Raw genomic sequence first — 57,671 nt, 5'->3', positions numbered from 1 at the left:
CGAAAGCGACCAGGGAGCATAACGATACGAACGTATTGGCGCTTGGGGAACGTGTTCTTGGTCCCGGAGTTGCTTTGGAAATTATTCGGATTTGGCTCGAAACGCCGTTCTCGAACGGTGAACGTCATGTCGGCAGAGTAAATAAAGTAATGCAAATTGAAGAGCAGTTCAGCAGCCAGTCCTAAATAGGGGGCCATCGCGATGAGCATAAAAGAAAATGTACAGCTTGGAGTCATTGCAGCACAGGTAGAGATGATCGTTCGAGAGCTGGCAGCGGCAGGCGGGCTTGCCCTGGGTCAGCTGTTAGTAATCGGTGTAAGTACTAGTGAAGTGCTGGGCCATCGCATTGGAACCGCAGGAACCGTCGAGACGGCTGCACAAATTTATGCGGGCGTGGAAGCTGTGCGAAGCGAGCTTGGCTTCATTCCGGTGTACCAATGCTGCGAACATTTGAATAGGGCGCTCGTTATCGACAGGGCAGCAGCCGAGCGTTACGGCTTGGAACCTGTTGGTGCGGTGCCCGTTCCGAAAGCCGGCGGATCGATGGCAGCCTATGCCTACCGCCAGCTGAAGGATCCATGCCTCGTCGAAATGGTACAAGCGCATGCCGGCATCGATATCGGCGATACGTTCATCGGCATGCACCTGAAGCGGGTAGCTGTTCCGGTCCGTCCGTCGATTCGCGAGATCGGGGAAGCTCATGTTACGATGGCTGTCACAAGGCCTAAGCTAATCGGCGGCTCACGCGCGGTATACGAGCTGGGCAATGAGATAACGGCGGAGCAATCTGCTGGAACATGCGATTAGCCGAATTCAGGGAACGAATGAACTGATTTAATAAACCAATTAATAATATACAGGCTGTCTAATTTGAGGAGGAATATGAAAATGGAAAATTTGCGCAAACAAGATCCGGAAGTATTGAAAGCACTAGGCCTTGAGCTTACTCGTCAACGTGATAACATCGAGCTTATCGCATCGGAGAACATCGTAAGCGAAGCGGTTTTGGAAGCGATGGGAAGCGTACTAACTAATAAATATGCAGAAGGCTACCCAAGCAAACGTTTCTACGGAGGCTGTGAGCATGTAGATATCGTTGAAGATATCGCCCGCAACCGTGCCAAGGAGTTGTTCGGCGCAGAGCATGCGAACGTACAACCTCACTCCGGCGCACAAGCGAACATGGCTGTTTACCTTGCTGCCTTGCAGCCTGGCGATACGGTTCTAGGCATGAACCTTGCGCACGGCGGTCACTTGACGCACGGCAGCCCGGTTAATGCATCTGGCTTGCTTTACAACTTTGTTGCATACGGCGTACAAGAGGATTCCTTCACCATCGATTATGAAGAAGTTCGCAAGCTTGCTTTCAAACATCGTCCTCGTTTGATCGTGGCTGGCGCAAGCGCGTACCCGCGTACTATCGATTTCGAGAAACTTGGCAAAATCGCTAACGAYGTTGGCGCTTTGTTCATGGTTGATATGGCTCACATTGCCGGTTTGGTAGCAGCGGGTCTTCATCCGAGCCCAGTGCCGCATGCGCATTTTGTTACAACGACTACACACAAAACGCTTCGCGGACCACGCGGCGGTATGATCCTTTGCCGTCAGCCTTGGGCAGCAGCGATTGATAAAGCGGTCTTCCCTGGTTCGCAAGGCGGCCCATTGATGCATATTATTGCAGCAAAAGCGGTAGCATTCGGCGAAGCCCTTAAACCGGAATTCAAGCAATATGCTACGCAAGTTGTCAAAAATGCAAAGGTTCTTTCCGAAGAACTTGTTGCAAAAGGCTTCAACATCGTTTCCGGCGGTACAGACAATCACTTGATGCTGCTTGATACGCGCAGCCTGAACATTACAGGTAAAGTGGCTGAGCATGTACTTGATGAAGTTGGTATTACCGTAAACAAAAATGCTATCCCGTTTGATCCAACAAGCCCATTTGTTACTTCCGGAATCCGTATCGGTACACCGGCGGCAACCGCTCGCGGCATGGATGAGAAAGCAATGAAAGTTATCGCTGATGTTATCGCACTGGTGCTTAACAGTCCGGAAGATCAAGAAGTTCTTGCTAAAGCCCGCGGCTTGGTACGTGATCTTACTGCGCAATATCCGCTTTACCCAGGTATGACTTACTAAGCAGATCTGTTATAAAATAGTTTTGTTTCAGAGGACCTATTCGGTGTTTATACACGAATAGGTCCTTTTTTTATATAAGTTTACACAGATAAATATGCTTATATATCTCCGCGAAACGACAGCTTTTGCCACAGAGGACGGCGACAGCCATTTACGCTTGGTTGTTCTTCCGGAGATTAATCAAAAGATCGGTATAAATTAATTGGCCGAGAAGAAAGATATAAAAAACAATTATATCGTATGACTTGGTTATTTATTTAGTAAAAACGAAGAAAGAGAGCGGATTATTTTATATTTTTATTGATTTTATGACAATGCAGTGAATAAGGAAAATCACAATGATATTGCGCTTTATTTCGTTTTTATATATAAAAAGCTAAATTATTATCGAAATGAATTGGGAAATATAAGGATTTTTAATGTTTTATGTATTTTATATAATTTGAACTATATTTGTTAGATATTCCCTGTAATTGCTTCAAAGCGTTAAAGTAACAGAATAATAACCTGAATAAACGCTGTAAAGCATTAAAGCAACAAATTAATTAACTGAATAAACGCGTCAAAGTGCTAAAGTATAGCTGATTTTAGTCATTTAATACATAAATTTACAGCTTACATTTTGTTGATAAATAATTAACATGGATGTATAGTGAAAATTATTAGTAAACTTCAATCTCTATGTTTGGATGGGATGAGTGTATAACATTAGCTCAAGAGAATATGCGCATTTGGATCAGACAAGCTTTTTCTCTGATGCAAACGTTTGTATATAAGGCGAGTAAGGTGGACGATACTACCCACTGCTGAACACAGTAGAGAAAAAAACGGGAGGGTAACAATGAGAACAAGAAAGTCTGCTTTTTCATTTATCGCTGCTTTACTCATTCTTGCTATTATCGCGGTAGGTTGTACGCCGAAAGACGAAACAAGTAACAACGGCGCTACCAACGGCGGAACCACTGGCGAGTCAACCGAAGCGAAAGTGTTCCGATTGAACATTCACTCTGAGCCTTCGACTCTTGATCCGGCACTCATGGAAGACAATGTGTCCGGTACGCTTGCAACAGGTATTTATGAAGGCTTGACCCGTAAAAACGAAAACGGTGAGTCCATTCCTGCAACAGCAGAGAAATGGGTAAAGTCTGATGACGGACTAACTTACACGTTTACCATTCGCAAAGATGCAAAATGGAGCAATGGTGACCCTGTTACCGCAAATGATTATGAATACTCTTGGAAACGCGCGCTTGATCCTGCTATAGGCTCGACTTACGCTTACCAATTCTATTACATCGTTGGCGCACAAGATTATAACGAAGGCAAAACAACGAACGCTGACGCTGTTGGCATCAAAGCAATTGATGCTCAAACACTTGAAGTGAAATTGAACTCGCCTACCCCTTATTTCTTGAGCCTAACTTCTTTCTACGTATACAACCCTGTTCATCAATCGGTGAAGGATAACGAGGCTTGGGCAGCAGATGCGGCTACAATCATCGGTAATGGTCCTTTCAAAATGAGCGAATGGCAGCACAATACATCCATTAAACTCGTTCCGAACGAGAACTACTACGATAAAGACCAAGTGAAGTTTGCAGGCGTTAATTTCACAATGCTTGCTGATTCTGCAACTGAACTTGCGAACTATGAGACTGGTGAGCTTGATTACACAGGTAAACCAACCGGTGAAATTCCTGCCGAGCAAATCCCGGTTCTGAAGGAATCGAAGAAGGATGAGTTCGTTACAAAAGGGATTGCAAGCTCGTACTACTACATGTTTAACACAGAAGAAGTTCCTTTTAACAACGTAAAAGTCCGTAAAGCACTTTCGATGGCGATTGACCGTCAAGCGATCGTGGAAAGCGTAACATTGGCCGGTGAGGTTCCTTCGTTCGGTTTTGTTCCGCCGGGCATTATTGGTGAGAAGGAAGATTACCGTACAGAAGTGAAAGATGATTACTTTACAGAAAATGTTGATGAAGCGAAGAAGCTGCTTGCTGAAGGTCTTGCTGAACTGAAGCTTGCTAAGTTCCCTGAAGTAACATTGACTTTCAACACAAGCGATGGCCACAAGAAAATCGCTGAAGCAATCGTTGAAATGTGGCGTCAAAATCTTGGCATCGTAGTCGTTGCTAAGAACGAAGAATTTTCCGTGCTATTGAAAAACCGTACGGCAATGAATTACCAAATTTCCCGCGCAGGCTGGGGAGCGGACTATAACGATCCAATGACGTACATGGATATGTTCGTTACTGGCGGCGGCCAAAACAATACAGGTTTTGCTTCGCCTGAATACGATGCTTTGATCAAAAAAGCATACGCAAGCGGAGATCAAAAAGAGCGTATCGCTGCTATGACTGAAGCAGAAAAAATCCTGATGGATCAAATGCCGATTATGCCGATTTACTACTACAGCAACGTTTACATGCTGAAGCCTGGATTCAAAAATATCATCACAGATTACAAAGGCGACATTGATTACACAAGAGGTTATTACGAAGCGAAATAGTCATCCTTCCAGTACCTGAAGGTAGGGATATATGCGGGGTGTCCGCATATATCCCTTTCTTATTGACTGGTTCAGACTCTAGCACTCACATTTCTTCTTGTTTATATTCTATAAGGAGGTGTCCATTGCGTTGATAAAATATGTACTCAAGAAGTTTCTGTCCATGTTCGCTTCGTTGTTTGTTCTTGCGTCAGCTACTTTTTTTCTCATGAAAATCATCCCGGGCGATCCCTTTGTCAGGGAAAAAGCGATTCCGGAAAAAATAAGAGAGCATCTCCTGGCTATGTACGGCCTTGACCAGCCGGTGTGGAAGCAATATTTGATGTATTTAAACAATTTGCTTCACGGCGATTTGGGTATGTCGATGAAGCAGCAGTATATGTCCGTTTCTCGCATTATCAAAGAAAGCTTTATTTATTCTGCTCAAATTGGACTTTTTGCCGTCATTCTGTCGCTAACGGCAGGCCTTATCCTGGGCATCATTGCTGCGCTTAACCACCGCAAATGGATGGATAGCGCGACGATTATCATTGCGGTGCTTGGGGTTTCTATCCCGAACTTTCTTGCCGCGTCTATTTTGCAGTACGTATTCGGAAGCAAGTTGCAATGGCTCAGTGTATCAGGTCTTAACGACCCGACCGACTTCATTATGCCCGTTCTTGCGCTTTCATTCCTTCCCGCTGCTTTTATAGCGCGTTTGACACGTTCGACGATGCTGGAAGTGCTGTCTGCCGATTATATTAAGACCGCTCGCGCTAAAGGCTTGAACGGCCGCATCATCTTGGTGCGTCATGCGCTGCGAAATGCTATTTTGCCGGTGGTTACTTATATCGGACCGATGACTGCGAATATCATTACCGGATCGGTCGTTGTCGAGCAAATTTTCGGAATCGGTGGAATCGGAAAATATTTTGTACAAAGCATTACTAACCGTGACTATACGCTCATAATGGGGCTTACTTTATTTTATGGCATTATCCTGATGGCTGCGCGGTTTTTGACTGATGTTGCTTACGGTCTTGTCGATCCTCGAATCAAGCTGACAAGAGGTGGGGGGAAATGATGAAGGATAACACCTTTACGCCGGATCAATTTGCTAAATTGAGTAAAGACGAGAAGCATACGGAAGTCGTTGTCCGCGAAAGTATTTCGGCATGGAAAGATGCCTGGCTGCGGCTGCGTTCGAATAAAATCGCGATGATCAGCTTAATTATTCTAATCATCGTTTCTTTGATGGCTATTTTCGGCCCGATTATATCCGAACAGGATTATCAGACGAACCATTTGAAGGAAAAAAATCTGGGTCCTTCGGCTACCTATTGGTTTGGCACGGATGATCTCGGCCGTGACCTGTTCACCCGAACTTGGATGGGTGCGGGCATATCTCTGCAGGTCGGTTTATACGCTGCGCTTGCCGATTTGGTTCTCGGCGTTATTATCGGAGGAATCATGGGGTATTTCGGCGGACGCGTGGATGAAATATTGAACCGCTTTTGCGAAATTTTATATTCGATTCCGAGCATGCTCATTATTATTCTATTAATCGTAATTTTTAAGCCCAGCATGCTTACCATCGTGGTTGCGCTCAGTATAACCGGGTGGATCAGTATGGCATGGATTGTGCGGGGCCAGATTATGCAGCTCAAAAACCAAGAATATGTCATGGCTGCCCAAGCGCTTGGCGCCGGCACAGGGCGTATTTTATTCCGGCATCTGATACCGAATGCAATGGGCCCGATTATCGTAACGCTGACACTGACCGTTCCGAGCGCTATTTTTGCAGAAGCTTTTTTGAGCTTCCTCGGTCTTGGCGTTCAGTCTCCGGCTGCATCTCTTGGTACGATGATCAATGATGCGATTAAAGCATGGACGCTGTATCCGTGGAGAATGATTTTCCCGGCGGCGGTCATCAGTATTACAATGCTTTGCTTTAATATTTTTGGCGACGGTCTAAGAGATGCGCTTGATCCGAAAATGAAGAAGTAGGAGGTGGACAAGGATGGAGAAGTTACTTGAAGTAAACAACCTTCGTGTGAATTTCAAAGTTCGCGGCGGTATCGTTAAGGCGGTTCGCGGCGTTAACTTTCATGTTAATAAAGGCGAGGCAGTAGCTATCGTCGGGGAATCCGGCTGCGGCAAAAGCGTAACTGCCCAGTCGCTCATGCGTTTGATTCCATCGCCTCCGGCAGAGACCAGCGGATCCATTAGGTTTAAGGACAAAGATATTTTGAAATTGTCGAATAGCCAAATGGAGGACATCCGCGGCAAAGAAATGGGTATGATCTTTCAGGATCCGATGACGTCGCTTAATCCTACGTTGACCATCGGACGGCAAATTACCGAAGGGTTGATTAAGCATCAAGGCATTAGCGGTTCGAAGGCTACTGAGCGGGCTATTGAAATGCTTAATCTCGTCGGTATTCCGAATGCTGCATCACGGATTAACCAATATCCGCATCAGTTCTCAGGCGGTATGCGCCAGCGGGCGATGATTGCTATTGCGCTTGCTTGCAACCCGTCTTTGCTTATTGCAGATGAGCCGACTACGGCGCTTGACGTGACGATACAGGCACAAATTATGCGTGTGATGAAGGATTTACAGGAAAAGCTGGGCACTTCTATTATTCTTATTACTCATGATTTAGGCGTTGTAGCTGATATGTGTGACCGCGTTATCGTTATGTATGCCGGTAAGGTCGTCGAAACGGGCACAAAATGGGAGATTTTCAAAAATCCAAAGCATCCGTATACGAGAGGGCTACTGCGCTCGCTTCCGCGTCTTGATCAGAAGAAGGAAGATCCGCTTGTGCCGATTTACGGAACGCCGCCGGATTTAATTAAACCGCCTAAGGGCTGCAGCTTCTGCGCCCGTTGTGATGAAGCCATGAGGGTATGTGTAGACAATGATCCTGAATTGCTCCCGGTAGACGGCAATGAATCGCATGCATCGGCATGCTGGCTCGCACATCCTTATGCAAATCGGGAGGTGTCTGTATGAGTGCACCGTTAATTGAAATCAATCATTTACGCAAGTTTTTTAATTTAGGCGGCGGAGCGACGCTCCAGGCCGTTAATGATATAACCTTCTCCATTCAAAAAGGAGAAACCGTCGGCGTTGTTGGTGAATCGGGCTGCGGGAAATCAACGGCCGGCCGTACGATCATGAGGCTCTATGAGCCTACAAGCGGCGGCGTCACCTTCGACGGGCAGGACATTTATAAGCTGAAGGGTGCTAAGCTAAAAGCGATGCGCCGCGATATGCAAATGATTTTCCAAGATCCGTACGCATCGTTAAACCCGCGTATGACGGTTATGGACATCATCGGTGAAGCGCTTGATATCCACAAGCTTGTGGGCAGCAAGAAGGAACGCAAGCATCGCGTCGAGCATTTGCTCGATGTCGTAGGCCTCAATCCTGATCATGCCACGCGTTATCCGCATGAGTTTTCCGGCGGTCAGCGGCAGCGTATCGGGATTGCCCGCGCGCTTGCAGTTGATCCGCGGTTCATTATTGCGGATGAGCCGATCTCGGCGCTGGACGTGTCCATTCAAGCGCAGGTTGTAAACCTAATGCAGGATTTGCAACGCAAAATGGGTCTCACTTATTTGTTCATCGCGCATGATCTGTCGATGGTTAAGCACATCAGCGACCGCGTAGCGGTTATGTATTTGGGTAAAATCGTAGAGCTTGCTGAGAGCAGCGAGCTTTACGCAAGTCCTGCACACCCGTATACACGGGCGCTGCTGTCGGCTATTCCGATCCCAGATCCGGAGGTTGAAGCAAACCGCGAGCGTATTGTATTGACCGGTGATCTGCCGAGCCCAATCAATCCGCCTACGGGCTGCCAATTCCACACGCGTTGTCCGATTGCAACCAATAAGTGCAAGGTTGATGAGCCGGCGCTGCTCGAAGTGAAGAAGGGGCATTTTGCCGCTTGCCACTATGCTTCGGTGTAAGAATTAAGGTTGTCTCAAGCAAGCAGGCTTTTGAAATATAGCTGAGCATGAAAATGAAATAGGCCAGAGCAGCGTTTTTCAGCTGCTCCGGCCTATTTTTTTTGTTTAACAAAAAGCGTTCCTCGAAGAAAAAGGGATATCCACGGAAGCACAATTACTTATACACAAATTTTCAGTTTAAAAAATTTTTTCGCGTATTTTATCCACAGAATCTTTTAATTTTTCCTACAATTCTGTTAATTAGCATGAAATAACGTTGTAAATTGCCGTTATAAATAAATGATTAGAGTCAGTTTATTCAATGCCTGCGCCAGATTCTGCGAAATAGTGTTTTTAATAATGCTTGTCCACAATAATGTGAACAAGTTGTGGACAAATGTGGATAAGTTGTGGATATGTCTGTGTGCAGATGGGATTTGCGGCATAGTTATTTTTAATCCCCACTTGACTGATGTGAATTAATGGTTTAATATTGGCTTCAGAACGATTAAATGAACATTCATTATCTTAGTATTAAACAATTAGGTTAGCCGATTGGACCACCAAAGGCTCCTGCTCTCTTTTCGTCATGAAAAGAAGGCGGGGGCCTTTTTGTATCTAAGCGCGGACATCCTGCGAAAAGGAGAACGAATTAAAACTCATGGAAAATAACAACTGGGCACTGCTGGAGGAAGCGGATTGGCTGTTTCGCAAAATGGTAAGAAGGTTCGTGAAGGAAAGAGACAAGATTTCGATAGAAGGCATTGCGCTGCCCGGTCTCCTCATTCTTAATATTATCCTGCGGGAGGGTGAGCAAAGACTGGGTGATCTGGCTGAGCAGCTGGATTTTACTTCAGGCGCGGTTACGGCCTTGTGCGATAAGCTGGAGGAAAGCGGCCTAGCCGTGCGAAAGCGAAGTGAGCAGGACCGCAGGGCGGTTGTCCTTGAAATTACGGATAAAGGCAAGGAAATGCTTGCCCGAAATCATGATGTCGGTTTGCGCAGCATTACGACGCTGTTCGCAGGTTTTTCCGCAGAGCAGCTGTCCTCTCAGATTAACGGCTACCGGCAGATGATCGAGAACCTCGACGGTTTCTCTGATGCTATGCTGTCGCTTGCCAAACAAAATGCTGAGAAGGTCGAACGTGAGCAGCAAGCGGAGCAGAAGCGCCGATCAGAACGATTCATCAGCTATTGAGATGGCCGTTTTATGAGAATCAATAAACCATTAAACGACATATAAAGGAGCAATTATTATGGGACATCCAACGATTTATCCAACCGGAGCAACGGTTTATAGCCCGGAGAAAGCATGGAGCGGCTACACGATTTATCAAGCAGCGGATTTAGGAGCATTACTGATCGATATGAATGGGCGCGAGGTTCATTTGTGGAAAGGTCTAAGGGGTTTCCCGAACAAAATGCTGCCAGGCGGCTACGTGCTTGGCAGCACGGCGGAGAGAGATCCGAAATACGGCTTCCAGGATGAAGCGAATCTCGTTCAGGTCGATTGGGAAGGCAATATCGTTTGGAAGTTTGACCGCTACGAATATATAGAGGACCCGGGTCATCCCGCGCAATGGATGGCGAGAGCCCATCATGATTTCCAGCGCGAAGGCAATCCGGTAGGCTACTATGTGCCCGGCCAAGAGCCAAAGGTTGATTCAGGCAATACGATTATTCTTGCCCACAAGAATGTAAAACGGCCGGACATATCGGAGATTGAGCTGCTGGATGACACGATTATTGAAGTGGACTGGGAAGGTAACGTGATATGGGAATGGACGTGCAGCGACCATTTTGAAGAGCTGGGCTTCGACGAGGATGCGAAGCAGACACTGTCACGAGATCCGAATACGCGGTTTTTCGGCAACAATTCCGGCGACTGGATGCACATCAACTCTGCTTCCGTGTTGGGACCTAATAAATTTTACGACCAAGGCGACGAGCGCTTCCATCCGGATAACATTATTTGGGACGCCAGGGAAACCAATATCATCGCGATTATCGACAAGAAGACGGGCAAAATCGTTTGGCAGCTGGGACCGGATTACTCCGCGCCGGAAACGAAGCATTTGGGCTGGATTATTGGACAGCATCATGCTCATCTCATTCCGCAGGGACTGCCTGGCGAAGGCAATATCCTTATTTTCGACAACGGCGGCTGGGCGGGTTACGGCAAGCCGAATCCTTCGTCAGACGGCGTGAAAAATGCGCTTCGCGATCATTCGCGTATTTTGGAAATCAATCCTGTCACGCTTGAGATTGAATGGCAATACACGCCGACCGAAGCCGGTTTCCAAGCGCCGCTTGACTCCTACCGCTTTTACAGTCCGTACATCAGTTCCGCCCAGCGCTTGCCTAACGGCAATACGCTTATAACGGAGGGTGCGGACGGCCGTGTATTTGAAGTGACTCGCGAGCATGAGCTTGTCTGGGAATATATTTCGCCGTATAAGAACAAACGCAACTCCAACATGGTCTATCGCGCTTACCGATTGCCATACGAGTGGGTACCGCAGCTGGAGAAGCCAATTGAACAGGAGATCGCTGCTGTTGATGTAGCCGATTATCGCCTGCCGGGTGCAGCCGGAAGAGGGACGGAATCCGTGGTTGAAGTAGCAGGCACGGTCACCTTTGGCGAGGGTGCTCTCTGCGTAGCCAGAAGTGATGAGGCAGAGCAAAATTAGCAAGCGGCGGATAGGATGAGTTGAAAAGAGGGGCCTAAGGGGGCTTCCATAATGGAGGAGAATGCGTATGAAAAAAAACAGCTTAAGGCGATGGGGAATTTCCGGATTGGTGCTTGCGATGCTTGGCGTCGTGCTAGCGGGCTGCGGATCGGATGAGAAAGCGGCGGATACATTAAAGCTTCGTATAGCGGATATTACCTCTAATCCCGTGTTTAGAGTGGCTGCTAACAAAGGATTTTTCGAGAAGCATGGCATAGACGCGGAGCTGATCACGTTCGCGACGCCGGCCGAAGGCATTAATTCATTATTCATCAATCAGGTGGACATCGCTTACGGGGCGGACTTTCCGATTTTAAATGCGGTAAGCAAGGGCGATTACTCCGTTATCTCCTCTACGGGTCTGGCTTCGGATGCCAATGCCAAGGAGTGGAAGCTGTTTGCAAGGAAGGATATTAAGAATGCCGCCGATCTAAAGGGCAAGAAGCTAAGCTTCTCCCGCGGAACCTTTATTCCTTATTTGTGGGATGTTTATTTGGCAGAGAACGGCATCGCATTAAAAGATGTGGAGTTAATCGGCCAAGGGGGCTTCGACGAGGCCTACGTCGCTTTGAAAAAAGGCGAAGTAGACGGAGTATGGGTCTACGGGGCGGTATTGAACGCCAAATTTGCGGCGCTGGAGGAAGCGCATGAGCTGACGGATATGTCGCAGACGCCTGTGCGGCTCGGAACAGGTCTGGTTGCCCCCGATGAGCTGATTGCCAAAAACGAGGATAGCTTAGTGGAATTCTTGAAGGCGCTGGATGAAGCTTCGGCTTATGCGCAGGAGCATCCGGATGAAACGGCTGACCTTTTGTACAAGGAAGTGAAACAGCCGCGGGAAGCGACATTAAAGGATTTACCGAACAATCCGTGGAGCATCGGCTTTACGCAAAAGGCTTATGACGGCTTAGCAGGACAAAAGAAATACATGATCGATAACAAAATTATCGAGAAGGATTTTGAGCTGAATGAGAAATTGAATCTGGCGCTTGTTCGCAAGGCGTTCCCGGATCGCGTGATTGAACTTAAGTAGGGAGGCAAACAAAATGGCAGTCGCACCGAACACCAATGCTATTTATATTGAGAGCTTAAACAAGAGCTATTCGCAGCAAACGGCCGGCGAGCTTCATTACATTATTAAGGATGTCGATTTAGTCGTCAAAGGAGGAGAGTTCTTCGTTCTTCTTGGACCAAGCGGCTGCGGCAAATCGACTCTGCTTAATATGGTAGCGGGTTTTGTTTCGAAGTCATCAGGAAACTTGCGGGTTGGCGAAGACGAGGTGGAGCGGCCGGGACAGGACCGAGCGGTCGTCTTCCAGCAGGCGGACTCTTCATTGTTTCCTTGGCTGACCGTCAGAGAAAATGTGGAGTTCGGACTGCGGATGAAGCGGATTCCGGCGTCTGAGCGCCAAGCGATTTCCGATAAGTATATCGCTATGGTGGGACTGAGCGGGCATGAGAAAAAATTCCCGCGCGAGCTGTCGGGCGGCATGAAGCAGCGGGTACAGCTCGCGCGCGTGCTTTCTAACGACCCAGCCATTCTGCTCATGGATGAGCCGTTTGGCGCGCTGGACGCCATGACAAGGCGGACGATGCAGCGGGAGCTGGCCAGTATTTGGCGCAATACGGACAAAACCGTTATCTTTGTCACGCATGACATCCAGGAGGCACTTCTGCTTGGGCAGCGGATTGGCATCATGTCGGCTGGGCCTTCATCCAAAATAACAGATATATACGAAGTGCCGCTCGCTTATCCGCGAGATATCGCAAGACCTGAATTCAATGAGCTTTACGAACGCATTCAATCTCATTTTGACGAGTAGAAAGGGGGAAGGCAGATGCGTCTGCTGAAGAAAAAAGGGGTGCTGCTGCTGTTTCTGTGGGCAGCGGGACTGACGTTTTGGCAATTGCTTTCTCTCCTGTACGGCCCTGAGGTTTTGCCGGGGCCCGTCTATACGGCGAAGGGAGGATATGAACTGCTGGAAGACGGTTCCCTGCTCAAATATATCGGAATCAGCTCCTATCGCGTATTGATGGGTTGGACGCTCGGGAGCCTGCTGGCCATACCTGTCGGCTTAATTATTGGGAAGGTGAACATCGTACGTACGTTTGCGGAGCCATTCTTGAACTTTATTCGCTTCATCCCGCCGATTGCGTTCATTACATTGTTTCTGGTATGGTTTGGAATCGGCGAGACCTCTAAAATCGCCTTGATTTTGTATGCTACCTTCTTCATCGTTGTGCTGAATACGTTGACGGGGGTGCTGTCTGTCGAGGAGGACAAAATTCGTTCGGCCCGGAGCATGGGAGCTTCAGAATGGCAAATTGTCCTCCATGTTATCGTTCCTGCGACGGTCCCTTTCATGTTTACGGGCGTAAGGCTTGCTATGGGAACCTCTTATATGGCTATTATCGGGGCGGAAATGATTGCTTCAAACGAGGGCATCGGTTATTTAATCTGGAATTCGCGATTGTTTTTCCGTACCGACTGGATTTTTGTCGGTCTCATTTGCCTCGGATTAATGGGCTTTATTACGGACCGGGCTGTAGGCCTACTAGGACGCAAGCTGCTATTCCGCTACGGCGTTGTCAGCACGACCTCGCTCAGAAGATAAGATGATGCACGCGCGTGAACCCTTTGCAGAGAGTGCTGCGAAGGGTTTTTTTACTTGATGGAAACGGCATTAAACCTGGACAGGCGCGGATGTGTTAATATATGGGTACGACGAAACGGCGCAGGAGGTTAAGATGGCTCAATTTGCAGTGATTATGATCATTGTGGTATTCCTTTTTATTTTACTAAGCATAATTATGAAGGCGACTGGTTCTAGCCGAAACGGTCGATCGGACGGCAGGGGACAAGGCTCGTTTGGTCGGACCAATGCATTTACGCCTTGGCCCAAAGCGGATTTACCTTCAGCGCTGGGCGTGCCGTACGGACACCCTGCGAGGCGGGCTGCGGAACGCTTGGAGGCGGCGCTCAGCTCAGACTTTGAGAGCCGCGCGAAGGATCGAGTACTGAAGGAATTCCCGAGAATATCAGATAAAGAATGGGATTGGACATGGTTTGAATTCAAGCGGTACTTCTTGATGTGCAGTATTATGCGCAGTGTTCCGATGTACAGCAAGCAGGTGGATTCCGTATGGCATGAGATGCTTATGTTTACCAGGGAGTATGAGCAGTTCTGCACAAGCTTCTGCGGCGAAATGATTCACCATGCGCCTCATGAACCGGGAGCACTGCCGCAGCCGGGAGAGCGGGCGCTGTTCGATTGGGTTTACGGCGAGCTGTTCACTCAGACACCGGCTAGCGGAAGAATATGGGGAGCGTTCTATCGGACTCGTATGTCGGAGCAAAGGCTTGAAGAATTGAAGGAATTCAGCAAAGAAACGATTCGGGCACAGTGGTTTAATATGAAGGCGGCAGCCCGTTTCACTGACTTAAATGAAACGGTAAATTATTTAATAGAACGTGCCGGGTCTCAGCATTCGGCTGTAAGCAGCGGTAAAGCGCCATACGGTAATGAAGCGCGCCCTGCAAACGGCTATGGCTATGATCCAATACTGGGAGCAACCGGTCTGTTGTCGGGTATGCTTATCTATCATTCGATGTCGAATCCGAATGATTTCGCTCAGCAGATGGATCAAGCCCAGAATGAGGAGCAGCGCAAAGCAAACGGCAGCGGCGATTCAACGTACGCCTGCAGCGGTTCCTCCGACGATGGCAGAAACGATTCTGGAGGAGACCACGGCGGTTCAGGCGGGGATTCTTCCAGCGGCGGCGGAGGAGATAGCGGGGGATCTTCATGCGGTTCCTCCTGCGGTGGCGGCTGCGGCAGCAGCTAAAGAGCATCTAACTCATATAGACTGGCAAAGGCCAGCGCCTTCCAAGTGGGAGACGCCGGCCTTTATTGTAACTAATAAATATGCTTATCGATCTCAGCGAAACGAGCATTTGCCGCCAAAGGAAGGCTGCAGCCGTTTGCGCATGGCACGCTTTGCAAAACACAAGATGCATCGGCTTGTTTACAATGCTATAATATACGGGATTGTGTCAGGGCTTGCAACGATTAGAACAACAACAACAACTATAACAACAACAATGTACGGGAGGAATACCGCTCCATGAGCAAACTAATCATTTGCGACCATCCGTTAATTCAGCATAAGCTGACTTTTATTCGGAATAAAGAAACGAATACTAAAGATTTTCGGGAATTGGTTGATGAAGTCGCAACATTAATGTCATACGAAATTACGAGAGAAATTCCGCTTGATACGATCAAGGTACAAACACCAGTCGCTGAGACGGACGCTAAGGTTGTATCGGGAAGAATGCTTGGTCTCGTCCCTATTTTGCGTGCCGGACTTGGCATGGTAGACGGCATATTGAAGCTTATTCCGTCAGCGAAGGTAGGCCATATCGGTCTTGCCCGCGATCACGAGACGCTTCAGCCAAAGGAATACTATATTAATCTGCCAACGGATGCGCCGAATCGCATGCTTATCGTCATTGATCCGATGCTTGCAACCGGCGGCTCGGCTATCGCGGCTATCAACTCGCTGAAAAATCATAAATGTGATCAAATCAAACTAATGTGTCTGATCGCTGCTCCGGAAGGCGTGAAAGCCGTACAGGAAGCGCACCCGGATGTTGATATCTACATCGCTGCTTTGGATGAGCGCCTCAATGAAAAAGGCTACATTGTCCCTGGTCTAGGTGATGCTGGAGACCGCATGTTTGGAACAAATTAGTTATAATCGACATGAAACGATAATAGGAGTGAAAGATTTTGTCTAAACTGAAGGTAATGACCATTTTCGGAACGCGTCCGGAAGCCGTCAAGATGGCGCCGCTCGTGCTGGAACTGCAAAAGCGCGAAGACGAAATCGAATCGATCGTATGCGTGACCGCTCAGCATCGCCAGATGCTGGACCAGGTTCTCGATTTTTTCGAAATCCATCCGAATTACGATTTGAATGTCATGAAGGATCGTCAGACGCTGACAGAGACGACAGTCCGCGTATTAGAGGGACTGGATCCCGTGCTCACGGAAGCCAAACCTGATATCGTACTCGTTCACGGGGATACGCAGACGACGTTCCTTGCGAGCTATGCTGCGTTTCTAAAGCAAATACAAGTGGGTCACGTAGAAGCGGGGCTTCGTACATGGAACAAACTATCCCCGTACCCGGAGGAAATGAATCGGCAGCTTGCCGGCGTGCTCTCTGATGTGCATTTTGCACCGACGGAATGGTCGGCAAACAACTTGCGCAAAGAGAACAAGTCGGATGCTGCCATTTATGTGACTGGCAACACGGCGACTGACGTATTTCAATATACGGTTGACGAATCCTTCTCGCATCCTGTGATCGACTGGGCGAAAGGGAAACGAATGATTCTTATGACGGCTCATCGCCGCGAAGCGCTTGGCGAGCCGCATCGGAACATTTTCCGCGCGGTAAAACGGATTGCGGATGAGCATGAGGATGTCGTTGTCGTATATGCGGTGCATCCAAACCCGGCAGTAAAAGAGCCTGCCAATGAAATATTGGGCGATCACCCCCGTATCCGCTTGATTGATCCGCTTGATGTGTTTGAATTCCACAATTTTTACCCGCATGCTCACATGATCATGACGGATTCAGGCGGCTTGCAGGAGGAGGCTCCGTCCTTCGGAGTACCGACGCTTGTGCTGCGTGATACGACGGAGCGTCCGGAAGGCATTGAGGCAGGCACTTTGGAGCTTGTAGGGACGGATGAGGAGCTGGTATACAGTCGTGCACATGCGCTTTTAACCGATTCTCAGCTGTACGCCCGCATGAGCCAAGCAGCCAATCCGTATGGCGACGGTCAAGCTTCGGAGCGTATTGTAGACGCGATATTGCATCATTTTGGCAGGTTGAAGGAACGTCCGGTTTCGTTCACACAACGTTCATAGATTGCGATAAGGCAATGGCCTGAGTGGCGAATGTACAGCATACAGTAGTACTGTACGGTTTTCGGGGGTCATAATACCTTATGTATCAAGGGTTTTGGTCGATCCGTTCACTAAAAGTTTGAAGTTAATTCAATTGACAAACGTGTCACGGCTTGGATAAAATAAATGAGGATTGACAGGGGTATGAGCCATGAATAAAAAGGACAGAAGGGACAATCCGCTGTTTGCTGCCGGACTCGTTGGCGCACTCGGAGTGCAAGTCGCTGTATGTATCTTTTTAGGCTATTGGATCGGCTCGTCGCTCGGGAACCGTTTTGGGGATCCGAAGGCATGGTCGCTCGGTGGCATACTGGTCGGTCTGGCTGTCGGACTACTCTCAGCCATTCTGCTCGTTAAGAAGGTTATGGAGGAAGCCGATGGATAAAATAATGAAGACAGCAATACGTACGCTTGTTTATGCAATGGGGGTATGCCTAATTGTATGGGCGTTCCTTCCGGAATGGCGTACGGTGTCTCTCGGCCTTCTTGTGGGATTGGCAGCAAGTTCCATGAATGCGTTTTTACTAAGACGCAGAGTAGAAATGGTCACCCTAGGAGCAGCAGGGGTCGGGCCGCGCAAGAGAGGTCTTGGTCTTGGAAACCGTATCGCAACAGTGTTGTTGGTTGCCATGATCGCCTATCGTTTTCCGGAGGACCTGAACATGCCGGCAGCTTTAGCTGGCTGTATGGTCATGCCGTTTGTTCTATTGGTAGCAGCGTATATCCACAATAAACGACAATCTTAGCGGAAAGGGGTGAAAATTTTAGATGCATGAATTTCCCATATGGCAGCTCGGGCCGCTTCAAATCGACATTTCGAGCTTCATTGCCATTACGGTTTCAGTTATTGTAACGTTTTTGATCGCGAAGCTGGCTGTTCGCAACCTTTCTGTGGACAACCCTTCAAAGTTCCAAAACTTTTTGGAATGGGTTGTCGATTTCGTACACAACTTTATCTCTAGCACGATGCCTTTAAATCGTGTAAAGCCTTTCTTGTCTTTAGGGATGACGCTCATTATGTTTATCTTCATCTCCAACTTGCTCGGATTGCCTTTCGGTATCGTGACTGAAACTCATCATGCTTACGAATCGTTCGGTATCACGGAGGAGCTGTTGGAAGATAAAGGCGGACATGTCGAAATCGCTTGGTGGAAATCGCCAACTGCTGATATCTCGGTAACGGCAGGTCTAGCGCTGATCGTATTCGTAATCGTCCATTTCCTTGGATTGAGACTGAATACGAAGCACTATCTGAAGCATTACTTCCATCCGTTTCCGGTTTTCTTCCCTGTTAACGTGATCGAGACGATCTCTAAGCCGGTAACGCTGGCTCTGCGGTTGTTCGCGAACATTTACGCGGGTGAGGTGCTGATCGCAACAATCTTGATGATGGGATGGGTGGGAACGCCTTTTCTTGTCGCATGGCAAGGTTTCAGTCTTTTCGTCGGCGGTATCCAAGCTTTCTTGTTTACGATTCTTACGATGGTGTATATCTCGCAAGCAGCTATCCACGATGAAGAGCATTAATTTCCGCTTTATGCCTCGGAGTGACTTTTAGTACTGAGGTTGGCTATACAAACAAAAAACAACAATATTCGAGGAGGATTTTAAAAATGGAATTATTAGCAGCAGCTTTGGCAGTAGGTTTGGGCGCAGTTGGCGCGGGCGTAGGTAACGGTATGATCGTTAGTAAAACAGTTGAAGGTATCGCTCGTCAGCCTGAACTTCAAGGTAAATTGCAAACAACAATGTTTATCGGTGTAGGTATCGTCGAAGTTGTGCCTATCATCGGCGTAGTAATCGGTTTCTTGGCTTTCTTCCAAGCATAATAACTGATAATGGCGGGGAAGGCCTTAGCCCTCTTCGCCTTCGTTATGATTAAGACAATATTGTGTTGAGAAAGGAGTCGCTTCTATGTCATGGCATTGGGAATCAACAGTATATGCGATCATTGCCTTCGGGATATTATATTGGTTGCTAAGTAAATATGCATTCGGCCCGTTGTTCGGTGTAATGGAGAAGCGCAGACAGCTTGTTCTAGAACAAATGAACACAGCTGAAAGCAGCCGTAAAGCAGCTGAGCAGCAAATGGAAGAGCAGAAGATCGCTCTCCAGCAAGCTCGCAAGGAAGCTTACGAAATTATTGAACAATCGAGAACGACAAGTTCGAAGCAAGCTGAAGAAATCGTTCAAACTGCGAAATCGGAAGCAACTCGTCTTAAAGACGATGCTCTCAAAGATATCGAAAGCGAGAAAAACAAAGCAATTGCAGCCCTTCGTACAGAGGTTGGCGGCATTTCCGTGAAAATCGCATCGAAAATTATTGAGAAGCAAGTAGATGAGAAAGCGCAAGAACAGCTGGTTGGTCAATATTTGAAAGAAGTTGGAAATAAATGAGCCGCGATGCAGTCGTAGCGAAGCGCTACGCTAAAGCATTGTTCGAGGTTGCTGAGAAGCAGCAGGTTGTTTCGGAGGTAGAGGAGCAGCTTAAGCTGGTCGTGCAAGCTCTCGAGCAAGACGCTGACGTTCAAAAGTTCCTATCTCTTCCGAGCATTGATCCAGCAAGCAAGATTGCCGTTCTAAAAACAGCGTTTGGCGATCGTGTATCTGCACTTGTGATCAATACGCTGGAAATTCTTATATCCCGCAGACGCCAAGACGTTATTGCCGATGTATACGCGGCATACACGAAGGTTGCGGGGGATTCGCTTGGTCAAGCGCATGCAACGGTTTATTCCGCACAAGCCTTGTCTGATGAAGAGCTTGCCGGAGTAGCGGCGCAGTTCGGACAATTGACCGGCAAAACTATTATTGCACAGCAAATCGTAGAACCTGCTTTGCTTGGAGGCGTACAAGTACGCATCGGCGACCGCCTATATGACGGTAGCTTGTCCGGCAAGCTGGAACGTTTACAAAAATCGTTTAAAATCTAATGCACTGTAGATAGGGGTGAACGAATTGAGTATCAGACCTGATGAAATCAGCACGCTGATTAAACAACAGATCGAACAATATAAATCCGAAATTCAAGTCGTAGACGTCGGCACCGTAATCAATGTCGGTGACGGTATCGCCCGCGTACACGGTTTGGAAAATGCGATGCAGGGCGAATTGCTCGAATTCTCCAACGGTGTTGTCGGTATGGCTTTGAACTTGGAAGAAAGCAATGTCGGTGTCGTTATCCTTGGGCCGTACACGGATATTCGTGAAGGCGATCAAGTAAAACGTACTGGCCGCATTATGGAAGTACCTGTCGGCGAAGAGCTTCTTGGCCGCGTAGTAAACCCGCTTGGTCAGCCGCTTGACGGCAAAGGACCAATCAACACGACTCAATTCCGTGCGATTGAATCTCCAGCACCTGGCGTTATCGACCGTAAATCGGTTCATGAGCCTATGCAAACGGGAATTAAAGCAATCGATGCGATGGTACCAGTAGGCCGCGGACAACGTGAGCTTATCATCGGTGACCGTCAAACGGGTAAAACTGCGATTGCAATCGATGCAATCATTAACCAAAAAGGCAACGGCGTAAAATGTATTTACGTAGCTGTCGGCCAAAAACAATCCACAGTTGCCAACGTAGTTGAAACTCTTCGCCGTCACGGCGCTCTTGAGTACACAATCGTCGTGACAGCTGGCGCATCCGAGCCTGCTCCATTGCTCTTCCTAGCTCCTTACGCGGGCTGCACAATGGGCGAGTACTTCATGTACAAAGGCGAGCACGTTCTTGTTATCTATGATGATCTATCGAAACAAGCAGCAGCTTACCGTGAGCTTTCACTCTTGCTTCGTCGTCCACCGGGTCGTGAAGCATACCCAGGGGATGTATTCTATCTTCACTCCCGTTTGCTTGAGCGCGCAGCTAAGCTAAGCGACGCTAGAGGCGGCGGTTCAATGACGGCATTGCCATTCATTGAGACGCAAGCATCAGACGTATCGGCATACATTCCTACGAATGTTATCTCGATTACAGATGGTCAAATCTTCCTAGAAGCAGATCTGTTCTATTCGGGTCAACGTCCAGCGGTTAACGTTGGTATCTCCGTATCCCGTGTAGGTGGCTCCGCTCAAATTAAAGCGATGAAAAAAGTAGCTGGTACGCTCCGTCTGGATCTTGCGGCTTACCGCGAGCTTCAAGCGTTCTCGCAATTCGGCTCTGATCTTGATAAATCAACACTTGCTCGCCTTAACCGCGGTGCTCGTACAATGGAAATTCTGAAACAAGACGTTAACCAGCCAATGCCGGTTGAGAAGCAAGTAATCTCAATCTACTCCGCTGTTAAAGGTCACTTGGATGAAATTCCAGTATCGGATATTCTTCGCTTTGAGAAAGAGTTCCACGCGTACTTGGATTCGAACAGCCCGGAAATCGGCCAATCGATCCGCGATACGAAGGACATCGTTGCTGACAACGAGAAAGCTCTTGTAGATGCGATCAATAAATTCAAGAAAAGCTTTGCTGTATCAGCATAATCTAGCGTAAACAGCTGTCGCCACGTTTGTGGCGAAGCTTGTGCTGCGCTGTGAAATAGAAGTCAACGCCCGTTCATATGTCCGGGCTTAGACTGCTTACTCCACCAACACCAGGCTTTGGAGCAGGTCCAAAGCAACAAAGGCGGGTGAAACCAAATGGCAAAAGGTATGCGCGATATTAAGCGCGAGATCAAGAGTAAACAAAATACGAAGCAGATTACGAAAGCGATGGAGATGGTTGCCGCTTCCCGCCTAAGAAAAGCACAGGAAGCCGCGCAAGCAGCGCGTCCATACGCCGAGAAGCTGAAAGAAGTTGTAGCGAGTATCGCTGCCGGCACTAGAGATGTGAAGCATCCTATGCTGGAGTCACGTCCGGTGAAGAAAACGGGTTATCTCGTTATTACTTCGGACCGTGGTCTTGCAGGCGGCTACAATGCGAATATTCTTCGTAAAGTAACGCAAACGATTCGTGAGAACCATAAATCAAGCGATGAGTACGTGTTGTTCGTTATCGGACGGAAGGGCCGCGATTATTTCCGTCGCCGTAATATGCCAATCGTTGAGGAAGTGACTGGGTTGCCAGACGCTCCTTCATTCGCTGACATTAAATCGGTTGCGTTTTCCGCGGTTCAAAAGTTTTCCGAAGGCGCGTATGACGAGCTTTATCTATACTACAATGAATTCGTAAATGCGATTACTCAAGTGCCGACAGCATTGCGTTTGCTGCCGCTTGAAGAAGTGGGCGGAAATGCAGCTGTTACATCGTATGAATACGAGCCATCACCAGAAGGCGTGCTTGAAGTTCTGCTGCCTAAATACGCGGAAACGCTCATTTACAGCGCGGTACTAGACGGCAAAGCAAGTGAGTTCGGCGCACGTATGACTGCCATGGGAAGCGCAACGAAAAATGCGACGAAAATCATCAACCAATTGACGCTCACTTACAATAGAGCGCGTCAAGCGGCGATTACCCAGGAAATTTCCGAAATCGTTGCAGGGGCTAATGCCCAATCTTAATATAGGCACTGCAAGGGCCGGACGCTTGCGATAAGCAGGCCGGCGTGCAGTAACAAGAAGGAACCAGGAGGGAAAACCATGAAAAAAGGACATGTTGTATCCGTCATGGGTCCGGTCGTAGACTTAGAGTTCGAACGCGGCAATTTGCCGGAAATTTTGAACGCTGTCAGAATCGAGCAAAAGGGCGAAGCAGGCGGCATTGATATTAACTTGACGCTTGAAGTAGCCGTTCACCTCGGTGACAATAAGGTACGTGCCGTAGCTATGAGTACGACAGACGGTCTTGTACGCGGTATGATCGCTGTAGATACAGGCGCACCAATCACCATTCCGGTTGGCGCACCAACACTTGGCCGTGTATTTAACGTACTTGGTCAACCAATCGACGAAGCTGGCGATGTTACATCGCCAATTAACCTTCCGATTCACCGCGAAGCACCTGCTTTTGACCAGCTTTCCACGCAAGCGGAAATTCTTGAAACAGGTATTAAAGTAATCGACCTTCTCGCACCATACGCAAAAGGCGGTAAAATCGGCCTCTTCGGCGGCGCGGGCGTAGGTAAAACGGTTACGATCCAAGAGCTTATCAATAACATCGCGCAAGAGCACGGCGGTATCTCCGTATTCGCGGGTGTAGGTGAGCGTACTCGTGAAGGTAATGACCTTTACCACGAGATGAAGGATTCCGGCGTACTAAGCAAAACTGCGATGGTATTCGGACAAATGAACGAGCCGCCAGGCGCACGTCAACGTGTTGCTTTGACTGGTCTGACAATGGCTGAATATTTCCGTGACGAAGAAGGAAAAGACGTACTATTGTTCGTCGATAACATCTTCCGTTTCACGCAAGCAGGTTCCGAGGTTTCGGCCCTTCTAGGCCGTATGCCTTCCGCGGTAGGTTACCAGCCAACGCTGGCAACTGAAATGGGTCAATTGCAAGAGCGTATCACGTCTACGAAAAAAGGTTCGGTTACTTCGATCCAAGCGATCTATGTACCTGCCGATGACTATACGGATCCGGCTCCTGCAACGACGTTTGCCCACTTGGATGCAACGACAAACTTGGAGCGTAAAATCTCCGAGATGGGTATTTTCCCAGCGGTTGATCCACTCGCATCGTCTTCGCGTATCCTAAGCCCATCTGTTTTGGGTGAAGAGCATTACAACGTAGCTCAAGGCGTTAAGAAAATTCTTCAACGCTACAAAGAGCTTCAAGATATTATCGCAATCCTTGGTATGGACGAGCTTAGCGAAGAGGATAAATTGACCGTGTCTCGCGCACGTAAAATTCAACTTTTCCTATCTCAGCCGTTCCACGTTGCTGAGCCGTTCACAGGTATTAAAGGTAAGTACGTACCTGTTAAAGAATCCGTTCGCAGCTTTAAAGAAATTCTCGAGGGCAAACATGACGACCTTCCGGAAGAATCTTTCCGATATGTTGGTGTGATTGAAGAAGCCGTGGAGAAAGCCAAAACGCTTTAATAGCGAAAGGCGGGAGGAATCCACATGAGTTCTTTTTTGGTAGAGATCGTAACACCAGAGCGTAAAGTATACGCAGAGACTGCGAATATGGTTAGCGTAACAGGCGTTGAAGGTGAGCTTGGCATATTGCCAAACCACATTCCGCTGGTAACGCCGCTTCGTATCGCACCTGTCGTCATCAAACGCGATAATAATAAAGCAGATGTAATAGCAGTTAATGGAGGCTTTATCGAGGTACGCAAGGATAAGATCGTTATTCTTGCTGAGAGCGCGGAGCTTGCAACTGATATTAACATTGAACGTGCTGAAGCCGCTAAACAGCGTGCCCAACAGCGTCTTGCGGCTAAGCAAGATCAGATTGATTTCCGCCGCGCAGAGCTTGCTTTGCAGCGCGCAATGAATCGTCTGAACGTAAAGCAAAAATAAGATTAACCGATTAAAGCATCATTCATGCCTTCACGGCGTGGATGATGCTTTTTTTAATATAAAAAAAGTATAAATTTTAACCTTATAAGATGGTTATATTTCACCGTGAAATGAGCTTTGCGGCAGAGGATGGTATAAGATGTTTACGCTATTGGTCATGTGATTATCCATGTCAGGTTACCTTTAATATTCGTGTTTTGAGAGAAAAATGATGTTATGTTCCTCTTAGAATGAGTTAATTCGACAAAAATACTAATATTATGTATGAATTCTCCATTACTATATGTTAATATAGTTAACATCAGAATGACAGAGCTAGCAGGGGGAGAGTCATATGTTTGATTGGTTAGGGATGAAGGTAGGATTTCCACTCTGGGTATCATGGCGTTTGAACAAGCAGCTGAAGACGGATGTCGAGCATAGTTTTGAAGGAATTGCGGAAACGCGCAAGGAGCTGCTCACCACTTGGGCTGCGGATTACTGGACGCATTTAGACCGATTGAGCGATCAAATGTCAGTATTGCTCAGTCAAACGGAATACAATTCTACTTCTACTACTACAGTGCAGTCGCAAATAGAAGCTCTATTCGATAGAACGTATGCGCGAGCAATCGACTTCACGGAAATTTTCTTTCTTGACGCGAAGCAAACAGTCGCATGTTCAACTTACGGCGCACATGTCGGTACAGCCTACCGGGCGGATAGTATTTTGCAACCGGGGCTGGCCTATACGAAGGAAAAGAGCAGCTTACGCAGATGCCTATTTGGACCCTATAGTGATCCGATTACGTTGAAGCTAGGACCTCGTTCCTCCTCTTTCCACGATAAAATGACATTATTATTCATGGTTCCGGTATCGGTGAACAACAGCTTGGCAGGCACATTATGCGGACGTGTGCCTAACGATGTACTTGGTGATTTGATTCAACGGGAATCAGGTCATGTATACCCGGATTCCGGTGACAATTACATATTTATGGCTAAGGCCGGTTTGAATACGCAAATTGCGCCAGGCACGGCGCTTTCACGGAGCCGCTTCGAGGATCGTACATTTACACACGGAGAAAACCTTAAGGATGGGGTTACGACCGATTGGGGTATGGTTTCTATTAAGGAGCATACCGAGCTTGAAATCATATTTACTGATCCCGCAACAGGAGAGCTTCATCCAGGCGTAGCGAATACGATTAGCAACGGCAGTAATTTGTTTGTAGAATTTCCAGGCTACTCCGACTATAGGCATATATCCGTTATTGGCAAAGGAGTAACCTTCCAGCTTCCGCATTGCCCTGATAAATGGGGGATGATGTGCGAGGGCGATTTGGAGGAGGTTTACCGCATCCGCAGCATCGGTTGAGACAACGGAAGCTGCAGCTTATCTCCATAACGAGCTTAAGCGTGATGACCGCACTGCTTATTGTGTTCATTGCATCCAGTGCTCCGATTTGGATGACTGCCGCAGCAGCGGGTATATTTAATCTTTTGTTCGGTTTAATCTACAGCGGAGTCTTTCAGAAGAAAGAATCCGAGCGGGTCGTGTCCCATTTGCGTAAAATCAACGGCTTTATACGCATTAATGCCGAGGGTAAAGGCGATTTGACCCAGCGCCTTGCGCTGCATGATTTTGATAACGATGAATCGAAGGAATTAGCCAAATGGATCAATAATATGATTGATTCCTTGGAGGGCATTATGCTTCAGGTGAGGCTCGCCTCAACAGATGTGTTATCCAGCCAACACATACTCAATGAATCGGCGGCAGTGACGTCGGCTTCAACGGAACGTGTGAGCGGGAAAGTAACGGATATGATCGGCAGCATCCGACTTCAGCTAAAGGATATCGACATGGCTAAGGATGCAGCAGGCGATATGAGGACAACGCTGAAACAGATTGAAGAACAGGCGGCCGAGCAGATTGCGGTAGCCAAAACCGAGGTTGACCGGATTGGGGATAAAATGCATCACATCTCTGCTAAGGTTGGAGAGACGAACAAGACCATTCATAAATTTATGGATACCGTTCAGGAAATTCAAAGCGTCCTGCATGTTATCGAGGAAATTTCGGCGCAAACGAATCTATTAGCGCTAAATGCCTCGATTGAGGCTGCTAGGGTTGGCGAGCAGGGCCGCGGCTTTGCTGTGGTTGCATCCGAGATACGCAAGCTTGCGGATATGACCAAAAAATCTACCGAAGAAGTGCATGGCATTACCCGCCATATCTATGATGAGGCTAAGCAGGCCTATGCATCGATGGATGAGGGGACAAGAGTCGTCGAGGAAGGCAATCAGCTTGTTGCGGCAGCAGCCAATACGCTTGCAAACGCGCATGCGGAGGATCTTCGCAAGTCGCAGGTTGTCGACGAGGTCGTACAGCTTATGGAGAAAATCGCTCTCGTAAGCAGAGAGAATCGCAAGGTATCCTCCGATGTTGAGAGCAAGGTACAAGAGCTTATCGGAGAAATGACGAATGTCCGGCAAACCTCGCAAAGCGTGGAGTCAATTACAACGCTGCTGCAGCAGCTGGTCGGACAGTTTAAGCTGACAGATTCAAGAATCAGATAGTAAGAATAAGAGGAAAGCCGCAAGGAACCGTGTTGATACGGTCCTGCGGCTTTTTTGCGCTGAGTCGATTTGGTATGCAGAATTATTGGCCGATAAGGCTGTGTACATAATTATGCCATGGAATAGTTATCCTAAGACAACGATCAATAATAACGGAAAGGAGAGGGGCATATGTACAAAGCCTATGTACGAGGCAAAGGCAAAGCGGGAAAAAAAGCGGATAAAAGATCATCCCGTGCTGAAAAGCTTGAGAAAGAGCAGCTGGATCCCTATGCGGATAAGCCCCTTTCACTTTCTGTTGAACAGAATATGGAGATGATCAAAAAAGAGCTGGGCGAGAGCCAAGATATCATCTTTCGCGAGCTGTCGCTTACCGACCTTAGCCATACGAAGGTTGTGGTTGTGTACGTGCAAGGAATGGTGGATGACGAGCGTTTAAATGAATTTATCATTCAACCGATCCATAGGGAACATTTCTCGCAGGATGAGCAGATTAAGCCGGAGGAACTGCTAGCGGTCATGAGGAGCGGATTGCTGTCCACAGGAATTATCAATGATATAAGCGATTGGAAGGTATTATTTCAAAAGCTCTTTCTAGGCTACAGCATCCTTTTTGTAGAGGGGACGGATAAAGCGATCGCGGCCAATGTAGTCGGCGGAGCGAGAAGAGGAATAGAAGAGCCGAAAACGGAGATGGCTATTCGAGGTCCGAGGGAAGGATTTACCGAATCGATTCGAACGAACACCTCCATGATACGCAGAAAAATACGCAGTCCAAAGCTTTGGATGGAGCAGTGGACGATCGGAGAAATTTCGCAAACGCCCGTTTGTATTATGTATATTAAAGATTTGGCTGACGAGAATGTGCTCAAGGATTTGCGGGAAAGGCTGGAAAGCATTCACATAGACGGAATTTTGGAATCCGGATATATCGAGGAGCTGATAGCGGATCAGAGATGGTCGCCCTTTCCTACCGTGCTAAGCAATGAACGGCCTGATGCGGTTGCAGGTAATTTGTTAGAAGGCCGCATAGCCATCTTAGTCGACGGAACGCCATTTGTTCTCGTTGTGCCCGCTATATTGAATATGTTCTTCCAAGCGTCAGAGGATTATTATCAACGCTTTGATATTACTACCTTTTTGAGGCTGCTTCGATTTGTTTCTTTTCTGATTGCGCTGCTAATGCCATCCGTGTACGTAGCCATTGTCAGCTATCATCAGGAAATGATTCCTACCCAGCTGCTCTTGAAGCTGGCCGCACAGCGGGAGGGCGTGCCGTTTCCCGCTTATTTGGAAGCCTTTATTATGGAAATTGTTTTTGAAATCCTGCGCGAAGCAGTCGTTCGAATGCCGAGCGCTGCCGGAAATACGATATCGATCGTCGGCGGTTTAGTTATCGGTCAATCCGTTGTCGAAGCAGGCATCGTATCTCCCGCAGTCGTAATCGTCGTTTCTTTCACGGCCATTGCCAGCTTCGTATCGCCGACCTACAGCCTCGGCATCGCGGCAAGGCTGCTGCGGTTTTTCCTGCTTCTGGCCGCATCGACGCTAGGCTTTTACGGCATTGGCTTGGTCGTACTGGTTCTTGTTTTGCATCTCAGCAATATAAGGTCGTTTGGCATGCCGTACATTAAACCGTTTGCGCCGCTCTTCTTAAAAGATATGAAGGATACGCTTGTCCGGGCACCGCTTTGGATGATGCGCGAGCGTCCCCAAATGCTAGCGAGCAAAAATATGATCAGGCAGGACATTGAACAGGAGCAGAGGAAGGAGCCAGAGCAATGAGCCGGGGACAGCACCGTAAGAGACAAGCATTCGTCATGCAGGCATGCCGTAAAGGCGTTCTCTTATGGACAGCTTGCCTGTTAATTCTGCTTAGCGGCTGTTGGGACCTTCGATATCTGGACAAGCTTGGTGTCGTAATGGCCTTAGGAGTAGATGAAGATCCTAGCGGCAAACAAAAGCTGCAGCTGACGGTACAGGTTGTGCTCCCGCAAAATGTTGCCGCTGGGAGCAAGGGCGGGATTGGAGGAACGCCGGTAACGACGTTTACGGAAACAGGCGATACCCTATTTGAAGCGATACGCAAGATGTCGGCCAAAACGTCGAGAAGGCTTTTTTTCTCCCATACTCAAATGCTGGTTATAGGGGAGCAGATAGCGAAAAAGGGCATTTTCCCTTTAATTGATTTAATTGAAAGAAACCCAGACATTCGAACGGATATCTCCGTCATGGTTACGCGCGGCGTAAAGGCAAAGGAAGTGCTGCAGTTAACGACGCAAATGGAATCGATTCCGATTAATCAGATTCATGAGATGCTGGAGGTTAACCAGACTGCTTACGGGGTTAACTATGCGGTGAAGATCAATGACTTGACGAGGCTGCATGGGAAAGGAAAAGAGCAGGCTGTACTTCCATCTATGCGAATCGAGGGAGACAGGGCTAACGGCAATAAAGATGAAAATGTAAACAGCATTCCCGCTTCAGCCATTCCCGTGCTCTCTACCATGGCTGTATTTCGCAATGGCAAGCTCGTTGACTATTTGAAGCCTAAGGAATCAAGAGGACTGTCGTGGATGCGCGATAAAATGAAAAGCACCGTCATTAAGCTAGCATGCCCGGATTCGGAGGGAGACTTAATGGTGGAGGTGCAGGGGGTGACCGCGGAGCATAAGGTCAAAAAAGGCGAGAGAGACATGCCGATTGTTCAGGTACATTTAAGAGTGACCGGCAGCATACAAGAGATCATGTGTCCGAATGTGAATGTAACGGATGAAAAGGTGTTAAACCAGATAGGAATGATGGCGAGCAAGGCGGTGAAGGGCGAGGTGGAGGCTACGATCGATAAGCTTCAAAAGAAACTGCAAGTAGATGCGCTTGGTTGGGGTAAGGAAGTTTACCTGAAGCAGCCGGCTATTTGGAAGCGGGTTGAGGGAGACTGGGCGGAGCTTTTTCCTAAGGTGGAAAGCGAAGTGATATGCAATACCATCATTATGGGATCGGGTGGGCGGGGCAAATCTATTGTGGAATGAGTGATCAAGATGCTGGCTCCTATCGGTATTTTTCTGCTTGCGGCAGCAACAGGGGCGGTGATTTGGAAACGGAATGGCGATATGCATCGTTTGCGTGAGAGGGGCTGGGCTTTGTTTATTCTAACCATAGGCACGCTGTTAATCATGGCCCTGCTGTTTCGTATACCGGTGCCGAATCCTACGGATTGGATTAAGACGATTGTCGGACCGATATATAGACCGATTATTTCCTGGATAGAGGAGGAGGCATAGCAGCGATGAGTAAATTTGCGGGAATGAACAATGCGGAAATCACATCCGGCCAATGCGCGAAAATGTTGTTTTTATTTGCGCTTGGGAGCGCAGCGCTTATCTTGCCGACTTCGGTAACGGCCATTGCGAAACAGGACGGATGGATATCCATGCTCTTGGCGGGGCCGTTTAATTATTTCATCCTGATCGTCTTCTTGGCGCTGTCAGACCGCTTTCCCAATTTGTCATTGGCCCAGTATGCGGAGCGGGTGCTGGGAGCATGGGGCGGCAAGGTCGTGTCCTTGCTCTATATCCTGTTTTTCCTGCTGCTGAGCGCGCTTGTCCTACGCAATATTTCAGACTTTATGGGCCTCTCTGTCCTGCCGATCACGCCGGAGTGGTTTATTGACAGCACCTTTATGATGGTCGTAATTTATGGTGTATTCTTAGGCATCGAAACGATAGCCCGAACGGGGGAAATCCTATTTGGCTGGGGCTTGTTCGTCATCGTCATTGTGACTTTCGCATTGTCTAATCAATTTGATTACCACAATTTCGAGCCATTGTTATACGAAGGCTGGGAACGGCCACTGAAAGGGGTTTATCCTATCTTGGGATTCCCGATCGGCGAATTTGTATTTATGACGATGATATTCCCGCTCGTGCGTGAACAAGACCGTAAAAAGCTGAGAAAATCATTGAAGCTCTCCGCTGTTTTGATCGCAATCGTAAGTATATTGATTTGTATATCCCTCGTGGGTGTGATGGGAGTCGACGAGGTGAGCCGAAGCCCGTTCGCGGTATATGATATGGCTAAAAATATTAATATCGAAGAGATTTTGGTGCGGGTCGAAATTTTGGTCGCTATGGTCTGGGTCGGAACCGTCTTTATGAAGCTGGCGTTATGTGTATATGTACTGACCGTTATGACCGCTCAAGTACTGAATTTATCTACTTATCGGACATTGATCGTTCCTTATGCGTTCATTATCGTCCCGCTCTCTTTGATGGTCTATCGCAACGTGGCCCATACAAAGGAGTTTGCCATGGGAGTATGGACGGTGTACAGTCTGTTTCACGGATTCCTCCTGCCGCTCTTACTGCTTGTCATTGCTGTTATTAGAGGCAAACGTGATAACAGCGACGGCCGCTTTCCGGCAGCCCAGCCGAATAAAGAAGAAACCGCGGATGACCAAAAAACATCGGATAAACAGCTCGAGATATCGGACAAGGAGCCTGCCGTGACGTAACTCCGTCATAGACGTCAGTGGTAGCATTTGTTATAATTGTGAGGAAAAATTGACCAAGCGGCAACGGTCCGTACCTACCCAATTTGACGGAGGCGATCGTGTGGAAAACTACGCCAATAACTATGTCGTCGTGGCTGTTTTTATCGTTCTTGGCATTTTGCTCCCAGTCGTTGCATTGACTGTAGGAAGGATGCTTAGACCGAATAAGCCGAATGAACTCAAGCAAACCACCTATGAAAGCGGAAATGAGCCGGTAGGTGAGGGACAGGTCCGTTTTAACATCCGCTATTACTTGTTTGCCTTAATGTTTGTCATCTTTGATGTGGAAACCGTTTTCTTATATCCATGGGCCGTCGCATACAATAAGCTCGGCTTATTTGTGCTAGTCGAAATGGTGATATTTGCGGGAATGCTTCTTATCGGTCTTCTATATGCCTGGAAAAAGAGGGTGCTGAAATGGAATTCAGTTTAGAGTCAATTTCAATAGAGGAACGCCGGGAGCTGGAACGCAACGTATTTATGGGCACCTTGGAGCAGTTAAAAGCTTGGGCGAGAAGCAATTCATTATGGCCGCTGACATTCGGACTGGCTTGCTGCGCGATTGAAATGATGGGAACGGGCGCGTCGCATTATGATCTCGACCGCTTCGGCGTCATGTTCCGCACCTCGCCGCGGCAATCCGATGTGATGATTGTAGCCGGGACCGTTACGAAGAAGATGGGTCCACTGCTCAGAAGACTATATGATCAAATGCCCGAACCGAAATGGGTGATCGCTATGGGCTCTTGCGCAACGGCCGGCGGCCCTTATATCAAATCCTATTCAGTCATAAAAGGCGTTGATCAGATCGTGCCCGTTGATGTATATATTCCGGGCTGTCCGCCTAATCCGGCAGCGCTGATCTACGGCATCAACAAGCTGCAGGAAAAGATCCGATATGAAGCAAAAACCGGGAAGCGGGTGACCGGCCGATGAGTGAGGAGCAGAATAAGGACGACGGCGAGAAGCCCGCTGCGGATTCGCCCCCGGCAGACGCGGAGCGGGAGGCAAAGCTGAAGGCAGCGGCCGAGGCGCGCGCTGCGAGAGCCGCTGCAAAGGAAAAGGCGGAAGCAGAGGCGGGGGAAGCGCAGCCGGACTTGCCAAAGCCGCCGTCTCTCCGGCAGCCGGAGCTGGATGCCATTACAGCGCTGCTTAAGCAGGAGATTGCCGAATCCGCAGTCGAGGATGCTTACGTGAACGAATTAAATGGCGACATGCCAATGATTATAATCAACAATGTTTATTGGCGGGAAGTTTCGCGGCTGTTAAAGGATCACGAAGAGCTGCGATTCAACTACTTACGAAATGTGTCCGGCATCGATTACGAGACCCATATGGAAGTGGTCTATCATATGCATTCGCTTGGCAGCAATAGAGAGGTCGCGATCAAGATCAAGTCTGATCGTGATTCGGCATCCGTATACTCAGCGACGCCGGTCTGGGCGACGGCGAATTGGAACGAGCGAGAAATTTATGACCTGCTTGGCGTCGATTTTCCAGGGCACCCCGATTTGCGGCGGATTATGATGCCTGACGATTGGGTTGGCCATCCGCTGCGCAAGGATTATGAACCGTTAGATTCGGAGGTGTAGGCAGCCCTTGATCCGTACAGAAGAACTGCTCTTAAACGTAGGTCCGCAGCATCCAAGCACGCATGGCGTATTTCGAATTATCGTTAAGCTCGATGGTGAAGTCATAACCGAGGCTACACCCGTTATGGGGTATTTGCACCGGGGAACGGAGAAGATCGCGGAAAATTTGAATTTCACGCAAATCATTCCTTATACGGACCGAATGGATTATGTCTCTGCCATGACGAACAATTACGTGCTCGTTCATGCGGTTGAGACGATGATGGGGCTTGAGGTGCCGCAGCGGGCGGAGTATCTGCGGCTTGTAGTCATGGAGCTGCAGCGCGTCGCGAGCCATCTTGTCTGGTGGGGAACCTATTTGCTCGATATTGGAGCGATGAGCCCTTTTCTGTACGCTTTCCGCGATCGAGAAATGATTATTGATCTGTTTAATGAGCTGTGCGGAGCAAGATTAACCTATAATTATATGAGAGTGGGCGGTGTGAAGTGGGATGCGCCTCCCGGCTGGTTGGATAAGGTGCGCGAATTTATTCCTTATATGGAGAGCAAGCTCCAGGAGTACGATAAGCTCGTCAGCGGCAATGAAATCTTCTTAGCCCGTATCAAGGGAGTTGGCAGGTATGATGCCGCAACTGCGATTGATTATGGACTTACGGGAGCCAATTTAAGATGTACCGGAGTAGACTTCGATGTTCGCAAGGCCGAGCCTTACAGCTTATACAGCCAATTTGAATTCGACGTGCCGCTTGGCAAGGAGGGTGACTGCTACGACCGATATCGAATCCGTCTGGAGGAAATCCGCCAAAGCCTGCGTATTTTGAAGCAAGCGCTGGAGCAGTTCCCAAGCGGCGGAGAAACGATGGGCAAGGTGCCGCGCGTGCTTCGTCCGCCAGCCGGAGAGGTATACGTGCGCATTGAATCGCCGCGCGGTGAAATCGGATGCCACATCGTATCCAAGGGCAAAGCGGAGCCGTACAGGCTCAAGTTCAGGAGACCCTCATTCGTTAATTTACAAATATTGCCGAAGCTTCTAGTTGGGGAAACGATGACAAACCTCATTACGATACTGGGCGGCATTGACATTGTCGTCGGGGAGGTAGATTGCTGATGCAGTCTTGGCTAAACCAGTCGCTCACCTGGGGCAATGTGCTTGTGCTGTTTCTATGGGCGGTTGTTTTCCTTTTTATCGTGCTTGGTTTCGTAACGTATGCCATTTATTTCGAGCGCAAGGTAATCGGCTGGATGCAGCTGCGTATCGGCCCTAACCGTGTTGGACCGTTTGGCCTGCTGCAGACGGTGGCGGATATCTTCAAGCTGCTCATTAAGGAAGATACGATTCCGCGCAAGGCTGATCGCGTGCTGTTCATTCTTGCGCCCGCTCTGGCTTACATACCTGCCTTCTCCGTGCTCGCGGTTTTGCCGTACACGCAAAATCTTTATTTCGCGGATTTAAATGTCGGGCTGCTCTACTACGTGGCTTTGTCGGGGATCTCGACACTTGCCATCGTACTCGGGGGCTGGGCTTCCAATAACAAATATGCTCTTCTCGGGGGTATGCGCTCGGCGGCACAGATGATCAGCTATGAGGTGCCGCTCGTGATTTCGGTGGTAGGCGTTATCTTGCTCAGCGGCAGCCTGAATTTACGAGATATTGTTGCTGCACAGGACGGAGGCTGGTTCTGGAACTGGAATTTCCTCCCTCAAATCATCGGCTTCGTTATCTTCATCATTGCAGCGGTCTCTGAGCTCAACCGAACGCCCTTCGATTTGCCGGAGGCGGAGTCGGAGCTTGTGGCGGGTTATCACGTCGAGTACAGCGGTTTTCGCTTTGCTTTCTTTATGCTCTCGGAATATGTTTACGTGTATGCGATTGCTGCCCTTACGACGGTGCTATTCCTTGGCGGTTGGCATGCGCCGGCGCCTTTTCTTGATTTTGTGCCGGGTATCATCTGGTTTTTGCTGAAGTTTGCATTTGTTGTGTTTTTCCTGTTTTGGATCCGTGCGACGATGCCGCGAATTCGTGTAGATCAACTGATGGGACTCGGCTGGAAGGTGCTGCTGCCCGTTTCGCTGCTTAACGTGTTCCTAACGGCTGTATATTTGGAACTGTTTATTAAGAACTAGCAAAGGGGAGAAGGAAATGAAAGGAATGCTGCAAGGACTGGGTGTAACGCTCAAATCGATGACGGCTCCAAAAGTGACCACTTCCTATCCTGACGTGCCCTTTGTCATGCCGGATCGGTTCCGTGGCATTCAGCATTTTATTCCGGATCTGTGCATCGTTTGCAATCAATGCGCGCGTATTTGCCCGACAGATTGCATTACACTGACAGGCAAGCCGAATCCGGATCCGGACAAAAAGGGCAAGGTCATCGATACATTTGATATCAATTTTGAAATCTGCATCCTTTGCGACCTCTGTACGGAGGTTTGTCCGACGGAAGCGATCGTCATGTCTAATCATTTTGAGCTGGCCACGTTCAGCCGCGATGATCTGTTTAAGGACGCACAGTGGCTGACGGACAATAATACGCTTACTCGGCAGGATAATAACAATATCGGAGCGCCGGCCAAAGGGGGCGCGAAATAGTTGTTCAATATTGCATTTACGGGCGAATTCGTCGCTTTTTTTATCTTTTCTGCGATCATGATTTGCGGCGCTGTTCTCATGATTACGCTGGAGAAGGTCGTGCATATGGTTATTTCTATGGCAGCCGTATTTCTCGGCTTAGCGGGAATGTTCGTGCTGCTTGATGCAGAGTTCGTCGCGTTCGTTCAGGTGCTGATTTATGCGGGAGCGGTTTCGATCTTGATGATCTTCGGCATCATGATGACGAAGCATCAAGCCGGAGCACGCGAGCCTGCGAAGCCGCTGCATGAAACGCTGGCGGCAATTGGCGCGCTGAGTTTGTTCGGCGTACTGTTTTATGCAATTCGGTCGACGGAGTTTCCTGAGCCGCAGCCCTTCCTGCAAGCGGAAGATAATACGATGGCCATCGGAGAGCTGTTATATACGGGGTACGTGATTCCCTTCGAGCTTCTTTCCGTGCTTTTGACCGTCGCTTTTATTGGAGCCATCGTGCTCGCCAAAAAGGAGGCGGATTAAAAAAATGTTATCCTCCTATTTAACGCTGGCAGCGATTTTGTTCTGTATCGGGCTGTACGGCGCTTTAGTGAAACGAAATGCGGTCGTCGTCCTGCTTTCGCTTGAGCTTATGCTTAATGCGGTCAACTTGAATCTGGTCGCCTTTTCGAAGTACGGCGTCGTGCCGTCCTTGACCGGTCAAATCTTTTCTTTATTTACGATTACGGTCGCCGCGGCAGAAGCTGCGATCGGAGTAGCTATACTGATTGCGTTGTTCCGGATGCGGGGGACAGTGAACGTCGACGAATTTGACAAAATGAGGAGGTAGCGCAGCGTATGGATAAATACACACAAACGGCTTGGTTGATACCGTTGTTTCCGCTGGCAGCATTCCTCGTTTTGACGGCGCTCGGCCGCAGCTATCGGCGGGCGGGCGTATTCATCGGTTCGCTGGGTTCTTTTGCAGCTTTTGTGTTCTCGCTGTTGATTTTGGCAGATCGCTTGGGTGCCAATGAAGTGGATTATAATTATTCCTTCGATTGGATTACGATTGGTGATTATTCGCTCCGATTGGGGTTTGAGGTGACGAACCTGACAGCGCTTATGCTGGTGGTCGTTACGCTTGTCAGCTTTCTCGTGCAGCTGTACTCAGCTGGTTATATGAAGGATGATGAGAGGATTTCAGTGTTTTACGGCTATGTATCCTTATTTACCTTTTCAATGCTGGGCCTGGTGCTGTCGGATAATTTATTATCGCTTTATATTTTTTGGGAATTAGTCGGCGTATGTTCATTCCTGCTGATCGGCTTTTGGTTTACGCTGCCAAAGGCTCGCGCTGCAGCCAAAAAAGCTTTTATCGTTACGCGCATCGGCGATGTCGGACTTCTGCTGGCTATCCTGCTGCTGTTCTGGTATATGCCGGAGCATGCGCTTGATTTTACAACGATTCAAAGCGTGTTCGACGGTCAGTCAGGCGCCATTACAAACGGGATTACGACGCTCATTGCCCTGCTTATTTTTGTGGGCGCCATTGGCAAGTCTGGTCAATTTCCGCTGCATGTCTGGCTGCCTGACGCGATGGAAGGGCCGACACCCATCAGTGCGCTTATCCACGCGGCGACTATGGTTGCCGCGGGCGTGTTTCTTATTGCGCGGACGTACGATATTTTTCAAGACTCTGCTGCCGCGATGGAGACGATCGCATATGTAGGCGGATTTACAGCTATCTTCGCAGCGACGATCGCACTGGCGCAAAATGACATTAAACGAATATTAGCTTACTCAACGGTAAGCCAGCTCGGCTATATGATGCTTGCGCTTGGTCTCGGTTCCCTAACAGGCGGGATCTTTCATTTGTTTACGCATGCTTTCTTTAAAGCGCTGCTGTTCCTGGGAGCCGGAAGCATCATCCATGCCGTACATACCCAAAATATTAACGAGATGGGCGGACTAAGCTCGAAAATGCGTGTGACGACATGGACCTTCGGGATCGGCGCTCTGGCGCTTGTCGGCATTCCGCCCTTATCCGGCTTTTGGTCGAAGGATTTGATCTTGTCGGTTGCGTGGGAAACAAACCCGCTGTTGTTCGTTGTTGGTTTGGCAGCGGCTTTCTGTACGGCGCTTTATATGTCACGGCTGTTCTTTCTCGTATTTATGGGGAAACCAAGCGCCGCGGCATCCAAAGCCCATGAATCGCCTGTCTCCATGACGCTGCCGCTGATAGTGTTAGCTGTATTGGCTGTTGCAGCCGGGTTTATCGAGACGCCGTGGAACGGCTGGTTCGGCTCGTGGATTAACGACGGCCCTGAAGAAGCGCATACCAGCGGCGCAGCGATCGTAGGTTCAATTGCCGTGGGACTTTTAGGGATTTACATCGGATGGCTCGTATACGGGAAAAAAAGTATCAGCAGCACGTCGCTGCGCGAGAAAATGCCTTGGCTTGTCAGGCTGCTTGAACGCAGCTACTACTTCGATGAGCTGTATGCAGCTGTGATCGTGAAGCCACTCAAGCTGCTTGGCGCCGTTTTGCTCGCATTCGATGCCTATGTCATAGGCGGAATCGTCCGGCTGACAGGGACGGCTGTAAGCTCCGCTGGCCGGGTTGCTGCCCGGCTGCAGAACGGTCAGGTGCAATCCTACAGCGTAGCAGCCATTATTGGTTTTGTAGTGATTGTGGTTGCCATCGTCGGAAGGAGGTTCCTGCCGTGAGCATCCTGAATGATATCCCCATATTGTCGTTTATTTTGCTGTCGCCTCTGTTAGGCGTCATCGTATTGCTGCTGCTTCCGAAGCATCGGGGCAGCTGGATGAAGACAGCGGTCGTCGTTACAACGCTCATTCCTCTGGTTCTATCTTTCTGGCTTTACGCCCATTACGACAAGCAGCAGGGCGGCGCTGCTTTCGACGAGCAGCAAAGCTGGGTGCAGCTGCCGCTGAATAAGGAGACGCAGCAAGCAGGCGTTTCGGAATTCATGTTCTCGTTCCAATATGAGCTTGGCGTGGATGGCTTGTCGTTACCGCTCCTGCTGCTCACGACGCTTGTATCGGCAATGGCATCTCTGGCAGCCATTCAGGTCAAAAAAAGATGGAAATCGTTTTTTATTTGGTTTCTATTGCTGGAGACGGGAATGCTTGGCGTATTTTTAGCCCGCGATCTGTTCATGTTTTTTATATTTTTCGAGATTACGCTCGTTGCGATGTATTTCTTAATCGGAATCTGGGGTTATTTCAACCGTGAGCGCGCGGCCAATCAATTTCTTATCTATAACGGGATTGGTTCAGCCATCATGCTCATAGCTTTTGTTATTCTGGTGAACACGGCTGGCTTCCGCATTGACCAAGCCGGCGATCAAGTTAGCTTTATTTACAGCGGCAGCTATTCGGATATATTTCGCAATATATCTGATCCGACAGCATGGATGAATTTGGCTCCGGAGCAGGTCGGTATGATCAATCCTTTCTTAATGACGGATACGATGCAATGGACGCTGTTTATTATGCTGCTGATTGCCTTTGGCATTAAGCTGCCGATCTTTCCGTTCCACACCTGGATGCTGAAGGTGCATACGGAAGCTCCTACATCCATTGTCATGATTCACTCGGGTCTTTTGCTGAAAATGGGTGCATACGGCTTGCTCCGCTTCGGGCTGCTGCTCTTTCCGGAGCAGGCACGTGCATTTGCGATACCGCTGGCGGTGCTGGGCGTCATCAATATTTTGTACGGTGCGCTGCTCGCCTTCAGGCAGCAGGAATTCAAGCTCGTGCTTGCTTATTCCTCGATCAGCCATATGGGAATCGTCCTTCTCGGCTTTGCTGCCATGAATGAGATTGGTATACAAGGCGCTGTATTTCAGCTTGTATCGCATGGACTCCTGTCGGCGCTGCTCTTCTTAATCGTTGGCAGCATTTATGAGCGAACGGGCACGACAGAGCTTGGTGAACTGGGAGGTTTGGCGCGTTCTATGCCATTTATAAGCGGAGTATTGCTGACGGCAGGGCTCGCTTCGATCGGCCTGCCGGGATTATCCGGCTTTATAGGCGAATTTCTATCATTGCTTGGGCTGTTCGAGTCGCAGCGCTGGTTGACTGCGGCAGCGGCGCTTGGCATTATTTTGACCGCGGTTTACATGCTTCGGGCTGTTTTGAAAATAACGTTCGGACCGCAGCGTGAGACCTTTGCCGCGCTCAAAGATGCAAGGCTCATTGAAGCGCTGCCGATGATCGTGCTGCTTGCGTTCATTTTGCTGCTCGGCTGCTTCCCATCCATCCTTACGGACACGGTACAGTACGGCATGGATGGCCTGTTCGACCAATTACTTGCAACAAGGGCGGGGGGATAGACCATGTACGAAGGCGTTTCATTTGTACCACTGACATGGACGGATATGCTCTACCTTGCCCCGGAATTTGCGCTTGCCGCCGTTTTTTTGCTGCTGGTCGTGCTGGATTTGATATTGCCGAAACGCGTAAGCAGGCTGACGATCGGCTGGCTGACGCTGGCGGGCATTCTTGCCTCGCTGCTGCTCGTGGTGCTTCGAATGCTCGATATGAATCAGGGAGGCACCTCCGCTGAAGCGATTAAGCTGCTGAGCAACAGTTATCGCATCGATGATTTCGGAAGCTTGCTCAAGATCGTATTTTTGACGGGAACCGCGCTTATCGTCCTGCTGGCGATCGGATCAGTACGGGATGACGAAGCGATAACGGATCGATCGGAATATTTTTATCTGCTGCTTCCGGCGCTTATCGGGGCGATGATGATGGCCTCATCGGGAAATTTGGTGACGCTGTACATAGGGCTTGAGCTGCTTAGCTTAACGAGCTACGTCCTGGTCGGAATAAGAAGGAGAGCTTCGTTATCTGCCGAGGCCGCGTTCAAGTACGTGGTAACGGGGGGCATTTCGTCCGCGTTGATTTTGTTCGGAATGTCGTATATATACGGCATAACGGGGTCCGTTGATCTTGGGGTAATCGCTGAGTCACTGCCGCGTGCTTTCATTGACTTTAAGGCGTTTGTGTATGTGGGCTTCCTCTTTATAATTGCGGGCTCCGGCATCAAGGTGGCGGCGGCTCCCTTTCATGCTTGGGCACCCGACGTGTATCAGGGAGCGCCTGCACCGGTTTCTGCTTTTCTGGCGGTTATTGCTAAAGGTGCGGCGCTTGCGGCTGTTTTTAGAATCATGTTCAGTACGTTATTAGTTGCGAGCGGCGAAGACGCGAATGTGTCCAAGGATCTCTTCCTTGTGCTTCTGGTATTAGCCGCGGCTGCGATGCTTGTTGGGACCACGGCGGCTTTGAGGCAAAAAAACGTGAAGCGGCTGCTCGCCTTGTCGGGCGTTGCTAACGCGGGTTATATGCTCGTGCCGATCGGGGTTTCAATAACGGTGGTCCACAGCAGCAATTTCTCAGAGTTCGTTTATTATTTGGCAGCCTACCTGTTTATGACGATTGGGGCATTTGCCGTGCTTACGGTCGTCAGCCGTGCTTCGGGAAATGATGAGATGAGGAGCTTTGCTGGTATGTATTACAGGGCTCCTTGGACCGCTGCGGCGATGGTTATTTTCGTCTTGTCACTGTCAGGATTACCGATATCCGGAGGGTTTTTCGGGAAGCTGTTTATTCTGCTTGGCGCGGCAAGCGCCAAGGCCTACTGGCTCGCGGCGATTATGGTTGCAAGCAGCGTGATCTCCTACTATTTCTACTTCAGCTTGGTGCGCCAAATGTTTATGCGAAGCGGGAGCGAGGACGGCGGGCTTCGTCTCTCTGGAGAAACCGGAGCCGTCATTTGGATATGTGCAGCGGCGACGTTAGCGCTGGGTATTTTCCCCGGGCCGTTAATGGAATGGATCGACGCGATATTCTCGCTTAAAGGCGACTTATTGATAGGCGGTTAGCAAGGTGAGCAAACGCAGAGGTTCGTTGGATTTTTCATAAAAACAGCGAGGGGCTGTCCGAAAGGCCATGAATATGGACCTAGAGGACAGTTCTTTGTTTATATATAAGAATTTATAAGTTTTCACTTATAAATGTGCTTATATATCACCGCGAAACGTCAGCTTTTGCCACAGAGGACGGCGACAGCCGTTTACGCTTGTTGGCTCATCAATGAGAATTTATATGTTTTTGCTTTAAAATGTGTGCCTATTTAACCCCGCGATACGATAGTTTTTGTTACACAGGATGGTGTCAGTCGTTACGCTTGATTGGTTTTGCTAGGCGAAAGAGGTTTTTATTGTTTCAGCGATAAATGATGTGGGTAATGAGCATCAGGGGAGAAATGGTTCATGTAAGTAGTCGTTGAGGCGTGCTGAGCTTCTATCACCTATGTTTACTCTAGTACATATTTACCGGGAAATAACAGTTTTTGACCAATTTTCTTTTGCTTCTGTTGTGCAGTCGTAGAATCATAGGACTATTGTCCTTTTGTCTGCGTGTAACAAGGGAATTGTCGGCTCCGAAGAGAACTGATAGGAATGGTATATTTAAATGAAAGTGGGAACGGAAAATAACGGATTCATTAATCGAAGGCAGAATGCGATGATAAATCGAATAGAACCAAAAAGAGTTGGAAATAAGCGGGCGGTTGGCGGCGTTGCAACGATTGTGAGGTTAGCTGCTGCGTTCCAAAACCGCGCTGCGCGCTTGCAGACGCAAGTAAGCTTGCAAGGCATGCTTGGCCCGCGCAGGCTCCTCCGTCAGGCGCTGCTCGTGCTGCTGATCGGGAGCTTCACCCTCGGGGGCACAGCCCCCGCAGGGCTCGCTCCCGAAGCGCTGCCTGCGGCGCTTGCCGCCGCAGGCGGCGTAACCGAGCAGCCGCAAAGCTGGCTGCTCAAATGGCGAAGCCCCGCGCTCGCGCATGAGCTGCGCGGGACACAGGTGCTGCGCCGCCAAAATGAGGCGGCGGTCATGCTCGTACGTCCGGCCGATAAGGACGCGGACGTGCAGGAGTGGCTGCGCCGGCTGCGAAGCTTGCCGGACGTGGAGTATGTGCACCCGAATGCTGCGGTGCACATCCTATCCATGCCTGCGGACACACCTTCGCAGGAGCCGCTCATGCCCTCGCAAGCGGAGGGAGTGCCGGGGAGGGCTATTGTCCCTACGGCACCTGCAGCGAAGCTTGCAGCCGCCGCTGTGCCTGTCACGCTGCCTGCCAATGACCCAGAGCTGCCTAAGCAGCTTTATCTCGGTCAGATTGGCGCAAAAAAAGCGTGGGAAACCGTCCGAGAGCAGCAGGAGCTGACCATTGCAATCGTTGACACCGGCGTTGATCTCGACCATCCGGATTTGAAGGAAAATCTCGTTCCGGGCGCCAATCTGGTGAATCCGGGAGAGCCGCCTGAGGATGACAACGGACACGGCACAAGCGTAGCAGGTGTTATCGCAGCAAAAGGAAATAATGGCATAGGTGTATCAGGCATCGTTTGGAAAGCCAAAATAATGCCGATTAAAGCGCTCGATCAGAGTGGCGACGGCACAGAGCAGGAGCTTGGCGAAGCGATATTGTATGCGGTCCGCAGCGGCGCAAAGATCGTTGTGCTGTCCGTCGGCTTACATCGTTACTCCCCTTACATGCTGGATATCGTAAAGTATGCGGAAAGTAAAAACGTGCTTCTGGTAGCAGCGGCGGGCAACGATGGGGTGGCTCTCGGAGAGAGAGCGTCAGTAAAATACCCTGCAGCCTATCCAACCGTGCTTGCTGTCGGAGGCGTGAAGACAAATAATACGGTTGACGCAAGATCTAACCGTGGAACTGAGCTTGATCTGGTCGCACCGTGGAATGTATATACGACGGCCCTCGGCGGGCTGTATAAGAAAGAGGAAGGTACCTCTATGGCTGCCCCGCAGGCAGCTGCTGCAGCGGCGCTCATATGGTCGCGCTACAAGAACCTGAAGCCTTATCAAATCCGCGAGCTGCTGCGGCAAACGGCCAAGGATATCGGTCCATCCGGTGCGGACAGCTCTTCCGGTTACGGCGTGCTGCAAATTGACCAAGCGGTACGTTCAACATTGCAGACAGATAGGTTCGAACCAAACAACAGCCAGAAATCGGCTGCCAGGTTTCCGCTCGGTACTCAAGTCTCAGGCCTGCTGAAGGGGACCGCCGATCATGATTGGTACCGAATCGATACCCCGTATGACGGTAAGCTGACGATACAATACGCGGGGCTTGTAGCGAGCGGGAAAATCGTTCCGCCAGTCCGTCTTACCCATTATACAAATGGCGTAAAGCAGAGCACCGCGGATACGAAGCTGGCAAACCGTACGATTGATCTTGATGTTAAAAAGGGACAGCATCTTATTCATCTTGAGCTTATTAACCAAAGCAGCGATGATGACCTGCCTTACCTGCTTACCTCTACCTTTACAATAAAACCAGATGATTATGAGAAGAATGACAAATCGTATGAAGCGTCGACGCTTCAACCCCGTTCCCAGTCGATTATCGGCAATTTTCATCAGACCGCCGACCGGGACTGGTTTGCCGTGACTTTTACGCAAAGCGGCAAGCTTAGTCTTGTGCTCACGACGAATACCGCGCGTATCGATCCTGGGCTTGCGCTCCAAAAAGCGGGGCAGCAGCTTATGGTGTACGACGACGAAGGCGAAGGGGAGACCGAGCGGTCGCCAGTCATAACTGTGACGCCTGGTAAATATTATATTCGTGTTCACAATGCGATCTCTTCCGAAGCAAGTCCGTCTCTAGGGATCTACACGCTCAAGATGGATTATACGCCGAAATATGATGATCCGAATGAACCAAACGATAAATCCTATGAAGCTTTTATGATGAATTCCGGCACGGAATATCTAGGTGTGATCGGCAGCTATGCCGACGTGGATTGGTTTCAATACCGCGTTGCGAGTCCAAGTATCATCAGCATGGCTATAACCGGCGTGCCGAGCGATAATGATTTGAATCTTCAGCTGTACGACAAACGTATGAAGCAATTAGCGTCTGCAAGTACGAGGTCGAGCGGCAAGCTTCAAACGAAGGAGCTGCTGCTGCAGCCAGGCGTGTATTACGTAAAGCTGCTGGCGGAAGCCCCGTTCGACAAGCAATATTACCGATTAAAAGTAAAATCAGAGGAGCTAATTGCCGGATTCAAGGACATCAAGGGGCACTGGGCGCAAAATGAAATTGTAGCGTTAAACAAAAAAGGCATTATTAATGGAACGGGCAGCTATCGGTTCGAGCCGAAACGTGCCATTACGCGAGCGGAAGCCGTGGCGATGGTCGTCAAGGCGTATAAGCCCATTTCAACGGGTACAGCTCCGGCTAAACGCTTTAATGACGTTTCAGTAAACCACTGGGCGTATGATGCGATTGCGAGCGCCGTCGGTCAAGAGTGGGTAAAAGGCTTCCCGGGAGGCTCCTTTAAGCCGGATCAGCCGATTACGCGGGCGGAAATGGCACTGATTATCGGCTATGCGGACGGCGTGCAGCCTCGGCTGCCGATTTCAGACCCGTTCGCTGACGTATCCAAAACGCATTGGTCCGCTCCTATGCTCTATGCCATGAGGATAAACGGGATGCTTGATGGCGTGGAGTCAAATCAGTTTATGCCTAAGCAGCAGGCAAGCCGCGCAGATTTTACAGTGCTGCTTTATCGGGTGCTTACCTAAATTTGCATAAAACAATTTAACTTCCCGTTTCGTTAGTAACCGTAGGTAGGCGGATAGTACGAACGGTCTGATTGCTGCTTGCGCGCAGTGCCAGTCTTTGATCCTAAAAGAAGGAGAAGCCAGGGGGGCAGCATGAACGTTGATACTGAGCTTTATAATGATTTGCAAAACTATACCGGCATGACCGGATTATTCTCGATTATCATTGTTATCCTAAGTATTATATTTGTTTGGTTTATCCTGCAGGAGGTAAAGTGGGAGACGTTTTTCCGTTTTCCGCGCAGTCCCAAAGCACGTCTTTTTCAAGTTATTGTTGCCATCATTATGGGTCATTTATTGGCCAAATTCATTTTGGAATATTGGGGCTATACCGTGCTTCTCAAAAGCTTTGTCGAATAACAAAAGCGAAACATGTCAACAATGGGTAATACATGACGGACTCAAAAAGCAAATGACTTGCGAATAGATATAATTTAGCGCCTATTCTTGAAATGGAAACGTATTTTTTCACTTGAAAAGCGACGTTTCTGGAGAAAAAAGTCATAAATTGCCGACGGAAGCGTGTACAAAAAGTGGCAATAATTTAACGCTTGTCGATTCATGTAAATGAGTGATAAGATGAGGTTTGGGTAAAATGAGAAATTCCAGATTATTCACGATTAGGTAATAGAAATTGCAGTTCGCGGAGGGAACCATAAGATGACCAAAATTATCGTCCGCGGAGGCCAGCGTTTGAAGGGAACGGTCCGTGTTAGCGGAGCAAAAAATGCAGTACTCCCCATTTTAGCGGCCTCATTATTGGCGACAGAAGGAGACAGCGTCATCCATGACGTACCCCTCCTCGACGACGTTATGACGATTCAGAAAGTGCTCGCCTCTTTAGGCGCACAACTATCCTATAACAATGAAACCATGCGCATTTCAGCGCGAGCTATTACGTCTTTTGAAGCTCCCTATGAGCTTATCCGTAAAATGCGAGCATCCTTTCTTGTGATGGGACCGCTTTTGGGTCGTATAGGCAAGGTGAGAATTTCGCTGCCGGGTGGCTGCGCGATCGGCACTCGTCCGATTGACCAGCATCTGAAGGGCTTTGAGGCGATGGGCGCAGAAATTACGCTTGGACATGGGTTTATCGAAGCCAGCACGAAGACTCGACTTAAGGGTGCGAAGATTTATTTGGATGTAGCTAGCGTTGGCGCAACAGAAAATATAATGATGGCGGCTGCTTTAGCCGAAGGCACGACGATTCTTGAAAATGCAGCCAAAGAACCGGAAATTGTTGATTTGGCTAATTACATTAATGCAATGGGCGGCAAGGTTCGCGGCGCCGGTACGGGCGTTATTCGTATCGAAGGCGTAGACCGCATGTACGGCGCAGTGCATAATGTGATTCCTGACCGCGTTGAAGCTGGCACGTTTATGATTGCTGCGGCGATTACGGGCGGCGACGTCTTCGTAGAAGGCGCGATTGCCGATCATTTGACACCGGTTATTTCCAAGCTTCAAGAAATGGGCGTGGAAATTACGGAAAGCGATAATGGTATCCGGGTACAATCGGGGACTGTTTTGAAATCCGTCGATGTCAAAACATTGCCGCATCCGGGCTTTCCGACAGATATGCAATCGCAAATGATGGCTCTTCTGCTAGTGTCGGAAGGCACGAGCGTCGTGACGGAAACGGTGTTCGAAAATCGTTTTATGCATGTTGAGGAATTCCAAAAAATGAACGCTCAAATCAAGGTGGATGGACGTACGGCGATTGTCAGCGGAGGATTGCCGCTTACAGGCGCAAAGGTCTGTGCAACCGATTTGAGAGCAGGAGCAGCGCTTATATGTGCAGCGCTGCGCGCTGACGGTGAGACGGAAGTAACCGGTCTGCATCATGTGGATCGCGGATATGTCAATATTACAGGTAAGCTCGCTGCTCTTGGCGCGGATATTCATCGCGTCGAGTCAATGGAAGAGAGCGCTGCTGCCGCAGCATCTTCAAGCAAGCAAGGCAATGCTGCATCGGCATCTCGGGATAAAGCGTCCGTGGTCGCTATTTCCGCAGCGGTAACAGAGGCAGACACAGCTGTACCTTATAAGCGTGAAAAAGAGGTAGCTGTTCTTAAAGTGCAGCCAACCTGGGCTTAACGGTTATCCATACGCAAAACGAAGAAGCTGTTTCAAATAAGCCGTAACGGACTTATCTGAAACAGCTTCTTTTTATTGTATGGAACAGGTGAGAAAGAACATATCATACAAGCATTTTGAGCCGCAGAACGAGTATAATTTTGCAATTCATTTCGCTATAATGGGTAGAACGACTGAAAATGCAAAGGGGCAGCCATGGCAACGATACATGATGTGGCAAAATTAGCGAACGTATCCGTAACGACGGTTTCCCGCGTATTAAATAATCGCGGTTATATTAGTGAGGCAACTCGAGCCAAGGTATACAAGACCATGGAGGAGCTTAATTACCAGCCAAACGAAATTGCTCGTGCATTATTAAGAAAGCAATCTAACGTAATCGGACTAATCATCCCTAGCGTATCTCATCCTTTTTTTAGTGAGCTAGCGAACCATGTGGAAAACTATGCTTATGAACTGGGCTATAAAATGCTGCTTTGCAACTCGGAGCTCGATCCGCTTAAGGAAAAGGACTACATCGAAATGCTCAAGCGAAATCGTGTCGATGGTATCATTATGGGAAGCCACACCCTGCAGGTAGAAGAATACAAAAATTTAAGCTCCCCGATCGTGACGATTGATCGCCAAATCAGTGGTGAAATCCCGTTTATTTCCTCGGACAATTTTGCGGGTGGAAATCTTGCTGCGAACCTGTTGATAGGTAAAGGCTGTAAAAAAATAGCGCATATATGTGGAAATCTGGAGCTGCAGATGCTGGCAAACCAGCGAACTGAGGCTTTTAGAGCAGTGATGGAGGAGCATGGAATTGAGCACATTATCATACAGACAGATATGAATGTATTTGATCAAGTGCAATATGAACAAAAAATTTATCAGCTGTTCAAGGATCACCCCGACATTGACGGCCTATTCGCAACGAGTGATATTATTGCTGCATTCGCCGTTAAGGAATGCATGGCTGCAGGCAAACGAATTCCAGACGATGTGAGAATTATTGGCTACGACGACGTAAAGGCTGCTAGATGGATAACGCCGGAGCTAACGACGATAAAACAGCCGATTTCAGAAATTGGGAAAATGGCGGTCGATTTAATTGTGAAGCAGCTGAATGAGGATTTTTTCGAGACCGAGAATATTATTCCTGTGTCTCTTGTTGAAAGAGCAACCACATAGCAGTACAATGAAAATCCCTTATGAAATAAGGGTTTTTTTATTTTTCTAAGATATGTCAATCGTTTGACATGTCAAACGATTGACATATCAATTTTACGAATATATAATACGGTATGAAAGCGGTTTACGCGATCGGTAAGCCGTTTATAAATTTAAAGAATCGGGGGCAATGATATGAAATCTTTGAAGTGGATACAGGTGCTTGCGCTGTCGCTTATCGCTGTTATGGTTGTTACGGCCTGCGGCAATTCTGGTAATACCAGTAATTCCAGCAATATCAGTAATTCCGGTAACGCAGGTTCATCTAATGAAAAATCAGAAGTGAAAATAACGCTGCTTAACTCTAAGGGTGAAATTCAAGCCCCGCTGGAAGAAGCGGCAAAAACATTTAAAGAAGACTATCCGAACATAACGCTTGAAATCATACCAGTACCTGCTGGACAATCTCCTTTTGAGAAAGCATCGGCACTTTATGCCTCAGGAAATCCAGCAACTATTACAATGCTGGACACAGGCGATGTTGAGAAATTCAAGGATCGTGTGCTTGATTTGAGCGGCGAGAAGTGGATGGCCGACGCGGTTGACCGCAGCACTTCGCTTACGACGTTCGATGGCAAAAACTACGCTTTCCCGCTTGCCATTGAGGGATATGGATTCATCTATAACAAAGCGGTTGTAGATAAAGCGGTAGGCGGGTCGTTTGATCCCGCGACGATCAACACGACAAACGCGCTGGAAGAGCTGTTCAAAAAAATCGAGGCCTCCGGGAAAGCACCGCTAATCATTTCCCCAATGGATTGGTCGCTCGGTGCTCACTATTTACCGCTAGCTTACGCGGGTCAATCTGCTGATACTGCAGCGGTTACGAAGTTCGTAGAAGATTTGAAAGCAGGGACAGTCGAATTGGCAAGCAACGCTGTCTTTAATGGTTTGATGGATACGTTTGATGTGATGGCAAAATACAACATCGATAAGGCATCCCCGTTGTCCGGTACCTATGAGAGAGGACCGGAAGTGCTGGGTAAAGGCGAAGTAGGCATTTGGTTCCAAGGGAACTGGGCATGGCCGCAAATTAGCAGCTTTGATACCGCGAGCGGTCAGTATGGATTCCTTCCAGTACCGGTGAGCAACAATGCAGATGATTTCGGCAATACACAAATTTCTTCTGCTGTTTCGAAACGTTTGGTGCTCGACAAAGAGAAGAATACGGCTGAGCAGCAATCTGCTGCAAAAACGTTCTTGGAATGGATGGTATACAACGAGAAGGGGCAAGACTTCCTTGTAAATAAAGCGAACATCATTCCAGCGTTTAAGAATGTTACGCTTGAAGCGAAGGACCCTCTTGCGAAATCGATTTCTGAGCATATCGCAAATGGTAAAACACAGGATTCAATGAGCACGCTTCCTGCAGACCATTGGGCTAAGTTAGGTGCCGCGATGCAAAAATATTTGGCTGGCGCAGGTGATCGCGCGGAATTAACCAAAGAAATCGAGGATTATTGGAAAGCCGTTAAATAAACATTTGCAGTAAGACAGCGGCCTACCCAGCGAATGTGACGGGGTAAGCCGCTTACTCTTATCTATGTTTCGATTCACCAAATAACATGCATGAATGCGAGGGATCATGATGATAACGGAAAAAGGGCTGTGGAATCGCTTGCGACTGCGGCTGCTGTTTACCGGACCTACTTTATTTGCCTTTCTAGCTGTAATGATTGTTCCTTTCTTGTATGGCATATATTTAACCTTCACGAACTGGGACGGCATATCGACATCAAGCAGTTTAGTGGGGTTTGATAATTACGCATCGGTATTTAAGGATGCTGTGTTTTGGAAGTCCTTTTTACTGACTTTGAAATACGTATTTATTTCAGTTGCACTTATTAATGTGGTGGCCTTCCTGCTGGCCTATGTTCTAACGAGCGGCTTGAAGGGGCAAAGTATGTTCAGAGCCGGATTCTTCATTCCGAATTTGGTGGGCGGTATTGTGCTGGGCTTTGTGTGGCAATTTATTTTTTCCAATGTATTTGTATATGTAGGGAAAGAGTGGGGTATCCCGCTGCTTAGCGCCTCTTGGCTGGCTGATCCGAATAAAGCCTTTTGGTCGATGATTATTGTAACGGTATGGCAATATGCAGGTTATATGATGGTCATTTATGTGGCCGGACTAATGAATGTGCCTAAGGACATTTTGGAGGCGGCAAGTATCGATGGAGCGAGCCTGTTGACCAAAATGCGCAAAATGATTTTGCCGCTGATGGTACCATCGTTTATCGTTTGTATCTTTTTATCTCTCCAAAGATGCTTTATGGTTTATGATTTGAACCTTTCTTTAACGAAGGGCGGTCCGTTCAAAAGCACGGAGATGGTATCGATGCATGTGTACGAGAAGGCATTCCTATCGAGAGACTATGGAGTCGGCCAAGCTGAGGCCTTCGTTCTGTTCCTGCTGGTAGCTACGATTACCATTGCTCAGGTTTATTTTAGCAAGAAGCTGGAGGTTGAGGCGTAATGGAAAATAAAAATGGAGCACTTGCTTGGACGAAATTCATTGCCCTCCTCATTTGCTTAGTTCTTTTTGTCTTTCCTTTTTTGATGCTGCTGGTCAACTCGTTTAAGGAAAATAAGGCTATTACATCAAGTCCGCTGTCCTTGCCGGATAGCTTCAGCTTCGCAAATTATACGAATGCATTTGGCAAAATGGAGTACGTTTCTGCATTTACGAACTCGGTCGTTATTACGGTGCTTAGCGTCATACTGATCTCTTTTCTGGCAGCTATGACGGCTCATTATTTTGTAAGAAATCAAACGAAGCTGAATCAGTACACCTTTTTCTTAATGGTAGCGGCAATGATTATTCCGTTCCAAGCCATTATGATCCCTCTCGTCAAAATATACGGCTCCATTGGTTTCTTAAACAGCAAATGGGCCCTCATTTATATGTATATCGGATTTGGAAGTCCGCTTGCGGTCTTTATTTACCATGGTTTTGTAAAAAGCATACCGGCTGAGCTGGAAGAAGCGGCGCTTATTGATGGCTGTACGCGAACGCAAACCTTTTTTCGCATTGTCTTTCCAGTGCTTGCCCCGACGACGGTTACGATTGCGATCTTGAATGTGTTATGGATTTGGAATGATTTCCTATTACCATCCTTAGTGCTGATCGCACCGAACGAGCGGACGCTGCCGCTGTCTACTTTCTATTTCTTCGGTACGTACACCGTTGATTACGGTCCGCTTATGGCTGGTCTTATGCTGACGATCTTGCCTGTGCTTGTTGTCTACTTATTTGCGCAGAAATATATTATCCAAGGAGTTATGCAAGGTTCAATTAAATAACAAGTAAGGGTTGGATGCTTTATTTTGTACACGAGAGAAAATGCCGACACATTTATTGCAGAGCGTAAATATTTGATGAAAGAGCAGTACCGGCTGGGCTTTCATTTAATGGGCGAATTTGGCTGGATGAACGATCCTAATGGTTTTATCTATTATAACGGCGAATACCATATGTTCTATCAACATTATCCGTATCAACCGGTATGGGGGCCGATGCACTGGGGACATGCTGTGAGCCGCGACCTTATAACGTGGGAGTATCTGCCTGTAGCTCTGGCACCGGATCAGGATTACGATCGCGACGGCTGCTTCTCCGGCAGCGCTTTTGAGCGAGACGGGAAGCTGTATTTGATGTATACCGGCCATGTAATAACGGGTCCGGATAAGGAAAATGATTACCGCCAAAATCAAAACATTGCCGTATCCGAGGATGGCATTCGTTTTGAGAAGCTGACAAGCAACCCTGTCATCGGATCAGAGCAAATACCAGCGGACGTAAGCCAGAAGGATTTCCGAGATCCTAAGGTATTTATACGCGAAGGTGTTTATTATTCGGTAATAGGCTCAAATGATGGGCAAGGCACTGGCCTCATCTTATTATATCGCTCGGAGGATCTTGGGAATTGGAGCCTGGTAGGCGAAATCGCCCGCAGCGATGGTCAGCTGGGCGATAATTGGGAGTGTCCGGATCTGTTCGAGCTGGGTGGACATGACGTGCTTGTGATGTCGCCGCAGCGTATGCCTGCGCAAGGAGACGACTATCATAATCTCCACTCCGCCACTTATATGGTCGGCCGATTGGATATCGAGCAAAGCAGCTTTAGTTATGATTGCTATGAGCCAATAGACTGCGGCTTTGACTTTTATGCACCCCAGACAACGATCGATGATAAAGGCAGACGAATCATCATGGGCTGGATGGAAACGTGGGAGACGGAAATTCCGACGCAGCTTGGCCATTATTGGGCAGGAGCGATGACGATGCCGCGAGAGGTCGTCATGCAAGGGAAATCATTGCTGTTTAAGCCGCTGGAAGAAGTGAAGGCGTACAGGCATAACGCTTATGAGATAGGCAATGTTCTTTTGACTGGCGTTAAAGACATGGAAACCTGTGGAGACTGCTACGAGCTGGAGGTTGTATTTCAGGCGGACCAGGCGGAGGAGTTTGGCTTGAAGCTGCGGGTACACGGCGGGGAAGAGACTGTATTATCCTATCGTCAAACGGAAGGAATCTTCCGATTTAACCGTGATAAGTCAGGCATCGGTCTTGGCGGGGAGCGCAGAACAAAAATAGCGCTCAAGGATGGTTTGCTCGCATTGCATATTTTCGTCGATAAATCCTCCGTCGAGATCTTTATACAGGGCGGCGAAAAGGTGATGACAGGCCGAGTTTACCCCGGCAGTAATTCACTAGGCATTCAAGCGTATGCCGAAGGGTTATGTTCTATGGTATCCTTTAAAAAATGGGATATCAAGTAGGAGGGGCTTAAGCTGTCGAAAGTATATACGATCGGTGAAGCGTTAATTGATTTTATTCCGGATACGCGGGGAATTGAATTAAAGAATGTGGTTGGCTTTCGGAAGGAGGCTGGAGGTGCTCCGGCTAATGTTGCCTGCGCAGTGGCGAAACTGGGTGGAAGCAGCGCATTCATCGGTAAGCTGGGCGTCGACGCCTTTGGTGATTTTCTCGTGGAAACATTAGAGGAAGCCGGTGTAGATACAAGTTTCGTGCTGCGAACGAATGAAGCGAATACGGCGCTTGCCTTTGTCAGCTTAAAGGCAGACGGTGACCGGGATTTTTCTTTCTATCGGAATCCTAGCGCGGATATGCTGCTTTCTGAGGATGAGATCCGCGGGGATCGGTTCGCGAAGGGAGATATCCTGCACTATTGCTCGGTTGATCTCATTGAAGCTCCTGTTAAATATGCACATATCAAGGCGATTGCGGCGATGAAAGCAGCAGGGGGCCTCATCAGCTTTGATCCCAATGTACGGCTGCCGCTGTGGTCGAATCATGAGGAGTGCAGGCAAACGATTTTGCAATTCATCCCGCAGAGCCATTTGGTCAAAATTAGCTCGGACGAGCTAGCTTTTATTACGGGTATCGAGGATGAGGAGGAGGCTATCTCTTCTTTATTTATCGGGGATGTACAGGCTGTCGTATACACGAGGGGCTCTGAAGGAGCAGTATGGTATACGCCACACTACCAAGAAGCTGCGCCTGGTCAGAAGGCAGCGGTAGTAGATACAACGGGAGCGGGCGATGCCTTCATAGGCGCCCTGCTGTACCAGATTCTGCTGAATGACGGTGCTGTAAGCGGGATTGATGCAGAAAAGGCGCAAAGGATGGTTTCGTTCGCCAATGCCGCTGCGGCGCTGACAACGACAAGAGCAGGGGCAATTTCCTCGCTGCCCGTTCTGCAAGAGCTTCCGCCTTTTTAAATGAGTAATGGTAAGAGCATAGTTCCTTCTCCCTCTTTGGGCGAAGGGGCTATGCTCTTTTTTGTGCTGTACATGTCGGCATGAAGCAAGTCAAAACTTGGGGGCCGCGAACGCAGGCTTGTTCATCTTCCGTTCATTTTTGCGTGCTATATTCTAACTTACTAAGACCGATGGAAGGTGGATTACAGTAGATGAAGAAATGGACGATAGGGCTCAGCATTATCATTATCCTGGCTGCTGCAGGGGCAGGTGCCTATTATTTTTATTTTGCGAAAGAGAAGGAAGCGGCAGGTGAGACGCCCACTTCTCGTACGGTAACCGCTACAAAAGGATCTATTTTAAAACAAATTAGCGGTACGGGATCGGTAGCGGCAAATTCGAGGGAGACGGTCACGGCGGGCAAGAGCGGTACGATTGCGACGGTGAATGTGAAAAAAGGGGATAAAATCAAAGCTGGCCAAATTCTCGTTACATTTGAGGCCGCAGAAGATAATGAAGACAAAATTTCAACGATAGAAAAAAGCATAACCAAGCTGGAACAATCGATAGAAGAATTCCAAGAGAATTATAAGGAAGCAACGGGAACGGAAAACGAGGAGGCAACGAAGCAATCCCTTCAGAAAAATATAGAAGACGCGAACACGGAAATAGCTGATTACGAGGAGCAATTGCAAGATATATATGATGAGCAAGCGAAAGAGGAAAAGGTAGTCTCCGCCTCGATTGACGGAGAAATTACGGAAATGGATATTGAAGTGGGCGATGAAGTCAATGCCAATACTACAGTAGCGACTATTGTGGACTATACCAAGCTGGAGTTTGTTACCTCTGTAGATGAGCTTGATATTTCATCGGTAAAGGTCGGCCAAGCCGTTGATCTGTCTTTGAGCGCCATTACGGACCATACGATTGATGCGACCGTATCCGAAATTGCAATGGAAGGCACCTCGAACAATGGCTCGTCGGCGTTTGAGGTGAACATCCTTCTTACAGATATTGAAGGAGTCAAGGTCGGCATGTCTGGTGAAGCGGCTATAACGATTGCGTCCAAGGAAAACATCGTTCTAGTGCCGGTTAATGCTGTCGTTGAAATGGGAACAAAATCATTCGTTCGCATACCTAGTGAAAACGGTGAGCAAGCTGCTGCAGCGGGCGGGCAGCAGCAAGGACGGACAACAACTGGATCTGGCGCAGCGGCAGGCGGCCAGCAGGGAGCGGCGTCAGGACAAACGGGCGCGGCGACTGGAGAGCGGCCTGCGGCGGGCCAAGGTACGGGCGCAGCGGCAGGCGGTCAGCAGGGAGCAACGTCAGGACAAACGGGCGCGGCGAGCGGAGAACAGCCGGCAGCGGGCCAAGGTACGGGCGCAGCAGCGGGCGGCCAGCGTGGCACGGCAGGTCAAGCAGGAGCAAACGGAGAAGCAGGGGCAGCAGCCGGCGGCGGTTTTGCGACAGGCGGGCGAGCAGGCGGCAGGATGCAGGGCGGGCTTGAAGGTCAGCTGGTTGAGGTGACGACAGGTCTTAGCGATGCGAGCTTCGTAGAGATCGTCTCTGGGCTTGCAGAGGGTGACAGCGTACTTGTTCCGATTGCGCAAGGAACGGCCGGCATGGGCACCGAAACGGAAGAGATGACCATGCAGCAGGGCTTTTTCCAAGGCGGCGGTGGCATGGCCTTCCCAGGCGGAGGCACGGGCGGAATGGCTGGCGGAGGCGGAATGCGGAATACAACAAGCGGCGGTGCGCGATGAGTATGAATTCAAACGTTCCTTTAATTGAGATGACGAATATTACGAAGTCATATATGATGGCGCGGGAAAAGACGACCGTTTTGCATGAGGTGTCGCTAACGGTAGCGCACGGCGATTTTCTAGCGATTGTGGGTCCATCCGGCTCGGGGAAGTCGACGCTAATGAACATTATAGGCTGCCTCGACCTGCCGAGCGAAGGAAGCTATAAGCTGGAAGGCCTTGAGATAACGGGGCAAAACGACAATAAGCTGACTGAAATGCGCAATAAAAAAATAGGCTTTATTTTTCAAGGCTATCACCTGCTGCCAAAGCTTACGGCACTCGAGAACTGTGAGCTTCCCCTTATTTACCGGGGTTTGCCTGGCAAGGAGCGGAAGCTTCGTGCAATGGACGCGCTGGAGAGGGTCGGGCTTGGCCAAAAATTAAACCACCGCCAAAATGAGCTCTCGGGCGGCCAGCAGCAAAGGGTTGCGATCGCGCGCGCGCTAGCGACTAACCCGCCCATGCTGCTTGCCGATGAGCCGACTGGCGCGCTGGATTCGAAAACAGGCATGGAAGTGCTTAACATGATGGAGGAACTAAACAAAGCGGGTCAGACGATTGTGCTGATTACGCATGATATGGAAGTAGCGAAGCGGGCAAGCCGAACGGTAATTATACGGGATGGGGTGTTGACCGAGCAGGAGCAAGGAAGGAGGAGCAGCGATGAAACTCACGCAAGGCTTCAAGATGGCAGTCAAGAGCGTCTTGTCCAACAAGCTTAGAACGATCTTGTCTATGCTTGGTATTCTGATAGGCGTTGCAACGGTTATCGCGTTGGTGGCGATGGGGAAGGCATCCTCCAACGAGGTGGCCGAGCAGGTATCGTCACTTGGAAGTCCGAATTCGCTCTCCGTTACGATTACTGGCCGGGGTACGGTTACAACGCTCTCCGTGGATGAAGCGAATGAGCTTGGCGAAGTTGCCAATGTGGCGGGCGTTGCTCCGGTGACAAGTACGACGGGCTATGCGAAGTATGGCAAAACGCAAGTAACGGTGACCGTAGAAGGAATTACGGGCGCTTATGAAGAAGTAAAAGATTTTCCGGTGCAAGATGGAAGATATATCGCCTCTCCGGATATTAAAAACAACACAAAGGTAGCGCTTATCGGCGTGGATACCGCGACCGACCTGTTCGAGGATGAGGGTGAAGACCCGTCTGCCGCTGTCGGCAAAAAAATAACAATTAAC

Annotated in this window: 53 protein-coding genes and 1 pseudogene (2 of these 54 running past the window's edge); all 54 read left to right on the top strand. The window is 48.8% G+C overall.

Features of this window, described 5'->3' with window-relative positions:
• Positions 1-185 carry the end of a ribose 5-phosphate isomerase B gene (rpiB, locus tag AC1DLI_RS06930; protein WP_364151875.1) on the top strand. Its footprint begins 274 nt before the window's first position, so only the last 185 of its 459 coding nucleotides appear in the window; the start codon falls outside the window, past its left edge; the stop codon is at positions 183-185.
• 16 nt (positions 186-201) lie between these two features.
• Entirely contained in the window at positions 202-807 is a 606-nt protein-coding gene (locus tag AC1DLI_RS06925; protein ID WP_477600885.1) for a TIGR01440 family protein, read from the top strand.
• 81 nt (positions 808-888) lie between these two features.
• On the top strand, positions 889-2,136 hold the full coding sequence (locus tag AC1DLI_RS06920) for a serine hydroxymethyltransferase (RefSeq protein ID WP_477600883.1): 1,248 nt from the start codon (positions 889-891) through the stop codon (positions 2,134-2,136).
• Between the two features lie 841 nt (positions 2,137-2,977).
• Positions 2,978-4,648, top strand: a complete 1,671-nt coding sequence (locus tag AC1DLI_RS06915; protein WP_477600881.1) for a peptide ABC transporter substrate-binding protein — start codon at positions 2,978-2,980, stop codon at positions 4,646-4,648.
• Between the two features lie 130 nt (positions 4,649-4,778).
• Positions 4,779-5,711 carry an ABC transporter permease gene (locus tag AC1DLI_RS06910; RefSeq protein ID WP_477600879.1) on the top strand — a complete coding sequence of 311 codons (933 nt, stop codon included), beginning with the start codon at positions 4,779-4,781 and terminating at the stop codon, positions 5,709-5,711.
• Positions 5,708-6,634: an ABC transporter permease gene (locus AC1DLI_RS06905; protein ID WP_308995267.1), complete on the top strand. Its 927-nt coding sequence runs from the start codon at positions 5,708-5,710 to the stop codon at positions 6,632-6,634. Before AC1DLI_RS06910 ends, AC1DLI_RS06905 begins: the two co-directional genes overlap by 4 nt.
• Before the next feature lie 13 nt (positions 6,635-6,647).
• Entirely contained in the window at positions 6,648-7,646 is a 999-nt protein-coding gene (locus tag AC1DLI_RS06900) for an ABC transporter ATP-binding protein (RefSeq protein WP_477600876.1), read from the top strand.
• On the top strand, positions 7,643-8,605 hold the full coding sequence (locus AC1DLI_RS06895) for an ABC transporter ATP-binding protein (protein ID WP_308995265.1): 963 nt from the start codon (positions 7,643-7,645) through the stop codon (positions 8,603-8,605). The genes AC1DLI_RS06900 and AC1DLI_RS06895 overlap by 4 nt, the downstream gene beginning before the upstream one ends.
• A 640-nt stretch (positions 8,606-9,245) precedes the next feature.
• Positions 9,246-9,782, top strand: coding sequence for a MarR family winged helix-turn-helix transcriptional regulator (locus AC1DLI_RS06890; protein ID WP_477600874.1), 537 nt, complete (start codon positions 9,246-9,248; stop codon positions 9,780-9,782).
• 58 nt (positions 9,783-9,840) lie between these two features.
• The gene (locus AC1DLI_RS06885; protein WP_477600872.1) at positions 9,841-11,274 is read left to right on the top strand and encodes an aryl-sulfate sulfotransferase; all 1,434 of its coding nucleotides are present in this window, start codon (positions 9,841-9,843) and stop codon (positions 11,272-11,274) included.
• Positions 11,275-11,341: 67 nt separating this feature from the next.
• Complete coding sequence (locus AC1DLI_RS06880; protein ID WP_477600870.1) at positions 11,342-12,346, top strand: ABC transporter substrate-binding protein; 1,005 nt, start codon at positions 11,342-11,344, stop codon at positions 12,344-12,346.
• A 13-nt stretch (positions 12,347-12,359) separates the two neighbouring features.
• The gene (locus AC1DLI_RS06875) at positions 12,360-13,136 is read left to right on the top strand and encodes an ABC transporter ATP-binding protein (protein WP_477600868.1); all 777 of its coding nucleotides are present in this window, start codon (positions 12,360-12,362) and stop codon (positions 13,134-13,136) included.
• 15 nt (positions 13,137-13,151) lie between these two features.
• Positions 13,152-13,928, top strand: coding sequence for an ABC transporter permease (locus tag AC1DLI_RS06870; protein WP_477600866.1), 777 nt, complete (start codon positions 13,152-13,154; stop codon positions 13,926-13,928).
• Positions 13,929-14,061: 133 nt separating this feature from the next.
• Positions 14,062-15,159 (top strand): glycine-rich domain-containing protein, encoded by a 1,098-nt coding sequence (locus tag AC1DLI_RS06865; RefSeq protein WP_477600864.1) that lies wholly within the window; start codon positions 14,062-14,064, stop codon positions 15,157-15,159.
• A 279-nt stretch (positions 15,160-15,438) separates the two neighbouring features.
• A complete protein-coding gene (gene upp / locus AC1DLI_RS06860) occupies positions 15,439-16,068 on the top strand; it encodes a uracil phosphoribosyltransferase (RefSeq protein ID WP_308995262.1) in 630 nt (209 codons plus the stop codon).
• Between the two features lie 38 nt (positions 16,069-16,106).
• On the top strand, positions 16,107-17,255 hold the full coding sequence (gene wecB, locus AC1DLI_RS06855) for a non-hydrolyzing UDP-N-acetylglucosamine 2-epimerase (protein WP_477600862.1): 1,149 nt from the start codon (positions 16,107-16,109) through the stop codon (positions 17,253-17,255).
• Positions 17,256-17,445: 190 nt separating this feature from the next.
• A complete protein-coding gene (locus AC1DLI_RS06850; RefSeq protein WP_308995260.1) occupies positions 17,446-17,679 on the top strand; it encodes an AtpZ/AtpI family protein in 234 nt (77 codons plus the stop codon).
• A complete protein-coding gene (locus AC1DLI_RS06845) occupies positions 17,672-18,040 on the top strand; it encodes an ATP synthase subunit I (RefSeq protein ID WP_477600859.1) in 369 nt (122 codons plus the stop codon). The genes AC1DLI_RS06850 and AC1DLI_RS06845 overlap by 8 nt, the downstream gene beginning before the upstream one ends.
• Positions 18,041-18,062: 22 nt before the next feature.
• Positions 18,063-18,821 carry a F0F1 ATP synthase subunit A gene (gene atpB, locus AC1DLI_RS06840; protein ID WP_364151832.1) on the top strand — a complete coding sequence of 253 codons (759 nt, stop codon included), beginning with the start codon at positions 18,063-18,065 and terminating at the stop codon, positions 18,819-18,821.
• A gap of 86 nt (positions 18,822-18,907) precedes the next feature.
• The gene (atpE, locus tag AC1DLI_RS06835) at positions 18,908-19,123 is read left to right on the top strand and encodes a F0F1 ATP synthase subunit C (protein WP_053373757.1); all 216 of its coding nucleotides are present in this window, start codon (positions 18,908-18,910) and stop codon (positions 19,121-19,123) included.
• 85 nt (positions 19,124-19,208) lie between these two features.
• Positions 19,209-19,691, top strand: coding sequence for a F0F1 ATP synthase subunit B (atpF, locus tag AC1DLI_RS06830; RefSeq protein WP_308995257.1), 483 nt, complete (start codon positions 19,209-19,211; stop codon positions 19,689-19,691).
• Positions 19,688-20,227: a F0F1 ATP synthase subunit delta gene (locus tag AC1DLI_RS06825; protein ID WP_477600856.1), complete on the top strand. Its 540-nt coding sequence runs from the start codon at positions 19,688-19,690 to the stop codon at positions 20,225-20,227. The genes atpF and AC1DLI_RS06825 overlap by 4 nt, the downstream gene beginning before the upstream one ends.
• Before the next feature lie 25 nt (positions 20,228-20,252).
• The gene (atpA, locus tag AC1DLI_RS06820) at positions 20,253-21,767 is read left to right on the top strand and encodes a F0F1 ATP synthase subunit alpha (protein ID WP_308995255.1); all 1,515 of its coding nucleotides are present in this window, start codon (positions 20,253-20,255) and stop codon (positions 21,765-21,767) included.
• Positions 21,768-21,923: 156 nt separating this feature from the next.
• Entirely contained in the window at positions 21,924-22,784 is an 861-nt protein-coding gene (atpG, locus tag AC1DLI_RS06815) for an ATP synthase F1 subunit gamma (RefSeq protein ID WP_477600853.1), read from the top strand.
• 78 nt (positions 22,785-22,862) lie between these two features.
• Positions 22,863-24,266, top strand: a complete 1,404-nt coding sequence (gene atpD, locus AC1DLI_RS06810; RefSeq protein ID WP_477600851.1) for a F0F1 ATP synthase subunit beta — start codon at positions 22,863-22,865, stop codon at positions 24,264-24,266.
• 24 nt (positions 24,267-24,290) lie between these two features.
• A complete protein-coding gene (locus tag AC1DLI_RS06805) occupies positions 24,291-24,692 on the top strand; it encodes a F0F1 ATP synthase subunit epsilon (RefSeq protein WP_308995252.1) in 402 nt (133 codons plus the stop codon).
• Between the two features lie 334 nt (positions 24,693-25,026).
• Positions 25,027-27,254: pseudogene (locus AC1DLI_RS06800) on the top strand (methyl-accepting chemotaxis protein).
• Positions 27,255-27,425: 171 nt separating this feature from the next.
• Positions 27,426-29,039, top strand: a complete 1,614-nt coding sequence (locus AC1DLI_RS06795) for a spore germination protein (RefSeq protein ID WP_477600849.1) — start codon at positions 27,426-27,428, stop codon at positions 29,037-29,039.
• Positions 29,036-30,286 (top strand): Ger(x)C family spore germination protein, encoded by a 1,251-nt coding sequence (locus AC1DLI_RS06790; RefSeq protein ID WP_477600847.1) that lies wholly within the window; start codon positions 29,036-29,038, stop codon positions 30,284-30,286. Before AC1DLI_RS06795 ends, AC1DLI_RS06790 begins: the two co-directional genes overlap by 4 nt.
• Before the next feature lie 9 nt (positions 30,287-30,295).
• Positions 30,296-30,538: a hypothetical protein gene (locus AC1DLI_RS06785; protein WP_477600845.1), complete on the top strand. Its 243-nt coding sequence runs from the start codon at positions 30,296-30,298 to the stop codon at positions 30,536-30,538.
• Positions 30,539-30,543: 5 nt separating this feature from the next.
• The gene (locus AC1DLI_RS06780; protein WP_477600843.1) at positions 30,544-31,767 is read left to right on the top strand and encodes a GerAB/ArcD/ProY family transporter; all 1,224 of its coding nucleotides are present in this window, start codon (positions 30,544-30,546) and stop codon (positions 31,765-31,767) included.
• Positions 31,768-31,867: 100 nt separating this feature from the next.
• The gene (locus AC1DLI_RS06775; RefSeq protein ID WP_477601186.1) at positions 31,868-32,239 is read left to right on the top strand and encodes an NADH-quinone oxidoreductase subunit A; all 372 of its coding nucleotides are present in this window, start codon (positions 31,868-31,870) and stop codon (positions 32,237-32,239) included.
• The gene (locus tag AC1DLI_RS06770) at positions 32,224-32,742 is read left to right on the top strand and encodes a NuoB/complex I 20 kDa subunit family protein (RefSeq protein WP_308995246.1); all 519 of its coding nucleotides are present in this window, start codon (positions 32,224-32,226) and stop codon (positions 32,740-32,742) included. The genes AC1DLI_RS06775 and AC1DLI_RS06770 overlap by 16 nt, the downstream gene beginning before the upstream one ends.
• Positions 32,739-33,398 carry an NADH-quinone oxidoreductase subunit C gene (locus tag AC1DLI_RS06765; RefSeq protein ID WP_477600841.1) on the top strand — a complete coding sequence of 220 codons (660 nt, stop codon included), beginning with the start codon at positions 32,739-32,741 and terminating at the stop codon, positions 33,396-33,398. Before AC1DLI_RS06770 ends, AC1DLI_RS06765 begins: the two co-directional genes overlap by 4 nt.
• Positions 33,399-33,405: 7 nt before the next feature.
• Complete coding sequence (locus AC1DLI_RS06760; protein WP_477600839.1) at positions 33,406-34,506, top strand: NADH-quinone oxidoreductase subunit D; 1,101 nt, start codon at positions 33,406-33,408, stop codon at positions 34,504-34,506.
• Positions 34,506-35,522, top strand: a complete 1,017-nt coding sequence (gene nuoH / locus AC1DLI_RS06755; protein WP_477600837.1) for an NADH-quinone oxidoreductase subunit NuoH — start codon at positions 34,506-34,508, stop codon at positions 35,520-35,522. Before AC1DLI_RS06760 ends, nuoH begins: the two co-directional genes overlap by 1 nt.
• A 16-nt stretch (positions 35,523-35,538) precedes the next feature.
• Positions 35,539-35,988 carry an NADH-quinone oxidoreductase subunit NuoI gene (nuoI, locus tag AC1DLI_RS06750; RefSeq protein ID WP_364151794.1) on the top strand — a complete coding sequence of 150 codons (450 nt, stop codon included), beginning with the start codon at positions 35,539-35,541 and terminating at the stop codon, positions 35,986-35,988.
• Positions 35,989-36,504: an NADH-quinone oxidoreductase subunit J gene (locus AC1DLI_RS06745; RefSeq protein ID WP_477600834.1), complete on the top strand. Its 516-nt coding sequence runs from the start codon at positions 35,989-35,991 to the stop codon at positions 36,502-36,504.
• 4 nt (positions 36,505-36,508) lie between these two features.
• Positions 36,509-36,811 carry an NADH-quinone oxidoreductase subunit NuoK gene (gene nuoK / locus AC1DLI_RS06740; protein WP_374992068.1) on the top strand — a complete coding sequence of 101 codons (303 nt, stop codon included), beginning with the start codon at positions 36,509-36,511 and terminating at the stop codon, positions 36,809-36,811.
• Positions 36,812-36,819: 8 nt separating this feature from the next.
• A complete protein-coding gene (gene nuoL / locus AC1DLI_RS06735; protein ID WP_477600832.1) occupies positions 36,820-38,691 on the top strand; it encodes an NADH-quinone oxidoreductase subunit L in 1,872 nt (623 codons plus the stop codon).
• 2 nt (positions 38,692-38,693) lie between these two features.
• Entirely contained in the window at positions 38,694-40,322 is a 1,629-nt protein-coding gene (locus AC1DLI_RS06730) for a complex I subunit 4 family protein (RefSeq protein ID WP_477601185.1), read from the top strand.
• 3 nt (positions 40,323-40,325) lie between these two features.
• On the top strand, positions 40,326-41,876 hold the full coding sequence (locus AC1DLI_RS06725) for an NADH-quinone oxidoreductase subunit N (RefSeq protein WP_477600830.1): 1,551 nt from the start codon (positions 40,326-40,328) through the stop codon (positions 41,874-41,876).
• A 592-nt stretch (positions 41,877-42,468) separates the two neighbouring features.
• The gene (locus AC1DLI_RS06720) at positions 42,469-45,606 is read left to right on the top strand and encodes a S8 family peptidase (RefSeq protein WP_477600828.1); all 3,138 of its coding nucleotides are present in this window, start codon (positions 42,469-42,471) and stop codon (positions 45,604-45,606) included.
• A 132-nt stretch (positions 45,607-45,738) separates the two neighbouring features.
• Complete coding sequence (locus tag AC1DLI_RS06715) at positions 45,739-46,005, top strand: DUF1146 domain-containing protein (protein WP_477600826.1); 267 nt, start codon at positions 45,739-45,741, stop codon at positions 46,003-46,005.
• Positions 46,006-46,305: 300 nt separating this feature from the next.
• Complete coding sequence (gene murA / locus AC1DLI_RS06710) at positions 46,306-47,742, top strand: UDP-N-acetylglucosamine 1-carboxyvinyltransferase (RefSeq protein ID WP_477600824.1); 1,437 nt, start codon at positions 46,306-46,308, stop codon at positions 47,740-47,742.
• A 195-nt stretch (positions 47,743-47,937) separates the two neighbouring features.
• Positions 47,938-48,915 (top strand): LacI family DNA-binding transcriptional regulator, encoded by a 978-nt coding sequence (locus AC1DLI_RS06705; protein WP_477600822.1) that lies wholly within the window; start codon positions 47,938-47,940, stop codon positions 48,913-48,915.
• Between the two features lie 174 nt (positions 48,916-49,089).
• Positions 49,090-50,433, top strand: a complete 1,344-nt coding sequence (locus AC1DLI_RS06700) for an ABC transporter substrate-binding protein (RefSeq protein WP_477600820.1) — start codon at positions 49,090-49,092, stop codon at positions 50,431-50,433.
• A 109-nt stretch (positions 50,434-50,542) separates the two neighbouring features.
• Entirely contained in the window at positions 50,543-51,427 is an 885-nt protein-coding gene (locus tag AC1DLI_RS06695; RefSeq protein ID WP_477600818.1) for a carbohydrate ABC transporter permease, read from the top strand.
• A complete protein-coding gene (locus AC1DLI_RS06690) occupies positions 51,427-52,254 on the top strand; it encodes a carbohydrate ABC transporter permease (RefSeq protein ID WP_308995367.1) in 828 nt (275 codons plus the stop codon). The genes AC1DLI_RS06695 and AC1DLI_RS06690 overlap by 1 nt, the downstream gene beginning before the upstream one ends.
• 24 nt (positions 52,255-52,278) lie before the next feature.
• The gene (locus AC1DLI_RS06685) at positions 52,279-53,733 is read left to right on the top strand and encodes a glycoside hydrolase family 32 protein (protein ID WP_477600815.1); all 1,455 of its coding nucleotides are present in this window, start codon (positions 52,279-52,281) and stop codon (positions 53,731-53,733) included.
• Between the two features lie 12 nt (positions 53,734-53,745).
• Positions 53,746-54,696, top strand: a complete 951-nt coding sequence (locus AC1DLI_RS06680) for a carbohydrate kinase family protein (RefSeq protein WP_477601183.1) — start codon at positions 53,746-53,748, stop codon at positions 54,694-54,696.
• A 191-nt stretch (positions 54,697-54,887) separates the two neighbouring features.
• The gene (locus tag AC1DLI_RS06675; protein ID WP_477600813.1) at positions 54,888-56,441 is read left to right on the top strand and encodes an efflux RND transporter periplasmic adaptor subunit; all 1,554 of its coding nucleotides are present in this window, start codon (positions 54,888-54,890) and stop codon (positions 56,439-56,441) included.
• Entirely contained in the window at positions 56,438-57,205 is a 768-nt protein-coding gene (locus AC1DLI_RS06670; RefSeq protein WP_477600811.1) for an ABC transporter ATP-binding protein, read from the top strand. The genes AC1DLI_RS06675 and AC1DLI_RS06670 overlap by 4 nt, the downstream gene beginning before the upstream one ends.
• Positions 57,147-57,671: the 5' end (the start) of an ABC transporter permease gene (locus AC1DLI_RS06665; RefSeq protein WP_477600809.1), read on the top strand. Its footprint extends 666 nt past the window's final position; the window shows 525 of its 1,191 coding nt (coding positions 1-525); its start codon is at positions 57,147-57,149; its stop codon lies off the right edge, out of view. The genes AC1DLI_RS06670 and AC1DLI_RS06665 overlap by 59 nt, the downstream gene beginning before the upstream one ends.

The organism is Paenibacillus sp. 01T443 (genome assembly GCF_056398325.1).
The sequence above is the reverse complement of the archived record's forward strand: the minus strand, read 5'-3'. Positions and strand labels throughout refer to the sequence as shown.

Bases quoted from the DNA above. Each gene is read 5' to 3' on its own strand.
- AC1DLI_RS06925 (WP_477600885.1), top strand. From the start codon at position 202: ATGAGCATAAAAGAAAATGTACAGCTTGGAGTCATTGCAGCACAGGTA.
- AC1DLI_RS06915 (WP_477600881.1), top strand. From the start codon at position 2,978: ATGAGAACAAGAAAGTCTGCTTTTTCATTTATCGCTGCTTTACTCATT.
- AC1DLI_RS06905 (WP_308995267.1), top strand. From the start codon at position 5,708: ATGATGAAGGATAACACCTTTACGCCGGATCAATTTGCTAAATTGAGT.
- AC1DLI_RS06900 (WP_477600876.1), top strand. From the start codon at position 6,648: ATGGAGAAGTTACTTGAAGTAAACAACCTTCGTGTGAATTTCAAAGTT.
- AC1DLI_RS06895 (WP_308995265.1), top strand. From the start codon at position 7,643: ATGAGTGCACCGTTAATTGAAATCAATCATTTACGCAAGTTTTTTAAT.
- AC1DLI_RS06890 (WP_477600874.1), top strand. From the start codon at position 9,246: ATGGAAAATAACAACTGGGCACTGCTGGAGGAAGCGGATTGGCTGTTT.
- AC1DLI_RS06885 (WP_477600872.1), top strand. From the start codon at position 9,841: ATGGGACATCCAACGATTTATCCAACCGGAGCAACGGTTTATAGCCCG.
- AC1DLI_RS06880 (WP_477600870.1), top strand. From the start codon at position 11,342: ATGAAAAAAAACAGCTTAAGGCGATGGGGAATTTCCGGATTGGTGCTT.
- AC1DLI_RS06875 (WP_477600868.1), top strand. From the start codon at position 12,360: ATGGCAGTCGCACCGAACACCAATGCTATTTATATTGAGAGCTTAAAC.
- AC1DLI_RS06870 (WP_477600866.1), top strand. From the start codon at position 13,152: ATGCGTCTGCTGAAGAAAAAAGGGGTGCTGCTGCTGTTTCTGTGGGCA.
- AC1DLI_RS06865 (WP_477600864.1), top strand. From the start codon at position 14,062: ATGGCTCAATTTGCAGTGATTATGATCATTGTGGTATTCCTTTTTATT.
- upp (WP_308995262.1), top strand. From the start codon at position 15,439: ATGAGCAAACTAATCATTTGCGACCATCCGTTAATTCAGCATAAGCTG.
- AC1DLI_RS06850 (WP_308995260.1), top strand. From the start codon at position 17,446: ATGAATAAAAAGGACAGAAGGGACAATCCGCTGTTTGCTGCCGGACTC.
- AC1DLI_RS06845 (WP_477600859.1), top strand. From the start codon at position 17,672: ATGGATAAAATAATGAAGACAGCAATACGTACGCTTGTTTATGCAATG.
- atpB (WP_364151832.1), top strand. From the start codon at position 18,063: ATGCATGAATTTCCCATATGGCAGCTCGGGCCGCTTCAAATCGACATT.
- atpE (WP_053373757.1), top strand. From the start codon at position 18,908: ATGGAATTATTAGCAGCAGCTTTGGCAGTAGGTTTGGGCGCAGTTGGC.
- atpF (WP_308995257.1), top strand. From the start codon at position 19,209: ATGTCATGGCATTGGGAATCAACAGTATATGCGATCATTGCCTTCGGG.
- AC1DLI_RS06825 (WP_477600856.1), top strand. From the start codon at position 19,688: ATGAGCCGCGATGCAGTCGTAGCGAAGCGCTACGCTAAAGCATTGTTC.
- atpG (WP_477600853.1), top strand. From the start codon at position 21,924: ATGGCAAAAGGTATGCGCGATATTAAGCGCGAGATCAAGAGTAAACAA.
- atpD (WP_477600851.1), top strand. From the start codon at position 22,863: ATGAAAAAAGGACATGTTGTATCCGTCATGGGTCCGGTCGTAGACTTA.
- AC1DLI_RS06805 (WP_308995252.1), top strand. From the start codon at position 24,291: ATGAGTTCTTTTTTGGTAGAGATCGTAACACCAGAGCGTAAAGTATAC.
- AC1DLI_RS06795 (WP_477600849.1), top strand. From the start codon at position 27,426: ATGTACAAAGCCTATGTACGAGGCAAAGGCAAAGCGGGAAAAAAAGCG.
- AC1DLI_RS06790 (WP_477600847.1), top strand. From the start codon at position 29,036: ATGAGCCGGGGACAGCACCGTAAGAGACAAGCATTCGTCATGCAGGCA.
- AC1DLI_RS06785 (WP_477600845.1), top strand. From the start codon at position 30,296: ATGCTGGCTCCTATCGGTATTTTTCTGCTTGCGGCAGCAACAGGGGCG.
- AC1DLI_RS06780 (WP_477600843.1), top strand. From the start codon at position 30,544: ATGAGTAAATTTGCGGGAATGAACAATGCGGAAATCACATCCGGCCAA.
- AC1DLI_RS06770 (WP_308995246.1), top strand. From the start codon at position 32,224: ATGGAATTCAGTTTAGAGTCAATTTCAATAGAGGAACGCCGGGAGCTG.
- AC1DLI_RS06765 (WP_477600841.1), top strand. From the start codon at position 32,739: ATGAGTGAGGAGCAGAATAAGGACGACGGCGAGAAGCCCGCTGCGGAT.
- nuoH (WP_477600837.1), top strand. From the start codon at position 34,506: ATGCAGTCTTGGCTAAACCAGTCGCTCACCTGGGGCAATGTGCTTGTG.
- nuoI (WP_364151794.1), top strand. From the start codon at position 35,539: ATGAAAGGAATGCTGCAAGGACTGGGTGTAACGCTCAAATCGATGACG.
- nuoK (WP_374992068.1), top strand. From the start codon at position 36,509: ATGTTATCCTCCTATTTAACGCTGGCAGCGATTTTGTTCTGTATCGGG.
- nuoL (WP_477600832.1), top strand. From the start codon at position 36,820: ATGGATAAATACACACAAACGGCTTGGTTGATACCGTTGTTTCCGCTG.
- AC1DLI_RS06725 (WP_477600830.1), top strand. From the start codon at position 40,326: ATGTACGAAGGCGTTTCATTTGTACCACTGACATGGACGGATATGCTC.
- AC1DLI_RS06720 (WP_477600828.1), top strand. From the start codon at position 42,469: ATGAAAGTGGGAACGGAAAATAACGGATTCATTAATCGAAGGCAGAAT.
- AC1DLI_RS06715 (WP_477600826.1), top strand. From the start codon at position 45,739: ATGAACGTTGATACTGAGCTTTATAATGATTTGCAAAACTATACCGGC.
- murA (WP_477600824.1), top strand. From the start codon at position 46,306: ATGACCAAAATTATCGTCCGCGGAGGCCAGCGTTTGAAGGGAACGGTC.
- AC1DLI_RS06705 (WP_477600822.1), top strand. From the start codon at position 47,938: ATGGCAACGATACATGATGTGGCAAAATTAGCGAACGTATCCGTAACG.
- AC1DLI_RS06700 (WP_477600820.1), top strand. From the start codon at position 49,090: ATGAAATCTTTGAAGTGGATACAGGTGCTTGCGCTGTCGCTTATCGCT.
- AC1DLI_RS06695 (WP_477600818.1), top strand. From the start codon at position 50,543: ATGATAACGGAAAAAGGGCTGTGGAATCGCTTGCGACTGCGGCTGCTG.
- AC1DLI_RS06690 (WP_308995367.1), top strand. From the start codon at position 51,427: ATGGAAAATAAAAATGGAGCACTTGCTTGGACGAAATTCATTGCCCTC.
- AC1DLI_RS06675 (WP_477600813.1), top strand. From the start codon at position 54,888: ATGAAGAAATGGACGATAGGGCTCAGCATTATCATTATCCTGGCTGCT.
- AC1DLI_RS06670 (WP_477600811.1), top strand. From the start codon at position 56,438: ATGAGTATGAATTCAAACGTTCCTTTAATTGAGATGACGAATATTACG.